50 protein-coding genes, 1 tRNA gene and 1 pseudogene (2 of these 52 running past the window's edge) are annotated in these 57671 nt (G+C 59.4%); 21 read left to right on the plus strand and 31 right to left on the minus strand.

Annotated elements, in window-relative coordinates:
• Positions 1-334, plus strand: the 3' end of a protein-coding gene (locus CD04_RS0114415; RefSeq protein ID WP_031407966.1) for an RNA-guided endonuclease TnpB family protein. The gene continues 971 nt to the left of window position 1, outside the view; the window shows 334 of its 1305 coding nt (coding positions 972-1305); its start codon lies off the left edge, out of view; the stop codon is at positions 332-334.
• Positions 335-527: 193 nt separating this feature from the next.
• Here the strand turns inward: CD04_RS0114415 and htpG are convergent.
• Together htpG and CD04_RS0114425 are read right to left on the minus strand one after the other, a co-directional pair.
• A pseudogene (gene htpG, locus CD04_RS22035) lies at positions 528-2497 on the minus strand (molecular chaperone HtpG).
• A gap of 346 nt (positions 2498-2843) precedes the next feature.
• Entirely contained in the window at positions 2844-3674 is an 831-nt protein-coding gene (locus CD04_RS0114425) for a TatD family hydrolase (RefSeq protein ID WP_031407968.1), read from the minus strand.
• Positions 3675-3759: 85 nt separating this feature from the next.
• Between CD04_RS0114425 and CD04_RS0114430 the strand changes: the two genes are divergently transcribed.
• The 3 genes from CD04_RS0114430 (at position 3760) to CD04_RS0114440 (ending at position 5508) form a co-directional block, all read left to right on the plus strand.
• Positions 3760-3850, plus strand: a tRNA-Ser gene (locus tag CD04_RS0114430).
• An 87-nt stretch (positions 3851-3937) separates the two neighbouring features.
• Positions 3938-4396: a DUF6538 domain-containing protein gene (locus CD04_RS25320; RefSeq protein WP_369792840.1), complete on the plus strand. Its 459-nt coding sequence runs from the start codon at positions 3938-3940 to the stop codon at positions 4394-4396.
• 923 nt (positions 4397-5319) lie between these two features.
• Entirely contained in the window at positions 5320-5508 is a 189-nt protein-coding gene (locus tag CD04_RS0114440; protein ID WP_031407972.1) for a hypothetical protein, read from the plus strand.
• 36 nt (positions 5509-5544) lie between these two features.
• On the opposite strand, the gene CD04_RS0114445 is transcribed toward CD04_RS0114440, so the two are convergent.
• The 3 genes from CD04_RS0114445 to CD04_RS0114460 all read right to left on the minus strand — a co-directional run bounded on the left by CD04_RS0114445 (position 5545) and on the right by CD04_RS0114460 (position 10677).
• The gene (locus tag CD04_RS0114445) at positions 5545-6639 is read right to left on the minus strand and encodes an ADP-ribosylglycohydrolase family protein (protein ID WP_031407974.1); all 1095 of its coding nucleotides are present in this window, start codon (positions 6637-6639) and stop codon (positions 5545-5547) included.
• 56 nt (positions 6640-6695) lie between these two features.
• On the minus strand, positions 6696-8822 hold the full coding sequence (ovoA, locus tag CD04_RS0114450; RefSeq protein WP_051849492.1) for a 5-histidylcysteine sulfoxide synthase: 2127 nt from the start codon (positions 8820-8822) through the stop codon (positions 6696-6698).
• A gap of 334 nt (positions 8823-9156) precedes the next feature.
• Complete coding sequence (locus CD04_RS0114460; RefSeq protein ID WP_231480648.1) at positions 9157-10677, minus strand: transposase; 1521 nt, start codon at positions 10675-10677, stop codon at positions 9157-9159.
• 574 nt (positions 10678-11251) lie between these two features.
• Between CD04_RS0114460 and CD04_RS0114465 the strand changes: the two genes are divergently transcribed.
• From CD04_RS0114465 to CD04_RS0114500, 8 genes are all read left to right on the plus strand, one after another.
• Positions 11252-12037, plus strand: a complete 786-nt coding sequence (locus CD04_RS0114465; RefSeq protein WP_031407982.1) for a dioxygenase — start codon at positions 11252-11254, stop codon at positions 12035-12037.
• A 51-nt stretch (positions 12038-12088) separates the two neighbouring features.
• Positions 12089-12775, plus strand: a complete 687-nt coding sequence (ypfH, locus tag CD04_RS0114470; protein WP_081858029.1) for an esterase — start codon at positions 12089-12091, stop codon at positions 12773-12775.
• An 84-nt stretch (positions 12776-12859) separates the two neighbouring features.
• The gene (wrbA, locus tag CD04_RS0114475; RefSeq protein ID WP_031407987.1) at positions 12860-13462 is read left to right on the plus strand and encodes an NAD(P)H:quinone oxidoreductase; all 603 of its coding nucleotides are present in this window, start codon (positions 12860-12862) and stop codon (positions 13460-13462) included.
• 80 nt (positions 13463-13542) lie between these two features.
• Positions 13543-13953, plus strand: coding sequence for a DoxX family protein (locus CD04_RS0114480; protein ID WP_031407989.1), 411 nt, complete (start codon positions 13543-13545; stop codon positions 13951-13953).
• Between the two features lie 114 nt (positions 13954-14067).
• The gene (locus tag CD04_RS0114485; protein ID WP_051849318.1) at positions 14068-14622 is read left to right on the plus strand and encodes a hypothetical protein; all 555 of its coding nucleotides are present in this window, start codon (positions 14068-14070) and stop codon (positions 14620-14622) included.
• Between the two features lie 384 nt (positions 14623-15006).
• The gene (locus CD04_RS0114490) at positions 15007-16080 is read left to right on the plus strand and encodes an HlyD family secretion protein (RefSeq protein ID WP_031407993.1); all 1074 of its coding nucleotides are present in this window, start codon (positions 15007-15009) and stop codon (positions 16078-16080) included.
• Entirely contained in the window at positions 16077-18860 is a 2784-nt protein-coding gene (gene rbbA, locus CD04_RS0114495) for a ribosome-associated ATPase/putative transporter RbbA (RefSeq protein ID WP_031407995.1), read from the plus strand. Before CD04_RS0114490 ends, rbbA begins: the two co-directional genes overlap by 4 nt.
• Positions 18861-18862: 2 nt before the next feature.
• The gene (locus CD04_RS0114500) at positions 18863-19987 is read left to right on the plus strand and encodes an ABC transporter permease (RefSeq protein WP_031407997.1); all 1125 of its coding nucleotides are present in this window, start codon (positions 18863-18865) and stop codon (positions 19985-19987) included.
• 264 nt (positions 19988-20251) lie between these two features.
• Here CD04_RS0114500 and CD04_RS24830 read toward each other — a convergent pair whose 3' ends face one another.
• Complete coding sequence (locus tag CD04_RS24830) at positions 20252-20422, minus strand: hypothetical protein (protein ID WP_231480649.1); 171 nt, start codon at positions 20420-20422, stop codon at positions 20252-20254.
• Between the two features lie 672 nt (positions 20423-21094).
• Here CD04_RS24830 and imuA point away from each other — a divergent pair.
• From imuA to CD04_RS0114520, 3 genes are read left to right on the plus strand one after another with little or no spacing between them, the layout of a single operon-like run.
• Complete coding sequence (gene imuA, locus CD04_RS0114510; protein ID WP_031407999.1) at positions 21095-21868, plus strand: translesion DNA synthesis-associated protein ImuA; 774 nt, start codon at positions 21095-21097, stop codon at positions 21866-21868.
• Positions 21810-23132 carry a DNA polymerase Y family protein gene (locus CD04_RS0114515; RefSeq protein WP_031408001.1) on the plus strand — a complete coding sequence of 441 codons (1323 nt, stop codon included), beginning with the start codon at positions 21810-21812 and terminating at the stop codon, positions 23130-23132. The genes imuA and CD04_RS0114515 overlap by 59 nt, the downstream gene beginning before the upstream one ends.
• Before the next feature lie 10 nt (positions 23133-23142).
• On the plus strand, positions 23143-26238 hold the full coding sequence (locus CD04_RS0114520) for an error-prone DNA polymerase (protein ID WP_031408003.1): 3096 nt from the start codon (positions 23143-23145) through the stop codon (positions 26236-26238).
• Positions 26239-26284: 46 nt separating this feature from the next.
• On the opposite strand, the gene CD04_RS0114525 is transcribed toward CD04_RS0114520, so the two are convergent.
• Together CD04_RS0114525 and pobA are read right to left on the minus strand one after the other, a co-directional pair.
• Positions 26285-28372: an ATP-dependent helicase gene (locus CD04_RS0114525; RefSeq protein ID WP_031408005.1), complete on the minus strand. Its 2088-nt coding sequence runs from the start codon at positions 28370-28372 to the stop codon at positions 26285-26287.
• Positions 28373-28696: 324 nt separating this feature from the next.
• Positions 28697-29881, minus strand: coding sequence for a 4-hydroxybenzoate 3-monooxygenase (pobA, locus tag CD04_RS0114530; RefSeq protein ID WP_031408007.1), 1185 nt, complete (start codon positions 29879-29881; stop codon positions 28697-28699).
• Between the two features lie 128 nt (positions 29882-30009).
• Here pobA and CD04_RS0114535 point away from each other — a divergent pair, with 128 nt between their 5' ends.
• Positions 30010-30795, plus strand: a complete 786-nt coding sequence (locus CD04_RS0114535; RefSeq protein WP_031408009.1) for an IclR family transcriptional regulator C-terminal domain-containing protein — start codon at positions 30010-30012, stop codon at positions 30793-30795.
• A 218-nt stretch (positions 30796-31013) separates the two neighbouring features.
• On the opposite strand, the gene CD04_RS0114540 is transcribed toward CD04_RS0114535, so the two are convergent.
• Positions 31014-32882, minus strand: coding sequence for a feruloyl-CoA synthase (locus tag CD04_RS0114540; RefSeq protein WP_031408011.1), 1869 nt, complete (start codon positions 32880-32882; stop codon positions 31014-31016).
• Complete coding sequence (locus CD04_RS22040) at positions 32879-33508, minus strand: crotonase/enoyl-CoA hydratase family protein (protein ID WP_369792841.1); 630 nt, start codon at positions 33506-33508, stop codon at positions 32879-32881. The genes CD04_RS0114540 and CD04_RS22040 overlap by 4 nt, the downstream gene beginning before the upstream one ends.
• A gap of 374 nt (positions 33509-33882) precedes the next feature.
• Between CD04_RS22040 and CD04_RS0114550 the strand changes: the two genes are divergently transcribed.
• Positions 33883-34749 (plus strand): amidohydrolase family protein, encoded by an 867-nt coding sequence (locus tag CD04_RS0114550; RefSeq protein WP_156030360.1) that lies wholly within the window; start codon positions 33883-33885, stop codon positions 34747-34749.
• A gap of 68 nt (positions 34750-34817) precedes the next feature.
• Here the strand turns inward: CD04_RS0114550 and CD04_RS0114555 are convergent, their stop codons facing one another.
• A complete protein-coding gene (locus CD04_RS0114555; RefSeq protein WP_031408016.1) occupies positions 34818-35789 on the minus strand; it encodes a PDR/VanB family oxidoreductase in 972 nt (323 codons plus the stop codon).
• 60 nt (positions 35790-35849) lie between these two features.
• Positions 35850-36614 (minus strand): GntR family transcriptional regulator, encoded by a 765-nt coding sequence (locus CD04_RS0114560; RefSeq protein WP_081858030.1) that lies wholly within the window; start codon positions 36612-36614, stop codon positions 35850-35852.
• 132 nt (positions 36615-36746) lie between these two features.
• Between CD04_RS0114560 and CD04_RS0114565 the strand changes: the two genes are divergently transcribed.
• Together CD04_RS0114565 and CD04_RS23310 are read left to right on the plus strand one after the other, a co-directional pair.
• On the plus strand, positions 36747-37790 hold the full coding sequence (locus CD04_RS0114565; protein ID WP_031408020.1) for an aromatic ring-hydroxylating dioxygenase subunit alpha: 1044 nt from the start codon (positions 36747-36749) through the stop codon (positions 37788-37790).
• A 307-nt stretch (positions 37791-38097) separates the two neighbouring features.
• Positions 38098-38583: a MarR family winged helix-turn-helix transcriptional regulator gene (locus CD04_RS23310; RefSeq protein ID WP_197033137.1), complete on the plus strand. Its 486-nt coding sequence runs from the start codon at positions 38098-38100 to the stop codon at positions 38581-38583.
• A gap of 18 nt (positions 38584-38601) precedes the next feature.
• Here the strand turns inward: CD04_RS23310 and CD04_RS0114575 are convergent, their stop codons facing one another.
• The 10 genes from CD04_RS0114575 to CD04_RS25325 form a co-directional block, all read right to left on the minus strand.
• Positions 38602-39381, minus strand: coding sequence for a coniferyl-alcohol dehydrogenase (locus tag CD04_RS0114575; protein ID WP_031408025.1), 780 nt, complete (start codon positions 39379-39381; stop codon positions 38602-38604).
• 28 nt (positions 39382-39409) lie between these two features.
• Positions 39410-40861: an aldehyde dehydrogenase gene (locus CD04_RS0114580; RefSeq protein WP_031408026.1), complete on the minus strand. Its 1452-nt coding sequence runs from the start codon at positions 40859-40861 to the stop codon at positions 39410-39412.
• 117 nt (positions 40862-40978) lie between these two features.
• Positions 40979-42028 carry a branched-chain amino acid ABC transporter permease gene (locus CD04_RS0114585; RefSeq protein WP_031408028.1) on the minus strand — a complete coding sequence of 350 codons (1050 nt, stop codon included), beginning with the start codon at positions 42026-42028 and terminating at the stop codon, positions 40979-40981.
• Positions 42025-42942 carry a branched-chain amino acid ABC transporter permease gene (locus tag CD04_RS0114590; RefSeq protein ID WP_197033138.1) on the minus strand — a complete coding sequence of 306 codons (918 nt, stop codon included), beginning with the start codon at positions 42940-42942 and terminating at the stop codon, positions 42025-42027. The genes CD04_RS0114585 and CD04_RS0114590 overlap by 4 nt, the downstream gene beginning before the upstream one ends.
• Positions 42943-42946: 4 nt before the next feature.
• Positions 42947-43618, minus strand: coding sequence for an ABC transporter ATP-binding protein (locus CD04_RS0114595; protein WP_231480650.1), 672 nt, complete (start codon positions 43616-43618; stop codon positions 42947-42949).
• Positions 43619-43668: 50 nt separating this feature from the next.
• Positions 43669-44484: an ABC transporter ATP-binding protein gene (locus tag CD04_RS0114600; RefSeq protein WP_081858032.1), complete on the minus strand. Its 816-nt coding sequence runs from the start codon at positions 44482-44484 to the stop codon at positions 43669-43671.
• Positions 44477-45820, minus strand: a complete 1344-nt coding sequence (locus CD04_RS0114605; protein ID WP_231480651.1) for an ABC transporter substrate-binding protein — start codon at positions 45818-45820, stop codon at positions 44477-44479. The genes CD04_RS0114600 and CD04_RS0114605 overlap by 8 nt, the downstream gene beginning before the upstream one ends.
• A gap of 73 nt (positions 45821-45893) precedes the next feature.
• Positions 45894-47084: a porin gene (locus CD04_RS0114610; RefSeq protein ID WP_031408038.1), complete on the minus strand. Its 1191-nt coding sequence runs from the start codon at positions 47082-47084 to the stop codon at positions 45894-45896.
• A 366-nt stretch (positions 47085-47450) separates the two neighbouring features.
• Positions 47451-48044: a LysR substrate-binding domain-containing protein gene (locus tag CD04_RS22045; RefSeq protein WP_369792842.1), complete on the minus strand. Its 594-nt coding sequence runs from the start codon at positions 48042-48044 to the stop codon at positions 47451-47453.
• On the minus strand, positions 48004-48423 hold the full coding sequence (locus CD04_RS25325) for a LysR family transcriptional regulator (protein ID WP_369792843.1): 420 nt from the start codon (positions 48421-48423) through the stop codon (positions 48004-48006). The genes CD04_RS22045 and CD04_RS25325 overlap by 41 nt, the downstream gene beginning before the upstream one ends.
• A gap of 20 nt (positions 48424-48443) precedes the next feature.
• On the opposite strand from CD04_RS25325, the gene CD04_RS0114620 reads away from it, so the two are divergent.
• Positions 48444-48797 (plus strand): protocatechuate 4,5-dioxygenase subunit alpha, encoded by a 354-nt coding sequence (locus tag CD04_RS0114620; RefSeq protein ID WP_031408040.1) that lies wholly within the window; start codon positions 48444-48446, stop codon positions 48795-48797.
• Between the two features lie 4 nt (positions 48798-48801).
• Entirely contained in the window at positions 48802-49650 is an 849-nt protein-coding gene (locus tag CD04_RS0114625) for a class III extradiol dioxygenase family protein (RefSeq protein WP_031408042.1), read from the plus strand.
• Positions 49651-49718: 68 nt separating this feature from the next.
• Here the strand turns inward: CD04_RS0114625 and CD04_RS0114630 are convergent, their stop codons facing one another.
• The 9 genes from CD04_RS0114630 to CD04_RS0114670 all read right to left on the minus strand — a co-directional run.
• Positions 49719-50714 carry an aldo/keto reductase gene (locus CD04_RS0114630; protein WP_031408044.1) on the minus strand — a complete coding sequence of 332 codons (996 nt, stop codon included), beginning with the start codon at positions 50712-50714 and terminating at the stop codon, positions 49719-49721.
• Positions 50715-50797: 83 nt separating this feature from the next.
• Positions 50798-51760, minus strand: coding sequence for a Gfo/Idh/MocA family oxidoreductase (locus tag CD04_RS0114635; protein WP_031408046.1), 963 nt, complete (start codon positions 51758-51760; stop codon positions 50798-50800).
• Positions 51761-52615 (minus strand): class III extradiol dioxygenase subunit beta, encoded by an 855-nt coding sequence (locus CD04_RS0114640; protein ID WP_031408048.1) that lies wholly within the window; start codon positions 52613-52615, stop codon positions 51761-51763.
• Positions 52615-53016 (minus strand): protocatechuate 4,5-dioxygenase subunit alpha, encoded by a 402-nt coding sequence (ligA, locus tag CD04_RS0114645; RefSeq protein WP_031408049.1) that lies wholly within the window; start codon positions 53014-53016, stop codon positions 52615-52617. The genes CD04_RS0114640 and ligA overlap by 1 nt, the downstream gene beginning before the upstream one ends.
• 11 nt (positions 53017-53027) lie before the next feature.
• Positions 53028-53942, minus strand: coding sequence for an amidohydrolase family protein (locus CD04_RS0114650; RefSeq protein ID WP_031408051.1), 915 nt, complete (start codon positions 53940-53942; stop codon positions 53028-53030).
• The gene (locus tag CD04_RS0114655) at positions 53939-54892 is read right to left on the minus strand and encodes an NAD(P)-dependent oxidoreductase (RefSeq protein ID WP_031408053.1); all 954 of its coding nucleotides are present in this window, start codon (positions 54890-54892) and stop codon (positions 53939-53941) included. Before CD04_RS0114655 ends, CD04_RS0114650 begins: the two co-directional genes overlap by 4 nt.
• A gap of 2 nt (positions 54893-54894) precedes the next feature.
• Positions 54895-55590 carry a 4-carboxy-4-hydroxy-2-oxoadipate aldolase/oxaloacetate decarboxylase gene (ligK, locus tag CD04_RS0114660; protein ID WP_031408055.1) on the minus strand — a complete coding sequence of 232 codons (696 nt, stop codon included), beginning with the start codon at positions 55588-55590 and terminating at the stop codon, positions 54895-54897.
• Positions 55591-55599: 9 nt separating this feature from the next.
• Positions 55600-56625 carry an amidohydrolase family protein gene (locus CD04_RS0114665; RefSeq protein ID WP_031408057.1) on the minus strand — a complete coding sequence of 342 codons (1026 nt, stop codon included), beginning with the start codon at positions 56623-56625 and terminating at the stop codon, positions 55600-55602.
• A 235-nt stretch (positions 56626-56860) separates the two neighbouring features.
• On the minus strand, positions 56861-57671 hold the 3' portion of the coding sequence (locus tag CD04_RS0114670) for a 4-oxalomesaconate tautomerase (protein WP_031408059.1). It continues 299 nt past the right edge of the window; only the last 811 of its 1110 coding nucleotides appear in the window; its start codon lies off the right edge, out of view — the gene reads right to left on this strand; the stop codon is at positions 56861-56863.

The raw sequence follows: 57671 nt of genomic DNA on the forward strand, positions 1-57671 counted from the left end.
GCTCGCGTACAAAGCGGAAGAAGCTGGTACGCGGCTGCATCTGAGCAACACGCGCCAGCTCAAACCGTCGCAGCGGTGCGCGGCGTGCTGGGAACTCGTTCCCAAGACGCTGAGCCAACGCATGCATGTGTGCCCGCACTGCGGGCACACAGCCCCGCGCGACCAGAACAGCGCAATGGTGGTTCTCATCGACGCGCACAACACGCAGGACACGCCTGGGACGGGCGTGGCGGCGAGACCCAAACCTCTGCCACGACAACGTGGCAAGTCCAGGCCTGTGACCCGCGAAACCCCCGCTACAACGCCATGCGTTGAGCGGCGGGAGAGTTCATAAAGGGGCCTGAGGTGGAGCGGTTCCCCGCACAGGCAACTTACGCTCTGTCATCAGGATTCCCGGCCACCTTGGACTTGCGCCCAAGGCCCAAGGTCCTCCACCCCAAAGCCTGGCAGTCACCACGAAGCACTTCTTTGGCGCTGATCGCGGCAATCACGTCACGATTCTGGCCCCAAATGCCAGCGGCCTGCCCTTACGCGGCTCGCAGCAGCCACTGGTTGACGCGCTGCACATACGCAGCAGGGTTGTCGGGCATTCCGCCCTCGGCCAGCACCGCCTGATCGAACAGGATGTGCGCCAAATCGGTGAACGCACCCGGGTGCGCGCTGTCTCCGCGGTCGAGCTCCGCCTGCAGGCGCTGCACCAATGCATGCCCAGGGTTGATTTCCAGGATGGGATGGGATTTAGGCACTTCCTGCCCGCTTGCCGCAGAAGCCGGGCCAAGTGTCCACTGACATCGCCCTCGTCCGCCACCAGGCAGGCAGGAGACTCGACCAACCGGGTGCTGATGCGCACATCCTTTGCCACGCCTTCAAGCGCAGTCTTCATCCGATCGAGCAGGTCTTTGTAAGATTCTGCAGCCTCCTCAGCCTGCTTCTTCTCTTCTGCGTCCTGCAACCCGCCAAGATCAGCACCGCCACGCGCAACGGACTTCAGAGGCTTGCCCTCAAATTCATGCAAGCTGCCCAGCATCCATTCGTCGACGCGGTCGGTCAGCAGCAAGACCTCAACGCCCTTGCGTTTGAACACCTCGAGCTGCGGGCTGGAGCGCGCGGCGCGGATTGAATCCGCGGTGATGTAGTAAATCGCTGTTTGCTCAGGTTTCATGCGCGCGACGTAGTCGGCCAAGCTAACAGTCTGCGCATCGGACTCATTCGAGGTGGAGGCAAATCGCAACAATTTTGCCAACCGTTCACGATTGGCGAAGTCCTCGCCGACGCCCTCTTTCATGACCTGGCCAAACTCCTGCCAGAACGTTCCATACTTTTCGCGCTGCACGGCCTCATCACTGTTTGCCATCTCTTCGAGCATGGATAGAACGCGTTTCGTGCTGCCCTCCCGGATGGCGCGGATGTCGCGACTTTCCTGCAGCAATTCACGAGAAACGTTGAGTGGCAGGTCTGCACTATCGACGACCCCGCGAACAAAGCGCAGGTACGTAGGCAGCAAACTGGTGGCGTCGTCGAGGATGAACACGCGTTTGACGTAAAGCTTGACCCCTGCGCTGTGCTCACGGTTCCACAGGTCGAATGGCGCCTTGGCTGGGATATAGAGCAGCTGTGCGTACTCGCTGCGGCCTTCCACCCGGTTGTGCGTCCAGGCCAATGGGGCCTCGCTATCGTGAGCGATCTGCTTGTAGAAGTCGATGTATTGGTCGTCGGATATCTCGGCCTTCGGGCGTGCCCAAAGCGCTGCGGCCTTGTTCACCTGCTCCCATGCGTCGGTCACGACCTCCTCTTTCTGCTCATCGCTCCACTCACGCTTGCGCATTTCGATCGGTAGAGAGATGTGATCGGAATAGCGGCTGATAATGCCCTTGAGCTTCCACCCGGAGAGCAAGTCACTGAACTGTTGCTCCTCCGTGTCCTCGCGCAGATGCAAGATCACGTCCGTTCCACGTGTCTCGCGGTGGATATGCTCAACGCTGAAATCACCAGTGCCGTCGGAAGCCCAACGCACGCCTTGGTCGGCCGGCAGTCCGGCACGCCTGCTTTCCACTGTAATGCGGTCAGCCACGATGAAGCCCGAGTAGAAGCCCACGCCGAACTGACCGATCAGATTGGCGTCTGCCTTGCGCTCCTGGCCAATTTGCTGCATGAACTCACGTGTACCTGACTTGGCGATCGTGCCCAAGTGGTCAATGGCGTCTTGAATGGATAGGCCAATGCCATTGTCAGTGACGGTAATCGTGCGCGCTTTGGGATCGAAGTCCACGCGAATGTGCAGCGTGCTCATGCCCTCCCAAACGGCTTCGTCATCCATCGCGACATAGCGCAACTTGTCGCAGGCATCGGATGCGTTCGAAACAAGTTCACGCAGGAAGATGTCGCGGTTCGAATACAGTGAATGCGCAACCAGATGCAGGAGTTGTTTAACCTCAGCCTGAAAAGCGTGCGTGTGGCTGGCAGTGGTGGTTGATGGGGTCGTCGTGTCAGTGCTCATGGCTTTGTTTTCGAGAATATGCTGTGCAAATAGATGGGATGCTGCGCTTGCCAAAAACTCTCAATAAATGGGGACGCAGCTTGGATTTTCAAGGGCATGTGCGGTTTGCGCGCGGCCGCGTCCTGTCGTCGCCGCAGCCTACCCCACGCGAGCGGTTCCGACTCTTTGCACTCCGACACAGTGTTCGCAGGGGAGCCTGCCAGCCCCCGCATCACGCCGACGCATGGATCCTTCGGGCGAGATTTTTTCACGATATGGGGAATACCGGCGCTGAAGTGCTCCCCTCCTCACGGGCGTGAGCCTGCCTGCGTCGTCACAGCCTGCTCTTCTTGACCCTTGACGGGAATCACCTCTGCCCGTTGCCTTGGGCATCCAGCCACGCCGCGAGTCGTGGCAAGGCCGCGCGCGCGTTTGCTGTCGTAATAGTCGCCGCCTGACTTGGCGTCCAGCCTCGCAGGGAACAAAGGGTCTGGGCGATGCGCGGCAATTGCGCAGGTTCGTTAAACGATGGCGGATTTTGGCGCACTAACCACTCAGGTGGGATGTCCGGGGCATCGGTTTCGAGCACTAGACACCCTTGAGGCAGGTTTGCGGCAAGGCTACGGATGTTGCGCGCTCGTTCAAAAGTCATGGCCCCGCCGAAGCCCAGCCGAAGTCCCTGCGCAATGAATCCATCCGCCTGCTGGCGACTGCCGTTAAACGCATGTGCAATCCCCCCGAGATCCGCGTTCGCCCAGCCCAACCGGCGCAGGCTCGCTAGTAGGGCATCCTGCGATTTGCGCACATGCAGCAGTACCGGGAGGCCGAATTCGCGCGCAATACGCAATTGACCTTCGTACCACCAGATCTGGCGTGCACGGTCCACATTCGGCACGAAAAAATCAAGCCCAATCTCGCCGATCGCCACAAACTGGGAGTCGGCCATTGCGTCCTGCACGCGTACGCGCAAGGCGTCAAGGTCGCTCTCGCTGGTCTTGTCGACAAACAACGGATGCACACCGAGCGCATAGACGTTGGAGCTGGCATGCGCCAGCGCGCGCACCGCGCCGAAGTTTCCTGGCTCCACGGCTGGAATCACGATACACCGCACGCCGGCTTCAAGCGACCGGGCCTGCACGTCCCTGCGGGAGTGCCCGAATTCCGCGGCGTCGAGGTGAGCGTGGGTATCAATCCAGATCATGGCAATAGTGGGGCGCTAGGGGTTATGCGATAATTTAAAGCTGAGCTGCGGCCAGCTGCTTGTTCCAGCTATGCCATATCCCGGAGACGTGACCGAGTGGCCGAAGGTGCTCCCCTGCTAAGGGAGTATGTGCCAAAAGCGCATCGAGGGTTCGAATCCCTCCGTCTCCGCCAGTCCCTGCATTCATGCGGGCTGGCGAGTTCTTTAGGTAGCAGTGCAGATGTTTTGCCCCAAATCTGCTCCAAAAGACTGCTCCAAAAATGCCCGGGTCTGCTCATCTTATCCAACGACGCGCTGGGTTCGCATTCCGCCTGAACATCCCGTCCGACCTCAGGCCGATCCTGGGCCTGCGTGAGGTCGTTCGCAGCCTCAAACTCACCACCCGCCGAGATGCCTTGGCGCGATGCCGCAGGGCCGCGCAAAGAGGCAGGGATGCGTTCGATATGCTCCGACAGATGCATCAAAGAGCGCTAAATATTCAAGGCTACCGAGGCTGGGTGCTCGGACAGATCGAGCAGCGACTGACACGTCCGCCAGAAGGTTTTTCACAAGGGCGATTCCACTGCGCATGCGGTCTTCGGCGATTGAAGCCATCACTATGCCATTCGCGGTGCCACGCTGGGTTGACGGCCCGGACCAGCAGTTTGCCTGCAAGCATCAGCGCCTTCGGCCGCGAGGGCGCACGCGACAGAAGGCTGGAGGGGGTCAATGAGTCCTGAGCGGATTATGGTGCTCCGTGCAGTTCTAGGCGTTCCAGCAGGGGACGTATTCGCTGTGCTTGCCTGGGACAGTCTTGGAGCGCTGAACGGTTGGAGGCTTGCCGCCGTTGGCAAGGGGCGCGTGAGATTCTTGGGGCAACCTTACCCTGGGGCAAAGGCCCCACCCCTGGAAACGTTCTTGGAGGCCCTGGAGATCGAAGTCCGTGAAGCTCCGGAAGGTCCACGATCGTCTGGGACCTAAGCCATGACGTCCTGGAATCCATGATCGCCGGGGGCCCGCTTCCCCGGCCTGGGATCTCTGTTTCCACTTTTCCGCCTATTTAATAGTGGCTGGAAACTGGAAAGAAAGCAATAAAACGGCAACCGCCGAAAGCGATTCTGCGTTGCCCCTGAAGGCAAAGCCCACTCTACGCGAGGCGTTGGATGGTTGAAAGAGCTGCAGCGAAGTAGGGCTGCAAGGCTGTTACGGCTGTTACGGCTGTTACGGCTGTTACGGCTGTTACGGCAGTTGCGGCGTTACAGGGATCGTTGTGAGTAACCCGCCTGTCGGGACTAGCTGACCTTCTTCACCGCACGCACCGTAGCGTGGTAGCCATGCTGACCGTATGAGAAACGTCACCGCCGACGACCTTGCCCGCATGAAAGGCCTCTTCCTTAACGTTGTGGGCAAACTGGCTGGACGTCGTGGCATGCACTGACGTGGCCATCGCAAAGAACAAGGCCGACGTCAAAACGTAGCGAATTCTCATGGAACAGTTCGTGGTGTGAGTTTGAATGCGCCACCCCTTTGAACGGTTCAGTTCTGACCATCTGCTGCCCGACCTCGAGTTCCCCATGCTTGTTGAGCAGTAGGTGGGCCATGCACTGCGAAAAAGTTCAGGCACTGACAGACGCATGGTCTGTGCAGTGCCTGACTGGCTTCCATGGGCGGAAGCTTTTCACGCCGCAGCGTGTTGGTCGGTCAAGAAATTCCCTTTGGTATCGGCAATGTGACCCCCTTGTTTTTGATGCTGGTGAATTCAATCTACGCCGCATTCATGTCGGTTGCAACAGGGGTATGCAAAGGTGTTGCTTCAAATCAAATGGGAGTCGCTATGGCGTCTGGAGTGTGAGGGCCGTGCGGCGAACACGCAGAGTGTCAATCCGCGCTAGCTCGCTCTTGTTTGCGCCTGCATCTGCGCAGAGACTGTCTGCGCCAATCGCAGGCGCGCTGGCGCACGCTCGAGCCCATCCACGAACCGCTGAGGAATGCCTCCAATGCCAACCATTGCGCCACATAGCGCGCCTGTGAGCATAGCCCGCGCCTGGTTCTGGCCGCCGCCATTGACCGCATGCAGCACGGCTGAATCGAAATCGTGTTTAAAACGGGAAGCCAGGTAGTAGGCCGCCGGAAACTGGTGATAGACCGCACAGGGCATGCCATACACAAGGGAGACTTTCCACGCTGGTTCGATGCGAATGTCCGGATCGACGGCGGCACGTGCAATGTTTGAGGGTGTGAGCAGCGCATCGGGCGACGCAAACTGCCCTGGATGCCGAGCCGACTCCGGCCCAGATGGCACGACACCTTCGCCCGCTGCAGTCACCGTATGGAACGGCAATTGGCCGGTGCGTACCAACTGGAGCAGCTTCGCCGAGATTTCCGCGTCAAGTTCATTGCCCTGCACCAGGAGGCCGAGCACTGAACCGAACGCAACGGTCATGGCGCCAACAGTGGGATCGATTTGGGTGAGCAACGTATTGCCCCCCACGTGCTCTGCCAGGGCCGCCGGTTGCAGCGCGTAGCGCACAGCGATCGCCAAGGTCCGCTCAGCCGCCTCGGTGTTGTCGGCGTAGCCGCCGACCTCGCCCCATGGCCTGCCGTGCTGCACCCTCAGCCGCCAAGCCTCGCGGATGGACTGGCTGGTGTATCCGCCGGGTCCCTGCATTGGCGTGCCGTCAAGAAGTGGAAATAGCTCCGTGTCCATCCGTCGGCAAAAATCGGCTTCGTCATACGATCCGCACTCGGCCAGTGAGCGAAGCGTCATCTCGAGCAGCCAGCCGGCTTGGGACGATTGCCCGGCCTTGAGACCGCCGTGGTAACGGTCGGGGCGCGGATCCGTGTAGTCAGTGATCCAGGATCCGTAATCCGCGTGAAGCGCGTCAAGGTCGTAATACCAATGCGGACCCAAGGCAAGGGCATCGCCGACGAAAGCTCCTATTAACGCACCGCTTACGCGCTGTTCCAGGGATGGGGATGGCATGAAAGCTCCTCGATATGTTGTCGAATATCCCTGCGGGCCGGAGCACGATAGGGAGCCTACAGACGCTGCCAAATCGTCACTTCGGACAGGGTGTGCTGGTGCTTGCGCAGAGTTTCGCGAATCACAAAAGGTACAGGCAGTGGAACGCGCATGAGTTGAAAATGGGGCTCCAGAAGTAACTTGAGACCATCGAGGGTCGTGAAGCTCTCGCCATCTTTCTTAAAACCCCCGATCCATTCCTCGCGCTTGGTGTGCTCCAGCAACCATGTGTAGGGCGACGCAATAACCAGCAAACCCCCCAGGTTCAGACGCTCGTGCACCGTGCGCAGAAACTGCGCCGGACTGTACAGCCGGTCTATAAGATTGGCCGCCAATATGAGGTCATACCCGGTGAATACGGCCTTGAGATTGCAAGCGTCGCCCTGAAAGAACTCCACTTTGTGCGCAACGTCGTCCAAGCCGATATCAGCAAGCGAGCGCTCCTTATAGGTAACGAGTTCGCCCTCGTCCACAAGGGTGTAGCGCACCCTTCCCTGTGCGGCCATCTGCGTGCCCACGCCGATGAAACGCGCCGAGAAATCGATGCCCGTCACACGGTCGAAGTGCCTTGCCAACTCAAAGCTAGCGCGCCCGGTTGCACAACCCAGATCGAGCGCCCTCTGCGCAGGACGGCTGCCCATGGCCTGAATCGCCAAGTCGGCTAGGGCTCGCGGAAAGTTGGGCACACCGAAATAGCTATCACCGAAGTGGAATTCGCAGTACTCGGCAACGGACCGATCGGTCTCATAGTGCGAGTGTGGCACTTCAGCCGGTGCAGCGCTCACCACGTAACGAAATCCTGCATGCTGGAAAAAATGTCGCCGAAATGCATAGCGGGAAATGGGCAACGCCTCGTTGCCGCAGGAAATCCACGATCCCCCCTTCATCAGATTGTGGCGATCATCGAAGGTCGGTGTCGTAAAGTCATCATAGATGGGATGGACCTCAAAACCGGCATACGGATACGTGGGGGTCTCCAGCCACTGCCAGACATTGCCGATTAGATCGTAAAACGGCCCATGAGCGAATCGCGTCACGGGGCAAGAAGAAGCCCAATGATCGAGTTCGATATTCGCAGGCGCTGGGCTGGGCTGCGGTAAATCCCCAATGCCTGCCCCCAAGCGCATCGCATGCCACTCGTCCTCGGTGGGCAGTCGATGCGGCGTTCCGGTCTCGCGCGTCTTCCATTGGCAAAACGCGCGCGCCTCATGGCAATTGGTCTCAACCGGCCAGTCCCAAGGCATGGACACTTCTTCGCACATCAATCGCAGGCGCCATGTGCTGCCTTCGCGCACCCAGAACGTAGGGTTCTGCGCGTTGGCAAATCGCTTCCATGCAGCGCCCTCCTCACTCCAAAGGCTGTCGTCGCCATACCCACCATCCTCGACGAACGCAAGAAACTCCTGGTTGGACACGAGATAACGGGCAGCCTGGAAGGGCGCGGTGCTCGCATCGTGCACGCCAAACTCGTTGTCCCAGCCGTAAACAGCTGGCTTTGCATGGTCACGCCCGAGACGAAATTGACCCGCTGGCACATCCACCAAGGCGTTTGCAGGCGCAGTGCCACTGATTTGGCATGGTTGCCATGCAGAGTGCGGCTGGACATACTTGAGGCTGTGCTGCCGAATGAGCACCGAGGAGGTTTCGAGATGAATGCGCTCATGCTCGATGCCCATGAGAATGACCCACCACGGACTGTCCCAGCCAATGGGAGCGGCCAACGGCAAACTGCGAATGAGCTCGCCCACAACTGCGCGGACTTGGCGGCGGTAGTCGCGCACGCGCTGCACGGATGGCCAATCGTATCGTGCATCGTCCAAATCGTCCCAGCTCATCTCGTCGACACCTACGGCAAACATCGATTCCAGCCGTTGGTCGATGCGCTCGTTGATCAGCCCCGCGAGGAGCAGCTTGTTCATGAAAAACGTTGCCGTGTGACCAAAGTAGAAGATCAACGGATGGCGCAATGCAATCGGTTTGACGAAATACGCCTCTTCCGATTGCAGGACCTCGAACAATTGCTCGTAACGATCAAACGTGGCCTCAAACGCACGCATCACCTGCTCGCGAAGTGACTCGAGATCTGGCGATGTGAGCAGAGTTGTGCGCAGGCTGGAAGGCTGTTGCGCGGCTGTATGTTGCATGGTGACCTTGCATCGGCGCGAGTCGTGAAATTTGGACCCCATTATTCCAGTGCCATGTCCCAACCGTACGCCCCGCTGAAAAACCTGTCCTTGTTTGAATGGGCATTGCGCGTCCATTGCTCGCATGCGACGCTTTCGAAGCGCACAAGGCGCTTCACGGTGGATACCCCATCATTGGGATGGTGCATGGCGATGCGCGGATGAAGCACGCGCCGATAGATCATCCAGCTACAGGTGCGCCTGAAGGGCAAATTGCCCGTAGCGCCATGACGGGCCGCCCAGGCCTTGAAGGCAATGCGGCTGCCACCGGTTGGCCCAACGATGGGCTATCTGCTCAAGCACGCCGTTCAATGGCTTGTCGATTTCCATCTCTTCCCCGGCCATCATGTCGTATGCGCCAAGCATCGACTGGCTGACGGCGCTGAACTCTCGCGTTGCAGATCCGCACCAAGGGGTGCGGCCGAGAGGGGCTCACGCGCAAAATCCCCGACCCAGGGCGGTCGGGATCGTGCACGGGCGTTGCATTTGCAAATCCTGGTTTCGTTGGCCGCTTCCATGAACTCTCCCGCCGCTCAACGCATGGCGTTGTAGCGGGGGTTTCGCGGGTCACAGGCCTGGACTTGCCCCGTTGCCGGGGCAGAGGTTTGGGTCTCGCCGCCACGCCCGTCCCAGGCGTGTCCTGCGTGTTGTGCGCGTCGATGAGAACCACCATTGGGCTGTTCTGGTCGCGCGGCGCCGTGTGCCCGCACGGGCACACATGCATGCGTTGGCTCAGCGTCTTGGGCACAATCTCCCAGCACGCTGCGCAGCGCTGCGACGGTTTGAGCTGGCGCGTGTTGCTCAGGTGCAGTCGCGTACCAGCTTCTTCCGCTTTGTACGCGAGCATCGGATGCGCCATGCCGAACCCCGCCGAGAGAATCTCCCGGTTGAGTCCGGCCTTCTGCCGCACGCGACGGCCCGGTGTCTCCACCGTGCCGCGTGTGCTGCGGCTCATGTTCTTCGGTGCGAGTTGTTCGGTGGCCAGGACGGCGCATTGCCGCACCATCCTGGTTGTTTCCTTGTGCACGAAGTCCCGGCGCAGATTGGAAATCCGGTCGTGCAGTTGTGCGATGCGACGCCCGAGCCGTTTGAAGCGCAACGATCCGTTCTTCTTCCTGGCGCGCTGCCGCTGCAGCGCGGCAAGGCGCGGCAGTTCCTCGCGCACCCAGCGCGGGTTATCGATGGTCCGTCCATCATCGAACGTCGCCCAGTCGCTGATCCCGAAATCCACGCCACGCCGCATGTCGGCGGTGCGCTCGCGCGCACAGGCCGCGTCGGGCACGCGCAGCGTCACCGATACGAACCACCCACCACCTTTGCGCGTGAGGGTGATGTCGTTGGGTTTGGCCTCAACCCCGAAGCGGTGCAGCCCGCACGCCCGGATGGACAGGGCCGTGTCTCCACTGCCAATGCGCAGCGTCGCACCACGGCCGCCGTGCTGCATCAGCTTCCAGCCAGCCGGGTCGGGATAGGCAAAGCCCGCGAACCGCTTCGCGGCCTTGAACCGCGGGAATCCAGGCGTTTGACCAGCTTTGACCCGGCGAAAGAACGACTGGAAGGCGAGATCCAGCCGCCGCAGCGTCTGCTGCAAGGCGTGGCTGCCGAGTTCGTTGAGCTCGGGCCGATCGGCCTTGATCTGCGGCAATGCGTTTTGCTGCGCGTAATAGCTGATGGATTTGCCCGCCTTGCGCCAGGCGTCGATGCGTTCTTCCAGCGCCGCGTTGTACAACTCGCAGTGCAGCCGCGTCCAAGCCTCAAGCCGCGCAGCTTGCGCGGCATTGGGATACAGCTTGAGCGTGACTTTGCGCCGTTGCATACTGGTATTTTATCCAGCCTGGAGAGGAACAACAAGCGAAACCCGCCCGCTTGACCCCCTCCTGCCCGGTCGGCTTCGCCTGAGCGACGCTGTGCGTCGGGCCGGGCGAGGAAGGGGAATGCGCGGGCATTTGTTCATGGCGTGATTGCGATCCTGGCGACGTACTGACGCCTTGTTTTTCTGTTCTCACGCGACATCGCCTGCAACGATAACCCCTCTCGCCACATTAGTTCTAATACAAACTATTATGGCCAGCATCCATCTAAGTTGATGGTCACGCTTCTCAGAGCCTTCAAAGCCAAGTGCCCGACTCCATGACGAAAAAGGTTCTTTCACTGCTGCACAGGCCATGGGCCAATTGCACACAGCGGGCCCATATGATGACCTTCTGCCCAGTGCACTGTGACTTTTCCGACGGTGCGGTCGAGAGGCTGTTGCTGCGAAGGACGCCAACCGAATGAACTCCCTGCGCTTTAGCACTGCACTGTTTTGAGATCATGATGCGCGGCTCTTTGTTGTCCCGGGCATTTCTTCAAGAACCCTCCCCACTATTTGCATAAATGAAGGCGTCACCATGCCTCGACAGCCGACTCTTTTTGTGTCCCATGGCTCGCCAATGCTCCCGTTGGAGCCGGGCACAGCTGCGCCCATGCTGCAAGCGCTTGGAACGCAATTAGCGAGACCCGCCGCCATCCTTTCGTTCTCGCCGCACTGGATGGCACGCATCACGGCCGTTGGCTCAAGCCTGAGGCCTCCCACGATCCATGATTTCGGCGGCTTCGACCCTGCCTTGAACGAGCTGCGCTATCCGGCTCCTGGCAGTCCTGATCTTGCACAGCGCGTCACGTCCATGCTCGAGGCCGCAGGCTGGCGATCTGCACTTGACCCAGACCGAGGGTTGGAGCATGGCACATGGGTTCCACTGCGGCTGTTGTTCCCGCAAGCTGATATACCGGTCGTCCCCTTGGCCATGCCATGGCCCCTTGATGCAGCCCGTGCATATCACCTCGGCCAGGCCGTGGCTCCACTTGCTGACGAAGGGGTCCTGTTGCTGGGTACCGGTAGCCTGACCCACAACCTTCACGAATTTCATCCGCGCGCGGCAACCAGCGACCAGCCCGAGCCCTATGTTCTGGAATTTGTCGACTGGATGCGCCAAGCCATTGATCGTGGTGACACTGCAGCCCTGCTTGACTACCGTCGCCTCGCACCGCACGCTACGCGTGCACACCCCACCGATGAGCACCTCCTCCCCCTCTTCTGGTGCCTTGGCGCTGCCGGCCCCGAGCGCAAGGCTCATCACCACGCCGGCGGCGTGCATTACGGCATGCTGAGTATGGATGCGTGGACGTTTGCCTGATCTCGCTCGCATTGCCATTGCACCCTCTTCACGCGCGTCAGGATTTCCCACATGTCAAACTCCATCACTGTTGCACGTCCTGAAAGCCAGGCCGAACAACTTTTCCTCCTGTTCCACGGCGTTGGCTCGAACGCGCAGGACCTCGTGCCAATGGGGCACCGGTTGTCAACCGCCTTCCCCAGAGCCTTCATCGTGAGCGTGCAGGCACCCTACCTCTCTGACTTCGGCAGTGGATTTCAGTGGTTCTCCGTTCGCGACGTCACCGAAGATAACCGGGTGCAGCGCGTTCGCGAGGCCATGCCAGCCTTTGTGCAAACCGTACAGGCGTGGCGAAAGGAGGCACACGTGGACGTCGCGCGAACCGTCCTCATTGGTTTTTCACAAGGCGCCATCATGGCGCTCGAATCAACACGCAACGCCAGCCCTCTCTCAGGGCGCGTAGCAGCCATTGCTGGTCGCTTCGCCCAACTCCCGACGGAATCTGCCCCTGGCACAGTTGTCCATTTTTTCCACGGCAAGCGCGACTTGGTGATGCCTTACACGCGGACTCTTGAGGCCGCCGAACACATCGCCGCACTCGGCGGCGACGTCACGGCGGACATCCTGCCGCTAGCCGGTCACGAAGCCAACGCCGAAATCATCACACTGCTGATCGAACGCCTCCAGAACCCGGCTCCGATGCGCCGACTTGGCGACGCTGGCGGCGCTAGCCCAAGCGCGGCACCAAAAAAACTGTGATTAGCCCGATGCCGATGCGCTTGAAGGTGCCCCCTTGCACGGCCCGTTCACGTTTGATCCACCCATTCCTAAGGAGGTTTTTGCATGACTAAGGTTCTTGTTCTTTATTACAGCACTTGGGGACATGTCGAGCGTATGGCGCAGGAGGTGGCCGAGGGTGCAAGATCGGTGCCAGGCGTCGAAGTGACGATCAAGCGCGTGCCTGACACCATGCCCGCAGAGACAGCGGCAGCCATCCATGCAAAAACGGATCAGGCGGCGCCAATTGCCAAACCCGAGGAATTGGCTGATTATGACGCCATCATCTTTGGTACGCCCACCCGGTTTGGCAATATGTGCGGACAGATGCGCAATTTTCTCGACCAGACAGGCAGCCTGTGGCAGCAGGGCAAACTTGTCGGCAAAGTTGGCAGCGTGTTTGTGAGTACGGCAACCCAACATGGCGGCCAGGAAACCACGATTACGTCATTTCATACCACCTTGTTCCATCACGGCATGGTTGTGATTGGTGTGCCTTATGCCTGCACACACCTCACGAATATGTATGAAATCACGGGCGGAACGCCATATGGAGCGTCCACTCTAAGCAAAGGTGATGGAAGCCGGATGCCGAGCGCGAATGAACTGGCCGTCGCCAAGTACCAAGGTCAGCACGTTGCAACAATTGCGAAAAAGCTCTTCGCTTGAAGCACCGCCCTGTCTAGCGGCAATTAGCCACTTCAATCGCGCCCAATGCTCTTGCCACTCAAGTCCCACCGGAGACCTTCATGATTAAAACATCAACCGCCCCGTATGCTGCGCTGCTTCTGCGCGTGAGCCTTGGCATCATGTTCCTGGCGCACGTCGCCCTCAAAGTGTTTGTCTTTACCGTGCCAGGATTTGTCGGATTCTTCGGCTCGCTCGGGCTGCCTCCAATTCTGGCTTACCTCGTGATTGCACTCGAATTCTTTGGCGGTGTTGCACTCATCCTTGGCATTTATGCGCCCTGGGTCGCCCTACCCCTGGCTGCCGAAATGCTTGGCACGATTGTCCTTGTGCATGGGGCCAACGGCTGGCTGTTCACCAACAAGGGCGGCGGCTGGGAGTACCCTGCTTTCTGGACCGTCGGCCTTGTTGCGCTGTATCTTCTGGGCGACGGAGCCATGGCGCTCAAGCCTGCGCAGAAGGTCCGCTCCTGACCGGGCGGCAGCAATCGCAAGGCGCCTTTTCGCGATCACGCGTGCACCAACGCTCGCGCACGGTGCACTGTACACCGTGATTTGCGCGGCGCGCGTCCCCAAGGAGCCCCACTGATGCGCAGCCATGCCCAGTCTCACAGTGCCGAGCGTGCGCCCGATGAAATCCATTATCGGTACTCAGTGTTGCGCGCTGACTTTGCCAGCGGCCAGACAATCGCTGTGCTTCATATCGGCGCGAACCGCACGGTGATTGCCGTCGGACAGGGTAGCCAGCCGCAAGCGACATGGTCGCTGGAGATCGGCTCGAGAAAAATCGCCAACGCATATTTCAAGCGCGAGCTGCCAGCGCCAGAAGAAATCGAAGCCGCCATCGTTGAAATTGAAGACGAAATCAGCCTGGCGAGGCCGCTCTTCGCTTTGGCACCAACTGTCTTGACGAACGACGCCGCCGTGCGCGACATAGCCGTTGCCGCTGGTGTCGGCGTCGGGGCAAGCATCACGCTCACACTCGACGCTGTCGAGCGCACGTTCGAGCGCCTGGTTGCCACCGCCCTTCGTCAGCTTGGGCACGATTTGCCGCAAGGCACCCAGTTCGCTGCAACCCTGACGATTCTGCGTGAACTCATGCACCATCTGAAGATTCCATCCATCACGGTGCGGGCGCAATGATCACGCAAGGTGTTGAGCCCTATTTGCGAGCACCCGCCTGAGTTCAATCGCCTGCCAGTCGGCGTGGCCGTGCTGGATCCAGATGTGCGCAGCCGTGCTTGCCTCGCCTTTGAAGCAATTGGCGTAACAAAGCGGTCAGCGGCAGGAAGCTACCGGCGCGAATCGCCGGTAGCATCACGCGCCGCATGAGCACCGCGGAGCTTCCCCATACTTGCCCTACGGGCACCCGCCATTCACTTGAATGCAGGGACGCATCGACCGACCCTGCTTTTCGGCCAAGCCGCCTACGTGGTCTCGCGTGGCATACAGCCACTCCCATTAGGCTCTACAGTATCTTGCAAGACCTCGAATAAATGCGCCCAGCCTGACACACGCGATACCGATATGGCCTCTTCCAAGCGTCGCATTGCACTGATCTCCATCTTGATCGTGTTTGGTTTGGCAGCAGCGGCTTACGGCTGGTACTTCCTGGGAAGACCCAAGCCGATGGATGCGCTGGCCAAAGGCAACGGGAGACTCGAGGCCATTGAGATTGATGTGGCAACACGACAGCCAGGGCGTCTTTCACAACTCCGGGTCACCGAAGGCATGATGGTGCGCGCCGGCGAGGTCCTGGCCCGCATGGATACTGCGCCGCTTGACGCCCAGCGCGCCGAGGCCCAGGCCCAGATTGAGCGCGCAAAGAACGCCATAACGACGGCAAAGGCCCAATTGGCTCTGCGTGATAACGAACTTGCTGTGGCCCGCGCTGGCGTCGTGCAGCGCGAAAGTGACCTCGTCGCCGCCCAGCAGCGATTGGCGCGATCTCAGGCACTGGTTCGCATGGGAGGAGTAGCCGAGCAGCAGCTCGACGACGATCGCGCGCGCGTCGGCAGTTTCCGCGGCGCCGTAAGCGCCGCTCAAGCCCAGGTTGCAGCCGCCCGCTCGGGCATCGAAGCTGCGCGTTCCCAGCTCGTTGAGACCGGCTCCATCGCACGCGCTGCAGAAGCGTCCATGCAGCGCATTCAAGTCGAAATCGACGACTGCACGATCAAGTCCCCGATCAATGGCCAAGTCCAGTACATCATCTCCCACCCTGGGGAAGTCCTTCCCGGTGGGGGCAAAATTCTGAGCCTCCTCGATATCGGCAACCTTTACATGTCCTTCTTCCTTCCCGAGCAAGATGCCGGACGTGTGGCCCTTGGGGACGAGGTGCGCATCGTTCTCGATGCGCAGCCGCAGCAAGTCGTCCCTGCGTCGATCTCATATGTATCGAGTGTTGCGCAGTTCACTCCCAAGACTGTTGAAACACAAAGCGAGCGGCAGAAGCTGATGTTTCGAGTGAAGGCGCATATCGACCCCCGCTGGGCGGACAAGCGCTTGGCGCAGTTGAAAAGCGGCATGCCTGGAATCGCCTATGTACGGCTGGACCGAACGGTGTCTTGGCCGGATGACATCCAAAGTTCAATGGCACGGTGAAACCGACCTCGCTCTCCAGCACAGCTCCCACCTCGCACGCCCATCCGGTCGCGAGCCTGACCGGTGTCGGTTTGCGATACGGTACAGCCCTTGCTCTTGACAACGTTGACCTGAGCATTCCAGCAGGATGCATCGTGGGTCTGATCGGGCCCGACGGCGTTGGCAAATCGAGTCTTCTCGCACTGATTGCTGGAACCCGTGTCATCCAGCGCGGCCATGTCGAGGTGCTTGGCTGCGATATGGCGAATGCGCATCAGCGCACTGGCGTCAGCGAGCGCATCGCATACATGCCGCAAGGGCTAGGCCGGAACCTGTATCCAACCTTGTCGGTATTTGAGAACCTTGACTTTTTTGGCCGGCTCCGTGGATACGGCAAAGCCGAGCGTGAACAACGCATGCACGAACTCCTCGCAGCCACCGGCCTTGCACCGTTCGCCGACCGCGCCGTGGGCAAGCTATCGGGAGGCATGAAGCAAAAGCTCGGTTTGTGCTGTGCGCTTTTGCACGACCCCGATCTCCTCATCCTCGACGAGCCCACAACCGGCGTCGATCCACTCTCACGCGCGCAATTCTGGGCCTTGATCGAACGCGTTCGCGTTTCCCGTCCAGCAATGAGCGTGCTGGTGGCGACCGCGTATATGGATGAGGCGGCACGCTTCGAATGGCTTGTCGCGATGGACGCCGGGCGGCCCATCGCCACGGGGACCCCCGCCAGTTTGCGCACCCAGGCAGCCGCGCAGACGCTGGAGGAAGCATTCATCAACTTGCTGCCGGAGCCAAAGCGCCGCCAACATCACACTGTCGTGCTGCCACCGAGGCAACAATTAGCCACGGTTGAGTACGCGATCGAAGCGACCGATCTCACGCGCACCTTTGGTGATTTCGTCGCCGTCGACCAAGTCAATTTCCGCATTGAACGCGGAGAAATCTTCGGCTTTATCGGCTCCAATGGATGCGGCAAGTCGACGACAATGAAAATGCTCACCGGATTGTTGCCTGCCAGCAGCGGGAATGTCCGTGTATTTGGCAAGGAGCCCGACCCAAAGGACCTGCAAGGCCGGGCGCGCGTGGGCTACATGACCCAGGCGTTTTCCCTGTACACGGAACTGACGGTTCGCCAGAATCTCGAACTCCACGCAAAACTCTTTCGCGTGCCCGCCGCGATTCGCCCCGACAGAATCGCCGAAATAACATCGCGATTCGGCCTTGAATCCGATCTGGACAAACATCCGACAGAGCTTCCACTGGGCATACGCCAGCGCCTGTCGCTGGCCGTGGCCGTTATCCACAAGCCTGATCTGCTGATCCTGGACGAGCCCACCTCAGGGGTCGATCCCATTGCGCGCGATGTCTTCTGGCAGCACATGATCGACCTGGCTCGAACTGATGGCGTGACGATTTTTGTATCAACACACCTGATGAACGAGGCATCACGCTGCGATCGGGTGGCGCTCATGCATGCAGGGCGCGTTCTCGCCACCGGCGCCCCGCAAGCGCTCATTGCGCAGCGTGCTGTACCGTCGCTCGAACAAGCATTTGTTGCCTGGATCACCGAGGTCGAAGCAGCCGCAGAACGTCCGCCACCCGCTCCTACGCCGGTCTTCCCCTTGGGCCAGGCGTCAACGATACGCATGCGCCCTCGCTCGGCCTTTCGGCGCGCCGGCATACGCCTGTTGAGTTATAGCAGGCGCGAAGCGCTCGAGCTGCTACGCGATCCGCTGCGCGCAACCATGGCTCTGGCCGGGAGCGTGATCCTGCTTTTCATCATGGGGTATGGAATAAGCCTTGACGTCGAAAACCTGCGATATGCCGTCCTTGATCGCGACCAGACCGCCCTGAGCCACGAATACACACACAACCTGGCCGGCTCACGCTACTTCATCGAACATGCGCCGATCACGGATTATGGCCAGCTCGACCAACGCATGCGAAGCGGCGAACTGAGTCTTGCGATTGAAATTCCGCCAAACTTCGCCCGCGACATCCAGCGCGGTCAGCATGCGGAGATTGGCGCCTGGATCGACGCGGCCATGCCCACGCGCGCAGAGACGATTGATGGCTATATCCAAGCCTTGCACGCCGCATGGCTCGTCGAGTATGCCAAACGCGCACTCGGTCTGGCGCTTCCCAGTGGCGCAGCCGGAATTGAAACGCGATTTCGTTACAACCCCGACGTCAAAAGCCTCGTTGCAATGGTCCCCGCAGTGATTCCCCTGCTGCTTCTGATGATCCCTGCGATGCTCACGTCGCTGAGCGTCGTGCGGGAAAAAGAACTGGGGTCCATCATCAATTTCTATGTCACCCCAGTCAGCCGACTTGAATTTCTTCTCGGCAAGCAGCTTCCTTACATCGCACTGGCGATGTTCAACTTCCTGCTGCTATGGGCATTTGCGGTGGCGGTGTTCGGCGTGCCGTTCACGGGCAGCTTTGCCGCACTGTCAACCGCTGCGCTTCTGTATGTCACCACGGCGACCGCCATAGGTCTGCTGATGTCGACTTTCCTCAGGACGCAGATGGCCGCCATTTTGGGCACTGCCATCGGAACGATGCTGCCAGCGGCACAGTTTTCTGGAATGCTCAACCCGATATCCTCGCTGGAAGGTCCGGCAGCATGGGTTGGGCAGATCTATCCGACCACGCATTTTCTGACCATCAGCCGCGGCACATTCTCAAAGGCTCTCGGCTTCGCAGACATGGGCCCTGCGTTCACCCCGCTTGCCTTGGCCATACCGGTGCTCATTGCATTGAGCGTGGCGCTGCTCAGGAAACAGGAGCGGTAACGATGGCCTCCGCAGCCAATGTCTTCCACCTTGCAGTCAAGGAGCTTCGCAGCCTCTGGCATGACACCGCCATGCTGATGCTGATGGTTTTTGCCTTCACCGCGTCGATCTACACGGCGGCCAGCAGCATCCCCGAGACGCTGCACAGGGCACCGCTGGCGATCGTCGATGAAGATCATTCAGCATTGTCGGCACGCATTCATGCAGCGTTTGCGCCACCCTACTTCCTGCCACCGCCGTTGATCAGCCAGGCTGAAGTGGATCCCGCGCTCGACGCCGGCCGCTACACGTTCGTCCTCGACATTCCGCCAAACTTCCAGCGTGACGTGGTCGGCGGCCGCCAGCCAGTGCTGCAACTCAATGTCGATGCGACGCGCATGTCGCAGGCGTTCACCGGCAGCGGTTATGTCCAGGCGATCGTCAACGGCGAAATCGCCGAGTTCCTGCTGAGCCATCGAACCCAGCAGACGTTACCTGTCGAGCTGGCAATACGCAACCGCTTCAACCCAGCGCTCTCGCAGTCGTGGTTCGGCGCAATCGCCGAACTGATCAACAACATCACGATGCTCGGGATCGTACTGACCGGCGCTGCACTGATCCGTGAACGCGAGCACGGCACTATCGAACACCTGCTGGCGATGCCTGTGACGCCATTCGAGATCATGGCAGCGAAGGTGCTGTCAATGGGCCTTGTCGTGTTGCTCGCCTCGACTCTGTCGCTGATCATCGTCGTGCATGGGCTCTTGGCGGTTCCACTATTGGGTTCGCCTTGGCTGTTTGTCGGCGGTGCCGCGTTACAGATGTTCGCTGTGACTTCGATCGGCATCTTCATCGGAACAGTCGCGCGCTCCATGCCGCAGATGGGTCTTCTTCTCATCCTCGTGCTGTTGCCGCTGGAAATGCTCTCCGGGGGCATGACTCCGCAGGAGAGCATGCCTAAACTGATTCGCACCGTGATGTTGGCTGCACCGACAACGCATTTCGTCAATCTCTCGCAAGCGATCCTCTTCCGCGGAGCCGGATTAGACGTCGTCTGGCCATCCCTTCTCGCCATCGCAACGATTGGCACGATCTTCTTTCTGATCGCGTTGGCACTGCTGCGCTGGACGATTGGGAGAATGACTTGAGCGCAGCGCAGGCACTGTGTTCCCACGCTCAAAGGCAGAGACCTGGTTGCCAATGACGATACAGCCCTTTCTTGCCCCTTAAGAAAGCGATACCCTGCTTTTGCACGTGAGCGCGCATCGGCCGCGGGGTATTGGTGGTCTCAGGGTATCGGCTTGGCGGGCGGCGAAGCATTCCCGTGCTGAGATTCCGACGCGGACTGTGCCGGTGTGGCCACCTGACTTGGCCTCGCGGCCATGGATGTTGCATCCGGAGGCAGAGGAAGATCATGCGCCATGGTTGGCGATGGCTGCGACGAGGCAAAACCCGAGGATGAAATGCTTGGTGCTGCAGATGCAGCCCAAGGGGCCGAAGCACCCATTAAAAGCGCGACTTGGGCCGATCGCAGCAGCCTCCAGGAAATCTTCCACAAAGCCCTTGTCGGTCGCGGCGACCATCTTGCGGGGTATCGAAGGATCTCGCCGCGATGCGGATAACTCCCGACGGCTGCACACCCCGCTGAAATGCACCGCCACCAACGTTCTGGCACCATTTCTTTTCCCTCGATGTTGCGTCTTCCCATGTTCAATCCGCACGGATCGCTCGAGACAAATATTGCACCTTTGAACATTCTTCCTAGACTCGGCGCGCGCTTCTACTGATGCGGAACGCCACGGGAGTCCTATGGCGCTCAGGGCAGCGCAGCACGCCTTGCGATCCGCTTCAGTGGCTTCCTGCCTTCATTGGGGCAAGCTGCGATGCAGAGCATCCAGCACTTACAACCTCTGCACAAACTTCACGTTCCGCCCGACAGCAAATCTTTCGACGCGAACATGATAGGGCGGCTGCGCTGCCCGCGCTATCCGTCCCCAGCCCGGAATCGGGTTTCGGGAAGCTAACGGATGACCGGTCCCGCCACCAAACGCCAAAAGTGCTGCCGTGCAAATCAGCGAGGCTTCGGCCGCCGCCTGGCGGGTGAGCCTGCCGACAACGGACAGGTCTTGGCCGATCCAGAGACGAAAAAGACAGGGAAGTCGCTCAGCCGACGATAAGGTGAGATTTAAAAAATACTGTTTTTTTGTCCAGTTTTTGTGTAGGCTTACGCCCTCGACCGGCTTTCCATATGCCCCATGTCAGCCATTACACGTCACCTCACGCAACCCTTGCCATCAGCCGTTGCTGCCGCCATCTGGCGGGGTAGCGATGTCGGCCAACCCTTCGGTCAGGTCATCAAAAGCGGGTGGCTCACGCTCGACCGCGAATTGCCCGGCGGTGGCTGGCCCTGTGGAAGTCTGAGCGAGTTGTTAAGCCCCCAAGCCACTGTGCTCGAATGGCGTCTTCTCGGAACCGCACTGAGTCAAGTGGTCGCCAAAGGCGGATCCATCCTGCTGGTCGGGCCACCCAAGATGCCGTACCTTCCAGGACTGCAGCACATCGGTGTGGAGGCGCGGCACCTGGTATGGGTGCAAGCTGAGACTTCAACCGAGCGGCTGTGGGCTGCCGAGCAGCTGATTCAGGCTGATACTCAAGGGGCGATCCTCATTTGGCTTCCCCAGGCCCGACCCGAGCAGCTGCGACGGCTACAGAGCCATGCCCAAGGAGGTCGCGCCCTCCTTTTTGCCATCCGTCCTGAGATTGCACGGCATGAAGCATCTCCGGCTTCGCTGCGGGTTCTGGCACGGTGCGGGCCGGACTGGGCGTTGCACGTTCAGATCCTCAAGCGACGGGGTCCAGCGCATGCTGGCGAACTGTCTCTGCTCTCGATTCCCGGGGGGCTGCGTTCCGTGCTCACTTCACGGGCTCGCAAACCCTCAAACTTGTTGCCATCACATTCTGGAGCCGCCCATGCTGTGGGCCGCGTTGCTATCGCCCTGCCTTCCCGACGTCTCGTTGCCGCAGCGTGAGGACAGGCTGCGCGAGGTGGCGACCTGGGCGCTGCAATTCGCCCCGCGGGTCGCAATCGTCGAGGAAGCCGTCTTCCTCGAGGTGCAGGCCAGCCTGCGATTGTTCGGCGGCTGGCCAGCTCTACGCAATGTGGTGGAAGAGCAAGCGTCTGCGTTCGGTGTGCAATCGATTGCCTGGGCGCCAACCGGACTGGGTGCTTTGGCACTGGCCAAGGCTGGTATTCAGCATGATGATGGCGAGCACCTGGAGCTGGCCGCGCAACTGAATGCCCTGCCGCTGGAGACCTTGAGTGCGGTACACGCCCATGCCCAGACTTTGTCGCAGCTCGGCTGCCGCAACCTGGGTGATGTGCGAAATCTCCCGCGCGGCGGATTGAGCCGCCGGTTTGGCCAAACCTTGCTCTGTGCCCTCGACCAGGCTTATGGCCTGCGTCCAGAGCATTACTCTTGGTTCGAACTGCCCGAGTCTTTCTCCGCGCGGATAGAACTGATGGCGCGAGTCGAAACCGCACCTGCATTGCTGTTCGCTGCCCGGCGGCTACTTCTGCAACTTGGCGGTTGGCTTGTAGCGCGGCAGTGCGGAGTGACAACCTTCACCTTGCGCTGGACGTTCGATCTCCTGCGTCCCCGCGACGCAGGCACTGGAGGTGAACTGGTTATCCGTACCGCATCGCCGATGCGCGACGTCGATCATCTCACCCGACTGCTAGGCGAGAACCTTGCCAGGCTTCGACTGGCAGCCCCTGTGGAACGCCTTGAACTGCTGGCCAATGAAGTGCAACCATACTCGCCTCCCAATTACACGCTTGTGCCTGATACCCAGCACGACCGGCAGTCGCTCACCCTGACCCTCGAACGTATCGCCTCCCGGCTGGGCGAGAGCCGGGTCCTGCGCCCAGTACTGGCTGAGGATGCCCGCCCGGAGTGGGCACAACGCTGGCAGCCGGCATCTCTCCCTCTTGCCCGCCCGTGCGCGACCACCGATGGCATGCCACACCCCACCTTCTTGCTTCCCAAACCACTGCAACTGTCCATGCGCAATGACCGTCCGGTCTACCAGGGTGAGTTGCAGCTCCTTCTCGGTCCCCATCGCATTGAAGGCGGGTGGTGGCACCGAGTAGAAGAAGGCGGACAGACCACGACCCGACACGTGACTCGCGACTACTGGGTCGCCTTGAGCGTCCATGCAGGGGTCGTGTGGGTTTTCCAAACCCGGCAAGCAATGGATGAGCCGGCCTGGTTTCTGCATGGCCTGTTTGCCTGAAGGACGACCGATGAGCAATCTGCCTGCCTATGCCGAGCTTCATTGCCGATCGAACTTCAGCTTCCTGCAAGGGGCCAGCCATCCGGAGGAGCTCGTCGCACGAGCCAAGGCACTGGGTTATGCAGCACTTGCCCTTACCGATGATTGCTCGTTGGCCGGGATTGTCAGGGCCCATGTCGCCGCCAAGGCAAAAGGATTAGCCTTGCTGGTGGGAAGTCAATTCCGGGTGGAGGGTAACGTCCCTTTCACCCTGGTGGTGCTGGCCTGCAACCGCCGAGGCTATGGCAACCTCTGCTCCTTCATAACCCGCCTGCGACGCTCGGCTCCCAAGGGCAGTTACCAACTGCGGATGGATGCGATACGGGACGACGATCTGGCCGACTGCGTGGTCTTGGCCTGCCCATCGCACAGGACCGAGGATCCCGGCTTGCTGAAACTGGCACAGTGGGTAGTGAGCCGATTCACCGGACGCTGTTGGTTGGGGGTGGAGCTGCACAAACAGCTCGACGATGAACGGTGGCTGGAGCGCTTGCGTGATCTCTCAGAAGCCACCTCGCTTCCGCTGGTGGCTTGCGGCGATGTGCACATGCATGTGCGCTCGCGCAAGCCCTTGCATGATGTCTTGACCGCCATCCGCCTGGGTCAACCTGTTGACGCATGCGGCCATGCCCTGCAACCTAACGCGGAGCGCCATCTGCGAAGGCGTCTGCTGTTGGCGTTGATCTATTCCCCAGACTTGCTGGCCGAGACACTTAAGGTAGTGCAGCGTTGCAGCTTCTCCCTGGATGAGTTGCGTTACGACTATCCGGACGAGGTGGTTCCAACAGGGGAAATGCCCGATGCGTATTTGCGGCGGCGTGTATACGAAGGCGCTGGAAACCGCTGGCCTGATGGGATGGCCACCTCCATCCAGACTCTCATCGAGCACGAACTGGCGTTGATTGCCGAGTTGCGTTATGCGCACTATTTTCTGACGGTCGATGACATCGTGGCCTTTGCCAGGTCGCGCGGCATTCTCTGTCAGGGGCGAGGCTCGGCCGCCAACAGCGTGGTGTGCTATTGCCTTGGAATCACCGAGGTTGACCCTGCGCGCATGCAGGTACTGTTTGAACGATTTATCAGCCGCGAGCGCAACGAGCCCCCGGACATCGATATCGACTTCGAGCACGAGCGGCGTGAAGAAGTCATTCAGTATCTCTACACGAAGTACGGCCGTGACCGTGCGGCACTTGCGGCTACAGTCATGACCTATCGGCCAAAGAGCGCCATTCGGGACGTCGGCAAGGCCCTCGGCTTTGCCCTGGACACGGTCGACCGCCTTGCGCGCAATGTGCAGTGGTGGGATGGGCGGGAGATTGCCTGTGAGCGACTGATCGAGATTGGCCTCTCGCCAGATGACCTCGGAGTACGGCAGTGGATGGCACTGGTGCGGCAACTGCAAGGGTTCCCTCGACACCTGTCGCAGCACACAGGCGGCTTCGTGCTTACCCACGGACCGCTATCTCGCATGGTACCGATCGAGAACGCTGCAATGCCCGAGCGCACAGTCATCGAATGGGACAAGGACGACCTGGATGCCATGGGGATGATGAAGGTGGATGTCCTGGCACTGGGCATGCTTACGGCCATCCGCAAGGCCCTGGACCTCATCGGTGAGTGCCAAGGGCGGATGTTTGTCATGCAGGATATCCCGCCGGAAGACCCTGCCACGTACTCCATGCTGAGCCAGGCTGACTCCATTGGAGTGTTCCAGGTCGAAAGCCGCGCCCAGCAAGGTATGCTGCCGCGCCTCAAGCCTCAATGTTTCTACGATTTGGTCATCGAAACGGCCATCGTGCGCCCAGGTCCGATCCAAGGAGGCATGGTGCACCCCTACCTCAACCGCCGTCAGGGCAAGGAACCTGTCACCTACCCTAGCCCGGCTTTGAAGCAGGCGCTGGAGCGCACTCTGGGCGTGCCGGTCTTCCAAGAACAGGTGATGCAAATCAGCATGCTGGCAGCCGGGTTCACGCCGGGCGAGGCCGATGGTCTGCGCCGCGCGATGGCGGCCTGGCGGCGCAAGGGCAACTTGGAGCAATACCGCGACAAGCTCATCGGCGGCATGACATCGCGGGGCTATGACTTGGCGTTTGCCCAAAGCATCTTCGAACAGATCAAGGGTTTCTCCGAGTATGGTTTCCCGGAAAGCCATGCCGCCTCCTTTGCCCTGCTGGTTTACGCCAGTGCTTGGATCAAGCGGCACCACCCGGCAGAATTTCTGGCGGCCTTACTTAACAGCCAACCGCTAGGCTTCTATAGCCCCTCGCAACTGGTCCAAGACGCCAAGCGCCATGGAGTGAGGGTGGAACCCATCGATGTGATGCACAGTTCCTGGGACTGCAGCCTGGAAGGACACAAACAGCCGACGGTGCGGCTGGGGCTGCGGTTGGTCAAGGGCCTAGGGCGAGACACTGCCCTGCGCATTGTGGAAGCGTCCCGCCTTCAGCCCCTCAAGAGTGCAGAGGATCTGGCGCGACGGGCGCACCTGGACGGTACCGAAATGCGCAAACTGGCCGCTGCCGATGCCCTGCGATCGCTCTCAGGGCACCGGCGCCAGCAAATGTGGGAGGCTGCAGCTGTGCAAACAATGCCAGAGCTGCTGCGCGAAATACCGATCGAGGAGGCGCAACTGCAGCTTCCCATGCCGCCGGAGGGCGAAGACATCGTGTTCGACTACGCCGCAACGGGTCTCACCCTGCGCCGGCATCCCCTGGCGTTGCTGCGACCATTATTGGCCAGGCGCCGGTTGTGGTCAGCGTCTGAACTGGCTGAAGCACCCAACGGGCGACTGGTACGCGCCTGCGGCATTGTGACTTTGCGCCAGCAGCCCGAAACGGCCAAAGGCACAACATTCATCTCCCTGGAAGATGAGACAGGCGTGGTGCAGGTGATTTGCTGGAAGGATCTGCGACAACGGCAACGACAGGTGTTGTTGCGGGCCCGGCTGCTGGCCGTGGCGGGAACCTGGCAACGCGAGGGCAGCGTGTGCAACCTGATCGCCGGACATCTCGAAGATTTGACACCGCTTCTAGGGCGCCTGGTGACAAAAGGGCGTGAGTTTCATTGAACGCACGTGCGCATCGCCATCTACAGACGACAAAGCCGAGGCCTCCTCAGTCCCAAAATGTGCTGACTTTTGCTGCGAGATCCACAGTTGCCGTGCGACTGCCCGATGGCCCTACAACGTCCTGCATGACCGCCCACTGCCCGTCACGATCGAACAATCCAGCGATATCCTGAGAAATGAAGCGGCTCGGGGACGCATACACATGACGATCGCCATAGCCTGACTGTTGCTGGACATAAAAGCGCTGCGGCACGATCAGCTCCAGATGCTGCCGTGCACGGGTCATGGCCACATACAGGAGTCGACGTTCCTCTTCGATCTGCTGTGCGCTTTGCGTGGATAGGTCCGAGGGCATGCACCCATCGACGACGTTGAGCACATAAACCGCCTTCCACTCCTGCCCTTTGGCCGAGTGAATCGTGGAAAGAATCAGATAGTCCTCGTCACGGTGAGGTGGACCAGCCTCGTCGCTGGTTGCTTCAGGGGGGTCAAGCGTCAGCTCGGTCAGGAAACGCTCCCTGCTCGGGTAGCTTGCGGCAATACGCTGCAGTTGCAACACATCGGCTTGGCGCACGATGGCATCCTCATACAGCCGGTCCATTTGCGGCAAATACCAATCAGCCGCGCACTGCAAGTCATCCGGCCAGCTGCCTCGCCCGCCTTCACATCGCAAGCGGGTATAGATTTCGCAAAAACCCGCCCAGTCCCCCTGCGCAGCAGGCGGCGCTTTGAACTGCAGGAGGACTTCGGCCGGATCCGCGCTAGCGGCCATCGCATCGATGAGCTTGCGTGCATTTGCCGGCCCCATTCCGGGAATCAGCTGCGCAACTCTGAAGCAAGCCAGCTGATTGCGGGGATTCTGTACCCCGCGCAGGATCGACAGCAGGTCCTTGACGTGCGCGGCCTCCAGAAATTTGAGCCCGCCGAACTTCACGAACGGAATGTTTCGCCGGGTGAGTTCGAGTTCAAGCGCTGCGCTGTGATGCGCGGTGCGGAACAAAACGGCTTGACTCTTCAATGTCATTCCATCCTCCCGCTGGGCCAGCACTTGGTCTGCAACCCAGCGCGCCTGTGAAGCCTCATCGGCCACGGTGACCAGCCGTGGCCGGTTCGAGGAGGCGCGATCGGTCCACAACTGCTTGGCGTAGCGTTCATGTGCCAGCGCAATCACCGCGTTGGAAGCCTCGAGGATGGGCTGCGTGGATCGGTAATTGCGCTCCAGTGTGACCACGCGCGCCGGCACAGGGTATTGCTGCGGGAAGTCGAGGATGTTGCGCACCTCGGCAGCGCGAAAGGAGTAGATCGACTGGGCATCGTCGCCGACCACGGTCACGCCGCGCCCATCGGGCTTCAGCAACAGGATGATCCGCGCTTGAAGCCGATTCGTGTCCTGGTATTCATCGACCAGAACATGGTCAAACCGTTGGCCGATTTCTACGGCCAGTTCTCGCTCGCCCATCATCTGCCACCAATACAGCAACAGATCGTCATAGTCCAGAACATGCTGGCTCTGTTTTTCCTGCACGTAGGCCTTGAACAGTTGCTTGAGTTCGCCCTCCCAGTTGACACACCATGGATAGCTTTGCAGTAGAACCTCACCCAAAGGCAGTTGACTGTTGACCGCGCGCGAATAGATCGACAGACATGTCCCCTTGAGTGGAAATCGCGTTTTGCTTCCAGCCAGTCCAAGTTGCTGCCTTTGGATGCCGAGAAGATCTTCAGCATCGCCACGATCAAGGATCGTGAACTGATCGCTCAACCCGATTCGCGGCGCATATTCGCGCAGCAAGCGGGCACCAACGCTGTGGAAGGTTCCCGACCAACGAAAGCAAGGTGGCGATTGTGCAGTGCCCAGGCCCAGAGTCTGATGCAAAAGGCTCCCCGCGCGCCGCTCCATTTCAGCGGCTGCGCGGCGCGAAAAGGTGAGCAGCAGGATGCGTTGGGGATCGGCCCCACGCAGAACCAGGCGCGTGACCCGCGCCGCCAAGGTCATGGTCTTCCCGGAACCCGCACCGGCAATCACCAGCAAGGCGGGTGCTGTCGCTGGCTCCAGACCGTGTTCGACAGCTTCAAGTTGCCGATCGTTGAGGTTGCTGAAAATTGTGGGCGATGGTTGAAACGTGGCAGTAGACATTCGAGTGCTTTACCTCAGCACGGCATTGAGCTGGCTAAGCATACAGCAACATTGACCACTTGCCGCCTGATCCGGTGCGCGGCAAGCCCTGCCGTTCATGGCGGGAGGGATAGCGCGGCGCCACGCCCGAGCGCCGTAGGAATTCGCCTGCCCCCTAGCGCTAGCGGTGGCCGCGTGCCGAGGGCCGCGAGGATGTCAATGTCAATGTCTATCTCCCCGAAGGGCGGGCTTCGCGGAGAAAATGGATGAACCAGGCACAGGTGTTCGGGCCAGCCAAACGGGGCCCGGGCGTGAGCATCAATCGCGGCGTGGCCTGGCGGCAAGTCAGCCGCCGAAATCCAACGGAAGACCCACGTAGTTTTCTGCGATCATGCGCGAACCCGCTTCAGAGTGAATCAGATAGTCGAGTTCGGCTTGCTGAAATTTCGCGTCGATGGCGCCTTCGTTCGGAAAGCGGTGCATCAGGTGGGTAAACCACCAGGAAAAACGCTCGCCTTTCCAGATTCGCTTGAGGCAGCGCTCGGAATACGCATTGATGCCGGATTCACTCTTGTCCTTGTAATACTCGATGAGCGCGTGGGAGAGGTATTTGACGTCGGTCGCCGCCAAGTTCAGGCCCTTGGCGCCGGTCGGCGGGACGATATGCCCCGCGTCCCCAGCCAGGAACATGCGGCCGAAGCGCAAAGGCTCAGTCACAAAACTGCGTAGCGGTGCGATGCTCTTTTCGATTGAATGCCCTGTCACCAAATGGTCCCGGGCTTTCTCATCCAGTCGCAAGCGCAACTCCTGCCAAAAGGCCTCGTCTGTCCATTCTTCGACTTTGTCCGTCAATGGCACCTGCAAGTAATACCGGCTGCGCGTCTTGCTTCGTTGTGAGCAAAGTGCAAAGCCGCGTGGGCTATTGATATAGATCAGCTCGTCGTGCAGCGGCGGCGTATCAGACAGCAGCCCCAACCAGCCGAACGGGTAGACCTTTTCATATTCTGTGATCGCACGGCGCGGAACGCTGGCGCGGCACACACCATGAAAGCCATCGCAGCCAGCGATGAAGTCACACTCGATCTCGTAGCTCTTGCCGTCCTTTTCGTAGGTCACGCGTGGCTTGACGCTGTCAAAGTCATGAACGGCAACCCCATGGGCTCCATACACTGTGGGCAGATCCGCTGCGACACGCGCGTCCATCAAGTCCTTCGTGAGCTCTGTCTGGCCGTAGACCATCACCTTCTTGCCTCCGGTGAGCGTCTCCATGTCGATGCGATGTCGCCTGCCGTTGTAAAGCAGCTCGATCCCGCGATGAATCAGGCCCTCCTTATGCATGCGCTCACCGACACCCGCTTCATCCAGCAGGTCGATGCAGACCTGCTCCAAAATTCCCGCCCGGATACGCGACAGGACGTAGTCGCCCGTCTGACGCTCGACGATGATGGCATGGATACCAGCCTTGGCCAGCAATTGGCCCAGAAGAAGCCCGGATGGGCCCGCGCCAATGATGGCAACCTGAGTTCGCATGTTGTCTCCGATTGAAATAGTCAATCGAGCTTAGGTCAGCTCGATTGACTTGGAAGATCGGCCATGCTGATAATGCGCGATGATTGCGCGCATTGCGCGATCATCGCGCAAAAATGGGAATCACTTTAATGGCCATTGCGAAGGCGGACTACATCGAGGGAATGGCAAAGGGTTTGGCTGTGCTTGAGAGTTTTGACACTGAGCGTCAGCGCCTCAACGCCACATTGACGGCTTCGCGTGCCGGAATTACTCGCGCAGCAGCACGCCGTCATCTGCTCACGCTTGCGCACTTGGGCTACCTTGAGACCGACGGGAGCTACTTCTGGCTTTCCAGCAAAGTGCTGCGCTTTTCGGGAAGCTACTTGGCATCTGCGCGCTTGCCTCGCGCAATTCAACCGTTCCTGAATCGCCTAGCAGTGCAGGCGCAGGAGTCGTTCTCCGCTGCGGTGCTTGACACGGATGAAGTGGTCATCATCGCGCGCAGTGGAAACGACCGCAACTCGGCTTCAACCGCAAACAGTCGCGTGATCGCGTACGGTCTTCATTTGGGCGCGCGACTGCCGGCACACGCGACTTCCACCGGGCGCGTTTGGCTGGCCGCCAAGTCGCGAGCGGCCTTCAACGCATGGATGAAGGGGCGAAAGCTGCCTCGGATGACCCCGCTGACAACCACGGATGCGCGAGCGTTTCGCAACCTTATCGACAAGGTTCGCCATGACGACTTTTGTTTTGCCAGCGAAGAGCACGAGTTGGGGGTTCATGCGCTTGCCGTTCCATTGCGCAATGCCAAAGGCATTACAGTGGCGGCACTCAATGTTGTGGCGTCCCAGGTTCGCATATCGTCGCTGTCCATGCAACGGGACATGCTCCCGTTGTTGCTCGATGCCGCGAGGGAAATGCGCCCTCTTCTTTGATGCGCGCGTTGACGTTCGTGCGCCTCCAGCGTTTTTAAACGGCAGCTGCAATGGTGCATCTTGCCGCATGTTCAGATTCAACTTCGAAGACGCCAGCCAACCGATTGGCGCGCATCTTCGAAACCCTGTTGCGGTGCAGGTTTTCAGCAATCCGCTCCGAAAGCTCCAAGGAACATTGCCGGTTGTCCTCGGCGCTGCGACCACCTCCTGCCCATTGATCAGGTTTCGGTTGCAAAGTCAGATCGAGCCAGGATCACACAGGGGTCGCCGCACGCGGGCTCATACATCGCTTCGACTTGGCGCGACCGGCAATTGAGGACAGCGCGCTGATTTATTGATCCCTTATCGGTGATCTCGCCGTGGTCAAGCGAAGGAGGATCTGCCAAGACGTACGCGCGCGCTACGCGATTTGCGCTGCCCGTGCCCTCTGCCCAAAGACGGTCGACAAGGGTCTGAAACCATTCGCGCACCGGCGATTCGCCAAGGACCTGTGCAGCCGAACGCACGCCTGGCCCTCCAGAGAGCTTGCGGCACTCCTCGATGCGCGGAAAAATCAGCACGCCAAGATCGTCACGGTCAGGCGCTGCGATCACAACGTCCTGCACATAGGGGGCGCCAGCTGCGGCGATTCGGGCCCGTAGCGCACCCACGTTGACAAAGGTTCCGCTGGAGAGTTTGAAGTCCTCCGCCATCCTGCCATCAAACATCAGGCCCTTTTGCGGACAATCCGGGTCGATAAACCGCACGGCGTCGCCGGTGCGGTAGAAACCTTCCTCGTCGAAGGCCTGCGCGGTGCTCTCCGGTGCGCGCCAGTAACCCGGCATCACGTTTGGACCGCGAAAGCGCACTTCAGTCTTGCCGCTCGCGGGCACCAGCTTCACGTCGACACCAGGCACCGGCAACCCGATCTGCCCGGATCGGACGTCCGGCCCGACGGCGAACATCGAGGATGGCGCCGTCTCTGTCATGCCGAGTCCTGTAAACATGCAGACGCGCTGTCCCACCTCGCGTTCGCCGAGTCGATCGAGGCGGTCCCAGACTGCCTGCGATAGGCCGGCGCCGGCGAAGAAAAATGCCTTCAGGCGTGAAAAAAGCCGAGCGCGCAATGGCGCATCATGCTCGGCCGCGCACGCGATTTCCTCAAAGCCCTTGGGTACGTTGAAGTACACGGTGGGTGCAATCTCGCGCAGGTTGCGCAGCGTCTCGGCGATTCCCTGTGGAGTTGGTCTGCCGTCATCGATGTACAGCGTGCCACCGTTGTACAGCGCAATCCCGACATTATGGTTTCCTCCGAACGTGTGATTCCAGGGCAGCCAATCGACGAGCACTGGCGGCTCCTCGGAAAGGAATCGAAAAGACTGCCGAATCATCTGCTGATTGGCGCACAACATGCGATGGGTATTGATGACACCCTTGGGCATCCTGGTTGAGCCGGACGTAAAGAGGAACTTGGCAATCGTTTCCGCGCCCACGGCGCGATGCACGGCCGCTTGCGGCAGTCTCGGCGCCTCAAGCAGCACGCTCAGCGGCGTCACGGGCCGCGCCGCGAGCGCGCCCTGGGCTAATACGATCTCCACTGTGGACGCGACGACCGCGTCGATTGCCGCCGCATACGCCGGGCCGGAGGCGAAGACCAAACCCGGAGTCAATGTGTCCACGATGTGGCGCAACTTGCCAAAGTCGCGCGACACCAGCGAGTAAGCAGGCGACACGGGCGCATAGGGCACCCCGGCGAGCAACGCGCCAAACGCCAAGGTGAGATGCTCGAGGCTGTTCTCCGACAGGATCAATACCGGTCGCTCGGCGCTCAAGCCGCGTTGGACGAGAGCGCAGGCGATGCGCGCAGCCCGCTCAAGCATTTGCGCATAAGTGACATGCTCCCACTCGCCACGGGGACCGCGGCGCTGGGCGACGAAAGTGCGGTCCGGCGCCACGCCCGCCCAATGTTCGAGACAATCGGTGATGCGCTCGGGATAGGGGCAAAGGGTCTCCGTCGAGCGCAACAATGCAACACCACCGGCCCGCTGTTCGAGCGTTGCGTCAACGCAGCCGCCGACCGCGCAGGGCCGTGGTGCGGACCGACTCATGCGGCTTCCTTTGCAGCTTTCATGGCGCGGCCGTCAAGATAGGCGCGCAAGCGCTGCTTGGCGGCATCATCGCCTTGCGCAATCGCCGCCATCAACGACCCCACGAAAAGTCCATCTCCTTGGGACATGCGGGCGACGCGTGGTAACGCATGCAGTACGGAAAAATCCGACAGTGGTGCATTGGAGGCGACGTGACGCTCCAGCCCGAACGCCTTTTCCAACCCCTCGCCATTGGCAACCGGATACTTCGTCAGGCCAGCCTTTTGAGCCTTGTCTGCACTGAGAACACGCCCCGTGAGCGTCATGTCAGCCATGCGCGACTGACCGATCAACTGAGGAATGCGTGAGGACCCGCCACCGCCGACGAACAAACCCCGCTGCCCCTCAGGCAGCCCGAAAAAGGCACTGTTTTTGGCCACACGAATATGGGCTGCAGCGGCAAGCTCACACCCGCCGCCAACCACGGCGCCCTGTAGCACGGCAATCACCGCAGCACGGCCGAACTGCACCTGATCGAATGCCGCATGCCACGCGCGGGAGTGTGCAATACCCTCCGTAACGCTGCGCTGAGACAACTCAGAAAGGTCCAGTCCAGCGCAGCAATGCTCACCTGCCCCGCTGAGCACAACAGCTCGATGTCGTCTGAAAGACGGGCAAAGGCGTGCCGGATGGATGCGACAAGATGATCGCTGATGGCATTACGCTTGGCAACCCTGTTAAGCACGAGGTGAGCGATGCCCGGTTCCGGAAGTGTCAGGCGAAGCAGCTCTGCATCGCAGAGGGTCGCATCCGGCTGAATGGGTTGGCCCATGTTCTCTGTCGTCGAAAAAGGGAAATGTATTTAATTATCGTAACTAATATCGGTCAAAAAATTCGTGCAAACCCTAGCTTTAAGGCAATACAAGGCTAATGATCTCCGAAAGATCTGAAAAATGCGATCTTTTTTACTTTATTGATTGAAATATTATTTTCAATCAGAATGCAGAAAATTGGAGTGAGCGTGAAGACCGACGATCTAGTTGCCATCGACATCCATACCCATGCTGAGGTGTCGTGCTGGAACCCCTTCGACAACTATGGCGAGGAATATGACCGCGCTGCGGACAAGTACTTCCGCTCCACACGGCGCCCGACGATTGAGGAGACGATTGCGTACTACCGGGAAAAGAAGATCGGGTTCATCATGTTTACCGTGGATTCAGAATCACAGATCGGCCGGCGACGCATCCCGAACGAGGAGATCGCCGAAGCAGCGCAGAAGAATGCCGACATCATGATCGCCTTTGCCAGCATTGACCCGCATAAGGGCCGCATGGGCGCCCGCGAGGCTCGGCGCCTCATCGTCGAACACGGCGTACGTGGCTTCAAGTTTCATCCAACCGTACAGGGCTTCCATCCCTACGATCGCATGGCTTGGCCACTCTATGAGGTGATCGCCGAGTACAAGCTTCCGGCCATTTTTCACAGCGGACATTCCGGCATCGGCAGTGGCATGCGCTGCGGTGGCGGCTTGCGGCTGGAGTATTCAAATCCGATGCATCTCGACGATGTAGCCATCGACTTCCCGGACATGCAGATCGTCATCGCCCACCCGTCATGGCCTTGGCAAGATGAAGCCTTGTCCGTGGCCATGCACAAGCCCAATGTTTGGATCGACCTATCGGGCTGGAGCCCACGCTACTTTCCACCGCAGCTCGTGCAATACGCAAATACCCTGCTCAAAGAGCGTGTCCTGTTCGGTTCCGATTTTCCACTCATCACCCCGGAACGCTGGATGAAGGACTTCGCCGATGCGGACTTTCGGCCTGAAGTCCATCCCTTGATTCTCAAGGACAATGCCATGCGCCTGCTTGGTCTCGGATCCTGAGCGGCGCATCGCTGCGAGATCGATTATCGAGGCACCCTGCAAATTGCTCGGCGCGCGGCTTGCCCTGCCTAGATGTCAAGGACGAGGCGAGGTGTCCGGGCGCGTGAGCAACATGGGAGAAAGCAATCGTTTTGCCGTTTCTCATCCGCGGTTAGGTAGGCGTCGCGATGATCGGGCATTCCAGCGACGATGCGTGTCAGGCAGGTGCCACAAACGCCTTGTTCGCAAGACGTCGGGATCTCAATCCCATCCTCCGCCAATGCCTGCACAACGGTCTTGCCGGGCGACACTGCAATAACGCGCCCGGAGGTGGCAAGTTCGACCTCAAAGGCCGTATCCGTCGAATGGTCCTGCGCGCCTGCGGCGAAGTACTCGGCATGCAACCGCTCTTCCGGCCAACCAGCCGCACGTGCTGCATCGAGCACGAATTCCATGAAGCCCTTGGGACCACAGACATACACGTGTGTTCCGGTCGCCGCTTTGGCCAGCACCTTGACGACGTCAAGTCGCTGCTCCGCGGGCCCATCGTCAAAATGAAACCGCACCCTCGGTGCAAACGCACCTGAGGCGAGGAGATCGGCAAAAGCCGTCCGGCCACGACTCCGCGTGCAGTAATGCAACGTAAAGTCGCCGCCACTGGTCGTCAGCTGCTCGGCCATACACAGCAGCGGCGTCACGCCGATGCCTCCAGCCATCAGCAAGCTGTGCTGCGCATCTGGATGCAGCTCGAAGTGGCTTTTCGCGTGGCTGATGCGCAGGATATCCCCCACATGGACGTCGTCATGCATGCCGGCTGACCCACCGCGCGAAGCGGGCTCACGCAGGACGGCAATGCGGTAGCGATGGGTCTCCGATGGGTGATTGACCAGCGAGTATTGGCGAACCAGACCACTTCGGACTTGCACGTCGATGTGCGAGCCTGCCGTAAATGGGGGCAAGTCGCTTCCATCCACGCTGGCCAACTCGAAGCTGCAAATGTCGATGGCTTCTGGTGTCTTGGCCGCGACGCGTACGGTCAATTCTGGAATTTGGGCAGTCATGGGTCTATGGGGGAAGCTGGATTTTGGGCGCCATGCGAAGCGCCTTTCGGCAAAGGACCGCTACGCCTTGTTAGCCCTTCGGCGGTGCGCTGGCTTGGGTGCTTGCGCCGCTGTGGCGCGCCTGGGGAGGGGAACGGCAATGGCGGACGACCCCTGCAAGCCAAACAGCTTGCCATAGCGCAGTCCGACGTAGGCGTGCTCGCGCATCAACATCTCGGCCCGCGCGCTCTCGCCACCACTCAGGGCCTCGAATATCAACACGTGCTGGAGTTGAGCGAAGTGCAGCTTCTGAAATTCGCGGTCAAGTGCGGAGGGGTCGATGATGATCGAATCCGATGATGCAAAGGGAAGATGATTGTTGCGTGCGATTGCGTCGGCGATGGCCGTGCTGTCGGTCGCCCCGACGATCGTCTGATGGAACGCCAGATTGAGTGCGCTCCAGCCCGCAATGGATTGCTCGGTCAGCACCCCGTCGCTCAGCAAAGCTGCGCCTTCGCCAAGGCACTCCTGAAGGCGCAAGCGAATCGCCGCGCTCATGCCGCGCTCGGCCAAGCGGCGTGCGGCCAAGCCTTCAAGCACGCCGCGAACCTCCAAGCCGCACAACACGTCCTCCTCCGAGAACTGGCGCACGACAAATCCGCGCGCACCGGCCCTCTGCAGCAGTCCTTCTTGCTCAAGAGTGCGAAAGGCTAAGCGCACTGGCGTGCGTGAGACGCCCAGCTCCTCGGCAACAGGAACCTCGGCAATCCGCACGCCTGGCGCGTAGCGGCCGTCCAGAATCAATTTCCGTAAGGTGGTGACGATGTGGATGCTGTCTTGACTCACAGAGAAATTGACCCTCAATGGATCCAATTGATGGGTTTTTTGACGATTTTTTGAAATTATGGTCCACTTTGGATCCAATGACAACTGCGCCACAGATCATCAAAGCTGTGGCGCCCGAAAATGGAGGTGACAATGTTTCCGAAGAATGCCTGGTACGTGGCTTGCACACGCAACGAGTTTGCTGACAAACCGCTTGGCCGCACCATCTGCGGAGAGCAGGTTGTGTTTTTCTGCGATGCCGAAGGGCAGGTGGCAGCGGTGGAAGATTTCTGTCCACACCGCGGTGCGCCCCTGTCGCTTGGGTTTGTGCGCGACGGCCGACTCGTATGCGGCTATCACGGCTTGGTCATGGGGCGTGACGGCAAACCCTGCAGCATGCCGTGTCAGCGCGTTCAGGGCTTTCCTGCAATTCGCAGCTATCCCGTTGTCGAGCGCTACGGTTTCGTGTGGATCTGGGTCGGTGACAAGGACTTGGCCGACCCGGCCAAGATCCACCACCTGCCTTGGGCCGAGAGCCCGGAATGGGCTTATGGCGGAGGGATGTACCACATCAATTGCGACTACAGGCTCATGATTGACAACCTTATGGACCTCACACACGAGACCTATGTGCATGCGACGAGCATCGGCCAACAGGAGATTGAAGGCGCCGTTCCGACAACCAAAGTCGAGGGCGAGACGGTCATTACCAGCCGCCGGATGCACGGGATCATGCCCCCACCATTCTGGGCTGCGGCGCTGCGCTACAACGATTTAGCTGATGACGTCCCCTGCGACCGCTGGCAAATCTGCCGTTTCTACCCGCCGAGCCACGTGCTCATCGACGTCGGCGTTGCACATGCCGGAAAGGGCGGATATGACGCCGATCCTCGCCATAAGGCGTCAAGCATCGTGGTGGACTTCATCACTCCTGAAACGGAGACCACTCACTGGTACTTCTGGGGCATGGCACGCAACTTCAAGCCCAGCGATCCCGAACTTACCGAGCGCATTCGCGAAGGACAGGGGAAGATCTTCTCCGAAGACCGTGAAATGCTCGAGCGCCAGCAACGCAACCTCAGTGCGCATCCCCAGCGGCAATTGCTGAAATTGAACATCGATGCCGGCGGAGTTCAGGCGCGGCGCATCATTGATCGTGCAATGGCCAGCGAGCGAGCGACCCCACCCGCACCCTGACTGCCGCATGGCTCAAGCTTTGCACCTTCAAGGGGCCCAAGGAACCTCGGCGCGCCGACCGGTGTGCGGATGACCGAATTCGCCTTGGTCCCCACCATGCCACGGCAAGGCCGAGGCGAGCAAGGCGAACCGGATGTCACTGCATCGACGACGCCGCGCCGTGCTGCGGCTGGCGCCAAGGTTTGCCGGTGCCGAACACTCGTGCGTGCAATGGCGTGATGGATTCTGGGCCAAGCCCGCTGCTCGGGGCGCATCAACCGCTCCTGTCGGTCTCCGCTACAGTGAAGCTGTGACTCTCGCAACCGGCATGTCCACAAACGACAAACCTAAAGCTGCCAACGCCAAGCAGCCCGTGGTGGCGCCCACTGGCATCGACCATGCGTGCCTTGCTCACGTTCTCGGCTATCAACTGGCGCGCGCTTCAGTTTTCACCCGCAATGCGTTCAACCATGCCATTGGCGAGCCCATGCAGCTTCGGCCGGTCGAATTCACGATCCTTGAGCTCATCGCTCACAATGCATCGGCAACGCAAAAACAGTTGGCCAGCGCACTCTCCATGACGGCCCCGGGAATGACGGTGCTATTAGACCGTCTGGAGGAGCGCGGCCTGATCAAACGCGAGCGCAACGAGTCGGACAAGCGGTCCCAATTCATTCGCCCCAGCGCAAGCGGAAAACAACTGGCAAAGCGCGCTTACGAGGCCTCCCTCCGCATGGAGCAAGACCTTCTGCTGCGGCTTTCGTACGCCGAGCGAGCCATGTTGTTCGAATTACTTGGCAAGCTTCGCAGCTAGCGCACGTAGGCACGGCAGTTACTCGAATCCGTATGTATGCGTCAACACATGCGCATACATGCCACCATCGCACGGGATATTGCTACCTCGAATCCAGGCACTTTGCGGCGAACAAAGGAACGCAACCAGCGGCGCGACATCCGCGGGCGTGCCGGGTCGATCCATCACCTTCATGTCCTCCTCGGCACGCGCGCCCAAGGTCTTGAGAAAGTCGTCGAGGATTGGCGTCTGCACGGGCCCAGGGCTCACGCAGTTCATGCGAATGCCGCGATCGCGCCACGTCCATCGGTTAAGCATGGTCCACACGACGAGTGTTTCCTTGGACAAGAAATAGCACCGCGCGTCGTCGACTCGATGTTCGCGGCAATAATCATCGAGACCGTCAAAATCACGCAGCGCGATGAGTGCCTTGATTGCCGGCGCCGCCTGGGGCCATCCCAGACCTGCAAGGGACGCCAGGTTGACAATCGATGCACCGTCGTTGAACCGTCCGCTCATCGCTTCCGTGAAGGCACGCAATCCGAGAAAGTTCACTCGCAGCACCGCTTCGGCGCCGCGCGTCGGTGGAAGACCTGCAATGTTGCACAGCGCATCGATTCCCGGCCCAATCTCCTTGGCGGCCGCTTCGATCGAAGCGGGATCGGCTAAATCCGCCGCAACAAAGCGGTCGACACCCGCCGCCGGATTCCGATCGACACCGACGACCGTTGCACCACACGCCTTGAGATATTGAGCGGTTTGCGCGCCAATCCCGGAGGCAGCGCCCGTGACCACCACTGTTTTTCCACGCAGTTGCATCACCCGACCTCCCGGAACGGTGCCGTCATCAGAACGGATAATGGCGAGGCGTCGTCTGCACGGTAATCCAGCGGAGCTCTGTGAATTCGTGAATGCCGGCCTTGCCACCAAATCGCCCATAGCCACTGGCCTTGACGCCGCCAAATGGCATCTGCGCCTCGTCGTGAACCGTCGGGCCATTGACGTGGCAGATCCCGGATTGAATGCGCCCGGCCACGTTCATCGCGCGTCCCACGTCACGCCCAAATACGGCGGCTGAGAGGCCATATTCGCTATCGTTGGCACAAGCAATTGCCGCTTCAAGACCATTGACGCGAACAATCGGCTTCACCGGTCCGAATGATTCTTGACTGAAGATGTGCATTTCGGGCGTGACGTGATCAAGCAACGTTGCAGGCATCAACGTGCTGTCTGCTTTACCCCCACACACCAATTTCGCCCCCTTGGCCAAGGCATCATCGATCAACGCGTTGCAGCGCTCAACCGTCGTCATATCGACAACGGAGCCGAGCACAACCGGTCCCTTCCGCGGATCCCCGAGCGGCAGGCCGTTTGCCTTGGTGGCGAGGCGCGTGACGAACTCATCGGCGATCTTGCTGTCGACGATGATGCGCTCAGTCGACATGCAGATCTGCCCGGAATTGGCGAAGGCACCAAATGCCGCTGCGTTGACCGCAGCGTCAATATCCGCATCGTCAAGAATCACCAGTGGCGCCTTGCCACCGAGTTCAAGCACGACGGGTTTGAGATATTTGGCACACATCGACGCGATAATCTTTCCGACGCGCGTCGAGCCCGTGAAATTCACCCGGCGCACTGCGGGATGGGCGATCATCGCCTCCACCACCAAAGGGGCATCAGACGGCGCGTTGGTCACAAAATTCACCACTCCCGGTGGTAGGCCTGCGTCCTGCAGCGCCTCAACGATCAGCCCGTGCGTGGCAGGGCACAATTCAGACCCTTTCATGACCACCGTATTGCCACATGCCAAGGGCACTGCAACCGCCCGCACCCCAAGAATGATGGGTGCATTCCAAGGCGCCATCCCAAGCACAACTCCAGCCGGTTGCCGCAGTGCCATCGCGAGACTTCCAGGAACATCGGACGGGATCACTTCACCGCTGATCTGGGTTGTCAATGCCGCCGCTTCCAGCAACATGCCGGCTGCAAGGTGCACGTTAAAGCCGGCCCAAAGGGCAGATCCACCGGTTTCGGCTGCGACGGCCAGAGCAAACGCGTCGGCCTTCGCCTCCAGAGCATGCGCGGCCTTCATCAAAAGCGCGCGGCGTTCGCTGGGACCCGTCGCTGACCAAGCTGGGAAAGCGCGCGCCGCCGCATCGACCGCCGCAACGGCGTCTGCGGCTGTGGCCGCTGGCGCCGTCGTGGCCACACTGCCGTCCAGGGGGTTGCGGCGCTCAAAGGTTGCGCCACCGCTTGCCTGGATGTGCTTGCCGTCGACCAGCATCGAGATTGTGCTCATGATTGTCTCCTTTTAGGCTAAGTGCGGGCGGACGAGTCGCCCCAATTGTGTATTCGGTCCCGTGCAGCCGATGCGCCCGCTACTGCTGGCGCCAAGAGCTTCAAGACTTCTCGCAATCTACTCTGACTGTTGAGATAGCGCCTTCGCACCCACCTTGCGCCGGGGAAACCGGAGGTGGTACCCGATTGGAATAAGGCGCAAGGAAAACCTTGCTTCCACCGCACCCCAGATGCCTCTGGGGAATCCCAAGGCGAAACCAATGGCCAAAACGCCCAGTCCGATCAGGTAAGCCACCCCCGTTGCGCCGAAATATGTCTCCGCGATGAAAAAGATAATGGCTCCGATGATCGGGCCCTCGAACGTACCAAGCCCGCCTACGATCGTCATGAACAGCATGAATGCCGTCCACTGGGGGCTGAAGAATGCTCGCGGCTGAAATGTGATTGACGCCGCCAGCCACAAGGCGCCACCTGCAGCGCACCCAATGGCCGACAGGAAAAAGAGCACGTGCTTGGTGCGAAAGACGTTGACCCCAATGGAGGCGGCCGCCGTTTCATCATCGCGGACCGCCTGCAAAGACGCGCCGATCCGACCGCGCAAGAGGAAGAACAACACACAAAGCAAGACGACCATGAAAGCCAGAGCCATCCAATAGTTGTCCGCCCTTCGTACGGCGGGAGAAAAGCTGTTCATCGCAATCAGCGACGTTCCCGTCTCGCCTTGGACAGTGGGATCGATGGTGACGAGCAGGTGCAGCAACTCCGACAGGACCCACATCCCGATTGCAAACTCGCCGCCGCGCAACTTGAGCATGAACTGGCCGATCGGGATCGATAGCAGTCCGACGACAAATGCCGCCAAAACGACAGCGACGTAGACATTCACGCCGGCATTGGACAAACGGATCAGCGCATAGGCCCCGAGTCCGAGAAACGCCTGTTGCCCGATCGATACCAGTCCACCGTACCCTGCCAGGGCGTTCCACATGGACGCAAGCAGGATGTAAATGAAAAGAGTCGTCAGGCGGTCAATGATTTCAGGACGGAAAATGAGCGGGCCAAATGCCAGTGCGGCAATCACCAAGCCGGAAATCGCCGTGAACAAGGCAGCTTGCGGGGTCCAGCGCAGGACCTTCACGTCCTGCGCCGACAGAGAAGTCTGGCTCATGCTGAGACTGCCTTCCGACGAAGTGTGAGTATGCGGCGCAGAGTAGCTGGCGACTTCAAATGCCCCCTGTAAACGCGCAGCACAAGGATGATCAAAAACACCGCATGGCCAGCGATCAGGAAACCGAGCGGATTGATTTGTGCGCCAAGACTCTGGGCGATACCAAGTACCACGCCGCCTAAGAGAGTGCCCCATAGCGAGCCGACACCGCCAATGACCACCGTTTCAAAGGCAAAGATCAATTGGGTCTGGCCCGTGTAGGGCGAAAAGGTTCCGCGCATTGCAAGAAAAAATCCCGCAACGGTAATGAGCATGAGGGAGATCGCGGCAGCCGCCGAGTACACGCTGCGCGCGTCGATCCCCACCAGCTCCACGGCATCTGGATCTTCCGCCGTTGCACGGATCGCCCGACCCAACGCCGTGTATGACAGCACCATCTGCAAACCACCGAGCACCAGAAGCGCGCTGGCAAAGGTCAGCGCGTCCAGTTGCGAAACGTACAGATCGCTGACCACATTCCAACTGCCATAGGAAAGCGCGCCAATGTTTGGCGCAAGGGACTGGCTGTCCGCCCCATACCGCAGAAAGAGAAGGTTATCAATCACAATCGACAGACCAAAGGTCGCCAGGATTGGAATCAACCCACCTCCACGCAAACTGCGCTGAAGCATTAGCCTGTTGAGCCACCATCCCAAGACCGCCATCACCGGCAGCGCCAACAGAAGTGCCCACGCCACATTGAGGCCCAGCCAATTGGCAAGGCCCAAGATGACGTAGGCTGCCAAAATGGCCAGACTGCCGTGTGCCAGGTTGACGATCCTCATGACGCCGAACAGGAAGGAGAGCCCACTGGCAAGGATGGCGTAGTAGCCCCCTAAGAAAATACCTTGGATAACTTGATTGATCAGGTCCATGGGCTTAATGATTCGCTTGCTCTTGGCTGCGCGCCAAACCGAAGTAGGCATCCATGATCTCTTCACGCGACACATCGTCACGCTCGCCTTGAAGCGGAATATTGCCCTCAAGCATGCAAATAACGCGCTTCGAAACGGCCAATGCACGCGTTAGATCTTGCTCCACCAAGACGATTGTCGTCCCTGCAGAGATCAGGGTTTGCAAAGATTGGTAGACCTGATCGACGGCGATTGGAGAAAGGCCCAATGAAATCTCGTCAAGCAGCAAAAGCCGGGGATTCGTCATCAGGGCCCTTGCAATGGATACAGCCTGTTGCTGTCCTCCCGAGAGTTGTCCTGCCAACGATTTGAGCTTGGGACGTAATTGTGGGAAGGCGTCGAGCACAGAATCAAAATTCCATTGCCCTTTGCGCGCTCGCATCCCGGCGACCTCGAGGTTTTCTTCAACGGTCATGCCACCGAAAAGGCGCCGGCCCTCCGGAACCATCGCGATTCCCAGACCGACGCGTTTGTATGCGCGTATCGCAGTGATGTCATAACCATCGAAAACCACATGACCGCCGTGCACGGGGTGAACCCCCGCAATCGTGCGCAACAAAGTCGTTTTGCCGGCCCCGTTCGCCCCCACAAGAGCAACGACATCACCCTGGTTGCATGAAAAGCTGACCGAGCGCACCGCCTTCAGTAAGCCATACCGCGCGTCCAAGGCCTTGACAGACAGCAGGGTCATACCGAAACGCTCCCGAGGTAAGCCTCGATCACCGCGGGATCCTTCATGACCGCAAGCGGATCACCATCGGCGATGATGCGACCTGATTCCATACACACAAGGCGCTGAACGACCTGCAGCAGGACATGGACAATATGCTCGATCCACACGACGGTGATGCCCCGCGCCAGAATTTCCCGAATAATGCCCACGAGCTCAAGCGCCTCCGCATCCGTGAGGCCACCGCCAATCTCGTCCAAGAGCAGGATTTGCGGATCGGTCGCAAGAGCGCGCGCCATCTCAAGGCGTTTGCGATCCAACAAGCCCAACGTGTCAGCGCGTCGATTCGCCACTTGAAGCATTCCACAAAGCTCCAGCGAGTCCAGGCATAAAGCCTGCGCGTCCGGGCCAGACCTCCGACCTCCAACAGCTGCTGCAACGTGCAGGTTCTCGAAGACCGTCATTCCCCCGAATGGACGAGGCACCTGATGCGAGCGAGCGATGCCAAGCCGGCATCGCTCGGCAGCCCCCAGGTTTGTCACGTCGTTTCCGTCATATTCCACTGTTCCACCGCTGGGTGGATAGGCGCCTGACAGCACGTTGAACAAGGTGGTCTTCCCGGCGCCGTTAGGCCCAACGATGCCGATCGCCTCACCACGCGTGATTGCCAAGTCAACGCCTTCAAGGACCACGAGCGAGCCGAACGCCTTTGAAACACCCCTGGCACCGAGTATTGGCGCGCCGCTTGCCACCTTGGTAACCGGCGCGCCTGCCGTCGAAATCCCCGTTTCGGTTACATCCGACTCCGAGCAGGCCAATTCGAGATCATGCATAGGGAAGAAGTTTGGCCTGAATGACGACCCTCGGGTCATCCGCATGCTCCACGGTTGGAAATGTCAGCTTGAAGCGACTGCCCGGCTTGGACTTGACCCACTGGGAACCGATGATCGGCGCGGTTGCCACGTTTGGCACCGGGCCCTTCGGGAAATTGATGCGGCCAACGGTTGTGACAACATCCAACACACTCAGCGCTTTGGCCACTGCCGCTTTGTCCTTCGGATCTGCGCTGCTTTTCAAAGCGGCAAATCCCGCGTCAATCAGCGCCAGTGATGCCCCGATTTGCTGAGTCCACTGCTTCCCTGTCGCCTTTTCGTAGGCGTCGGCGAGGGCCCGTCCACCCAACCCCACGACCGGCGAGACATATGGAAACGCCGGCGACCAATAGGCACCCGACGCCACACGATAGCCAAGCGCCCCTAGCGCTTCGATGTCCGAAGGAAACAGCCCAAACTTCGCCGGCATCACGATCTTGAGCCGGTGCGTGAGCCCTTGTTGTGCTGCCTGCCTGAGAAACACAATGAAATCGTTCGGCAGCGGTGCGCCCGTGATGATCTGCACTCCACTGGACTTGAATCGTGCGATCTGTGAAGAATAATCGGTCGTACCGTCCTGGTAAGCGCCCGGGTCAATGACCGTAAAGCCAGCCTTCGTGAGTTCCGGGATCAAATGCGCGCGCAGCGCATTTCCATCGGCATCATTGGGATAGAGAACGCCAACCTTTTTATTGGTCGGAATCAAATTCCACGTTGCCACATACATCTTGGCGAACTGTTCCGTGCCAAAGGAAAAATGGTATGTCCAATGAAACGGCGAAGGTTGTCCGGGCTTGCCGCCCCGCCCAAAATACCACGACTCCCAGGGGTCAACCGTCGAGAGACATGGCATGCCCGATGCCTCGCAGGCATCCGCCACCGGATTGACAACCTCCGGCGTCGAGGTCGTCAACATCAGATCGATCTTGTGGTTATTGATCAGATCCTTGGCCAACTGCGTCGCCCGCGAAGGATCCGACTGGGTATCGCGACCCAGGATTTCCAATGCGTAGGATTTGCCCCCGATCTCGATCCTTCCATTCGTCTTTTTCCGAACCAGATCAAGAACAAATGGATCCGTTTCGCCGAACCCCGCAAGCGGGCCCGTGAGAGGACTGATAAAACCAACTTTCAGGGTCCCGGCAGTGCCACCTGGTGCCGATTGGGCAGCCTCGGCCGTCTTGGCAAAAGCAGGCAGCAAGACGCCCCCAAGGCCAACTCCAGCGGCCGTAACAAATTCGCGCCGCGACAGGTCACTGGTCGGTGCTGCGTCTTGAATCAATGTCTTGTCTTTCAATTGTGATCTCCTAGCTTCGATGTTCATCGAAAAGGCCACCATCATCGATGGCCCGAAGCGGCGCTTCCACCCATCAGAAGGCGTGCCGAATCCCCAACGCAATGCCGCTTGAGCTCTGCCCGCCCTGCATTCCCGTACCCACGACCGTTGTGTCACCAACGTACTGGTCCACGTTGCTGTCGTTGCTGATATGCGCGTAAGAAGCGTAAAGGTTGGTCTGCTTGGACATTGGATAGTTGTACCCCACGGCATATTGACGCGCGGTCGAATTGATCAGATTCGAATCCTTGTGCTGACCAATCGATGCGAGGATCGAACCTGGGCCTGCAGGAATCGTCGCGCCAATCCACCACACCTTGAAATGAGGCGTCTGCGAGCCGTCCGACATCGTGCCACCGTCGCCAAATTTCTCGTCGGCGTAGTAGGCCGTGATATTGGCGACCCCCAGGTTGTATCCCCCGAACAGTTGGAGGACCTTGTTCGTAAAGTAACCGTCCGAAGATGGGACGATGGAGCGAGTCGTCGCGTCCAGCATAAGAGCCGCATCAGGAATCGGACCACCGGAACTGAAGTTGTGGTGCAGGTATGCAATTCCAGCCATGACCGGACCATTGCGGTAGTTCAGGCTTGCGTTGTAGAACTGGCCGTTCGACGCGCCACTTGACTGCGCCCCCAGCGCGTACAGGAGCGTGCCTTGCAACCCGGACATGGTCGGAGTCTGGTATTGCATGGCTTGCGATACATACACGTAGATCGGAAAGGCTGGATCAAGATTGAACATGCCTCCCGTCAATCCCGCACCAAAGGGATCCGCGACGAGTGCATTAATAAACGAGGGCGTTGCCAATCGACCCAGGGACAATTTCCCAAAATCGCCGCTCAGGCCCACCATGGTTTCGCGCCCCATGAACTGACCACCGGTACAGTAATCAGAATTGGCTTGGTATTGTGCACCTTGATTTGCACCGGAATAGACATTATTGCCGCGCAGAAATGTTCCATTGCCGTTGCCGCAGAATCCAGTTTCTGCCTGGAAAAATGCGGAGAGGCCGCCACCAAGATCTTCATTGCCCTTGACGCCTATCAGATCGGGAACCTGAATGCCCGAGCCCAAGCGATTGACACTGGTGTTATCAAAGCTCAAATGCTCGATGCCGGCGTCAATGATGCCGTACAGCTGAACATTGGAGCCGGCTCCCCCTGCGAAAGCCGGTGTGAGTGCCATGCTGAGAGCCGCTGCCAAAACGATGCGCTTTTTATTCACTCCGTATCTCCTCAATTGATCTGAAATAATCAGGGGCATCTTCCCCCGTGACGGCTTGACTCGCCGCCTTGTCAAGTATGTCAAGAAGTAATCAATGGTTGCGCTGCGTCCTGCACGAACGTCGAATGACCGCCAGCTTTCAGCGCGCTGCGCGGACCACCCTAATGGCCTTGCGAATGCCGCCAGTTAGGCCACGTGCAGTGCGAATTGTGGTTGGAATCATGAGTTTCTCGTAGGGTCCTCATGCGCTATCAGTTATTCCATCCCGATATGAGTGCTAACCCCTATGGTTGAAGGCACCATATCCTGACGCGCGGGTCATCCCGCGGCACCACCAAGAACGCAAACTGCGAATCTCAACCGGGGTCAGGGCACGGGATGAATGGATCGCGCGATGCCCAGGAGTTTGGCGCGCAGCCAGCCATGCACGGGGTCGTATCGATGCCGCATGTGCCAAATCATGTACATGGGCATCGGTGGTATGCAGATGGGCAATGGAACGCTATCAAAGCCGCGTAGTTGGCCGCGCTGCAGCAAGCTCGGTGCCGTTGCCAAACGAGCGGTACCTTGAATAAACGACGCAATGCCTGAAAAGGCCGGCACAAACGCCACAACCGTACGGTCATAGCCGCCTTCCATTAGGGCTTTGTCGACTTCCAACCCCCTCTGATCTTCGTAAAGCACGGTGACATGCTCACCCCGGAGGTAGTCCTCAATGGTGTTGGGCGGACTGCGTCTGCTTCGATCGAAGAATATGCGGTAGGTGTCGTCAAAGAGCCGCTGTTGCAGAATGTCGCCTCCCTCAGGCGGTCGAGGCGAAATGACCAAGTCACAGCGCTGCTCACGCAACATCTTCAGGCTCGGCACGTCAGAAGCAATCACGCGCATACACACGCCCTGCGAATCCGCACGAAGCCGCTCAAGCAAGGGGGGGTAACAAAAGATCACGCTGCATATCATTCGCAGCGATGGTGAAGGTCTTTCTCAGTGCGCTCGCATGGAATTCGGTCACTTTTGCAAAGCGCTCGAGTTGACTGAGCAGCACCCGCGCCTGCTCCACGAGGCCTTCTGCGCGTGCGGTTGGAACGATTCCACGCCCGGATTTGACAAACAGGGGATCCCCCACGATCGCGCGAAGCTTCTCAATCTGGTGACTCACCGCTGACTGCGAAACGTTGAGACGTTCGGCCGCACTGGAAATGGAACCTGTTTCCATCACGGCAACGAAGAGTTGGAGCAGGCTCCCATCCAAACGCAAATGATCGATTCCGCTCATATGTCGATTAACGTTCAGGGGGTTTTTCGTCTGATCGCCTTGATCGATACTTTGAACCATCATTGGTGAACCAAGGATCGAAAATGGAGAAACGTGATGGCATCCCGGCGATTGAGGGGACGACGATCTTTGATGGGTCTCAGGCACGCAAGGGATATGCACTCAACAAGATGTGCTTTTCCTTCAACTCCGCAAAGAACCGAGCCGCATTTTTGATCGATGAACATGCGTACTGCCGCAAATACGAACTGACCTCCGCGCAGGAGCTCGCCATTCGAACCCGCAACGTTCTCGACCTTATTGACGCAGGCGGAAATATTTACTATCTCGCGAAATTCGCAGGTATTTTCGGGCTGGATGTCCAGGATCTTGGTGCGCAACAAACGGGAATGAGCAAGGCTGCGTTCAAAGCCAAACTTGTCGAGGCCGGGAGATAAAATCATGGCAAAAATTATTGGATGCATCAACACATCGCACGTTCCCGCGATCGGCCGCGCACTTGCAATGCATCAAGAGCAGACTGATTACTGGAAGCCATTTTTCGACGGATTTCCACCGATCCGGGAATGGCTCTCTGCCGCTCGACCTGATATCGCTGTGATGATCTATAACGATCATGGATTAAATTTCTTTCTTGACAAAATGCCGACGTTTTCCGTCGGCGCAGCCTCCGTCTATCAAAACTCCGACGAAGGATGGGGGATCCCCACTTTGCCACCCTTTGCTGGAAACCTCGATCTGTCTTGGCACTTGATCGAAAGCCTCGTTGATGCCGAATTCGATATCACCAGTTGTCAGGAAATGCTGGTCGACCATGCGTTCACACTGCCGATGAAACTCTTGTGGCCGGACGCACCAATTGGCTCCTGGCCGGTCACCACAGTGCCCGTTTGCGTCAACACTGTGCAGCATCCACTCCCCAGCCCTAAGCGCTGCGCTGACCTGGGTCGAGCTATCGGGGAGGCCATTCGCAGTTGGGAAACGGATTGCCGTGTGGTCATCATTGGTAGCGGTGGTCTTTCCCATCAACTCGACGGCCAACGTGCGGGGTTCATCAACAAGCGCTTTGACCTCGAGTTCATGGAGAGCCTGGCTTGCGATCCGTCATGGGCGACGCGGTTCTCAATTCACGATCTTGTGGAACTCAGCGGAACGCAGGGCGTGGAACTCCTGACCTGGCTTGCTGCACGCTCGGCGCTGGGCAATCAGGCACGGCTCGTGCATTCGAACTACCACATCCCGATTTCCAATACGGCCGCCGGGACGATCGCATTTGCAGAGCCATGCTGACCGCCGCCGAACACATTCATGACCGTGTGCTTGCGCCGCGCATCGCTTTTCGCCATGGGGTATCCCCCTTACCGATCAGCAAATTCTTCGGAGTCGATCTCGGCCTGATTGGCGGCGCTATAGCGCGCACCAGAGACATTATGACGGTTGATCAAGGTGTCCAGACGCGTCATCACGTCGTCATTCAGTCGCAATTGCAAAGCCCCCATGTTGTCACGCAGATGGTTCAGGCGTGTTGTCCCGGGGATTGCAATGATGGAAGCGTCCTTCTCCAGCAACCACGCCAATGCCAACTGCGCTGGAGAGCAACCCAGTTCTTGGGCAAGTGCGACGTACGCCCCGAGCAATTGGAGGTTCTGCGCGTAATGCGTGGGCTCGAAGCGCGGCATCGCGCGACGGATGTCCTTGGCTTGAAGATCTGTCGTGGTACGCAACTCGCCTCCAAGAAAACCGCGGCCCAACGGACTAAATGCGACGAACGCGATGCCGAGTTCACGGCAAGCCTTCAACACCTCGATTTCAGGGTTTCGAGTCCATAAGGAATACTCATTCTGCAAAGCAGCGATCGGATGCACGCTGTGTGCCTGACGCAAGGTCCGAGCGGACACCTCGGATAGCCCGATTGAGCGCACCTTACCCTCTCGAACCAGGTCTGCCAAAGCGCCAACGCTGTCTCCGATCGGCACCCGCTTATCCCATCGGTGCAGGTAATACAGGTCGATAACGTCCGTGCGCAAGCGTCGAAGACTGTCTTCACAATTTTGACGCAGCGCCTCCGGCCGACCGTCAATCACACGCACCCCGTCGACGCCCGCCATACCCCCCTTTGTCGCCAGTGTGAAGCGTGAGCGATGCGGCGCCAGCACCCGTCCGATTAGATCTTCATTCGCACCAAATCCATAGAGTGCGGCCGTATCGAAGAAATCAACCCCTAGATCAAGAGCTTCGCGTAACAGGCGTTCCGACGCTTTGGCATCCGGGGGAACGCCGTAGGCGTGGCTCAAATTCATGCACCCGAGCCCGATCGGCTTGATCTGAAATTTCCCGATTGAGCGCCTGCTCACGGGACGCGCATCAGCGTTATGAAGGCTTGAATCCATCCTCATGGCATCATCCTGGCCAGGTGGGGCTACACGCTCGCAGCCGCTCACTCCGCAGCAGCCAGCTGCTTTTCCAACTGATCAAGAATGCGATAGCAAGGCAGCACCGCACGCACACTGGCGTTGGGCTCTCGACCCTCGCGGATGGAAGCAAAAAACTCCCGATCCTGCAGCTCGATGCCATTCATCGACACATCCACCTGGGTGACGTCGATCTTGTTTTCCTTGCCATCGAACAGGTCGTCATAGCGCGCGACATAGGTGCCGTTGTCGCAGATATAGCGAAAGAACGTACCCAGGGGACCATCGTTATTGAACGACAAGGACAACGTGCAAATGGCGCCGGTGCTGCTTTTCAGCTGGATGCTCATATCCATGGCGATACCCAGTGTGGGATGAATCGGCCCCTGGACTGCGTGCGCCTGCACGATCTCACCACCGGTCTGATATGCGAAAAGATCAACCGTGTGAGCGGCGTGGTGCCAGAGCAGATGGTCGGTCCAGCTTCGGGCTTGACCGAGTGCGTTCATGTTCGTGCGGCGAAAAAAATAGGTCTGTACGTCCATTTGCTGCACCAGCAGCTCGCCGGCCGCAACTTTTCGATGCAGCCACTGGTGGCTTGGATTGAAGCGCCTCGTGTGGCCGACCATCGCAACGCGCCCAGTCTGCCGCTGCACTTCAAGGACTGCTTGCGCATCCACCAGCCTGTCCGCCAAGGGAATTTCAACCTCGACGTGCTTGCCCGCTTTCAAACAGGCTATGGCCTGCGCCGCGTGCATCTGGGTCGGCGTGCACAGGATGACGGCGTCAACCTCAGGCAGCGCAAGACTTTCATCCAGCGCGGTTGTGACGTGGTCGATGCCATATGTGTTGGCAACCTCGCGAGTCTTGTGCAGTTCGCGCCCAATCAGGGAGACCACTTCAACACCGTCGATGTTGCGAATGGCATCCAGATGCTTGATTCCAAATGCACCAGCGCCGGCAAGCGCCACCTTGATTGTCTTGCTCATTTAAGAATCCTCCAGAATCAGATGCCCCACGGCGGTGTTCGACGCCGGCACGTGGTAGAAGCGGTGAAGGACGCGGGGCGCCGGACCTCCGGCCACATCCCGCATGGCGCCGCGTGCGATCAGCCACATCACAAGCTCGATGCCCTCCGAGCCGGCTTCGCGCACGTACTCGATATGCGGCACCAGGGACAATGCCTCCGGATCGCTAACGAGCCGATCCAGGAAACGGTTGTCCCATTCCTTGTTGATCAAGCCGGCGCGCGGCCCCTGCAATTGGTGGCTCATGCCCCCGGTTCCCCAGATCTGCACATTGAGGTCAGCGTCGAACGACTCGACAGCGCGGCGGATCGCCTTCCCAAGTTGAAAGCAGCGCCGGCCCGACGGCACCGGGTACTGAACGACGTTCACGGCAAAGGGAATGACCGGGCACGGCCAAGCCGACGGCTGGCCGCACATCAGCGACAAGGGCACTGTCAGACCATGGTCAACATCCATCCGGTTGACGATGGTGAGATCGAAGTCATCCTGAATCACCGACTGAGCAATGTGCGAAGCAAGCTCCGGGTGGCCAATGACCACTGGAACCGGTCGCGGCCCCCAGCCTTCATCGGCCGGATTGAACTGCTCCGCCGTACCAATGGCAAAAGTCGGAATCATCTCCAGACTGAACGCCGACGCATGGTCGTTGTAGACGAGAAAGATCACATCCGGCCGGTTTTCCTTCATCCATTGCTTGGAAAACTCATAGCCCTTGAAGACCGGCTGCCAGTAGGGATCCGCAGTCTTGCCGAGGTCAATGGCAGCGCCGATTGCGGGGACGTGCGACGTAAAGACGCTTGCGGTAATCCTGGCCATCACGTTGACTCCACTTTCTTCTCGCCGACGTAGCGGTTGCCTTCGATTGGCCGCCCTCCCCTTAGCATCATGGCGCGGTACTCCTCCTCACTCATGCCGGTCATGCTGCCCGCCATTTGTTGGAACGACTTGCCATCGGTGGCACCGATCTTGGCGAGGAAATAGATGTTCCCGCCCAGCGCGATACAACGATTCAGGTCGCGCGCCATCACCGCCTGCTTCTGCTCCTCGGTCATGGGCCAAGCGTCGAGATAGGCACGCTCGTCCGCTTTGAATCGGGTGCGGTTCTCTGCCTTCATCAGCGACATGCAAAACTGATTCAGGTGGTAGCCCTTGCGCGACATGTCCGCGTCGAAAATCGTCGTGCCGGGAACGTCCTTGTACGGTTTGTTCAGTGCCATGGTGCAAGACTTCAGGTCTCCTCGGGCCAGTAAAGACGCATTGGATTGTCAACCAGAAGCCGCCGCTGCAGGTCGGACGTGGTTGCAATGCGCGGGATAAAATCAACCAGCAGTCCGTCGTCCGGCATATGGCTCTTCAGGTTCGGATGAGGCCAATCGGTTCCCCACAGAACACGGTCAGGAAACGTTTCGACGATACGCCTGGCAAACGGGACAACGTCCCGATAAGCATGGCGCTCGCCATTCAACGCCGCAGGACCTGAGACGGACAGCCGCTCTGGACAGCTGACCTTCGACCATACATTCGGATACTCACGCATGAATTGGACGAACGCCTCGAACTCCGGCCCGTCCACCGGCTTGGTCACGTCGGGGCGACCCATGTGATCGACAACCACAGTCGTCGGCAAAGCGGTAAAAAAATCCAAAAGCTCCCGGAGATCGACTGATTCGAAGTAAACCACAACGTGCCAGCCAAGCGGTGCGATGCGCCCCGCAATCTCCATCAACTCGTCTTTGGGCGTGAAATCCACCAGACGCTTGACAAAATTGAATCGCACCCCTCGAACCCCAGCGGCGTGCATGGCGTGCAGTGCCGCATCTGTCACGGCTCGCTTGAGGGTTGCCACTCCTCGCGCCTTGCCACCCGAGTGCACGAGGGCATCAATCATCGCCCGGTTGTCGGCGCCATGACAGGTCGCCTGCACGACGACGTTGCGCGCAAATCCCAAATGGTCACGCAACGCGAAAAGCTGCTGCTTCGATGCATCGCAAGGCGTGTACTTGCGCTCGGGTGCATAAGGGAATTGCGCACCCGGACCGAAGACATGGCAATGCGCGTCAACACTGCCAGAGGGAAGTTGAAAAAGGGGTTTCGACGGATCCTGATACCAGTCCAGCCAACCAGGCGATTTCTCGAAACTCATGTGGCAGGGTCCTTGTCTTTTCGCTTGCCGTCCAAGTTTTCCAGAATGCGATCCGCTTCGCTGCGCCAGTCTGCGCTGCGCGCAAATTGCCCGGTGCCCCGCGCGCCGAACACGCCCCGATCGGCGAGGTCTGCTACCCAAGACTGACGCTCGGCGGTGCCGCGAGCCGACCAGGGCTCCAAGCCGATGTCTTGAACCGTCTGCGCGGCCTCATGCATCTCCTCGCTTCGACGTCGCCCGTGCTCGATGACGCGTTGAAAGAAATAGGCGCCCTGCTTTTCCCAGTCGATGCCCGGAAAGGTCTCGGCCAGCGACGCAAGAACCTGGTCTTCGACGCCGTAGGCGCGCGCCGAAGTAAAGCTCTCAATGACCATAGCCTCCAGTCCCTTGATCATGATGCTGCGGCACATCTTGGTAGCCGACGCGACGCCAAGCACCTCAGAGGCGAACTTGGGTTGAAAACCCAGCGCCTGAAGCTTTGGCTCAAGCGCCTTGGCGTGCGGGCCGCCGAGCAAGAGCGGCACGGCGATGCGATAGGGCGGCACTGAGGTCATGACTGCGCCTTCGACATACAGGGCACCGGACTCATGAAGGGCGCTGGCCGCGCATTTTTTGGCCGCTGGCGATGCCGAGTTGAAGTCAAGGAACCAGGTTTGGGGTCGGATCGAACCAGCGCACGCTTGAGCCACCGCGACCGTCTGCCTCGCCGTGACCGCGGAGATGACCAAATCAACCGCGCGCGCCAACTCCGCGGAGGACTGAGCCCAATGAACGCCAAACTTTTCGGCATGCGCGAGGAGCGGCCGCTCATCGCATGTACCAAGCTTCAAGTCATACGCGACGATATGCGCGACACCTTGGGCACGCAAGTCCTCAGCCAAAATCCGGCCGACTTCTCCATAGCCGACCAAGCCGATCCGCCACTGCAAGGGATTGACTGCTTCGCTCATTTTCAATCGATGTACCTCAGTCCGAGCTTGTCCAGCGCCGCCCGCATGTTGTACATATCGAGACCGAGCACGCCAGCCGCAAGCTTTTGCCGCTTCTCGCCTTCATTCGCCTCGCGTGCGGCAGCGGCCTCGGCCACCATTGCCACAATTGCCATCGGCACAACGACAACGCCGTCATCATCAGCCACGATCACATCACCGGGATTGACCAAGGCACCGGCGCAAACCACGGCAACGTTGACGGCACCGAGAGTGGCCTTGATGGTGCCTTTGGCGCTGATGTAACGACTCCAGACCGGAAACTGCATTGCAGTCAGATCCCTGACATCACGCACCCCGGCGTCGATGACCAGACCTTTCGCCCCACGCGCCCGGAACGACGTCGCCAGAAGGTCACCGAAATAGCCATCGCTGCACTCAGCACTCACTGCCCCGACAACGACATCGCCTGGTTGAATCTGCTCGGCGACCACATGCATCATCCAGTTGTCCCCAGGATGCAGCAGCACGGTCACGGCGGGCCCACAAAGGCGTGCCCCCTGATAGATCGGCCGCATATACGGCTTCATCAACCCGACACGACCCATCGCTTCGTGCACGGTGGCTGATCCGAAGCCTTCCAACTTCGCGACGGCATCCCTGTCCGGGCGCACGATGTTGCGTTTGACGACGCCCAAATTGTTTAGCGGTAATGGCATAGTCTCCCCTCACATACCCTTTGCCTTGAGGGCCGCATCCAAGCGTGCATATACGCGCCTCGCATTTCCCTCGTAAATCTTCTCGCGCTGCTCCGGATTAATGGAGGCCGCCTCGATATACCTCTTTGTGTCATCATAATGATAACCCGTTTCCGGGTCGATGCCACGCACCGCACCGATCATTTCCGAGGCAAACAAAATATTGTCAATCGGAATGACCCGGCTCAGGAGATCAATACCAGGCTGATGATAGACGCAGGTGTCGAAAAAAATATTATTGAGCAGATGATCGCCAAGCAAGGGCTTTTTGAGCTCCTGCGCCAGACCGCGAAACCTCCCCCAGTGATAAGGAACGGCGCCGCCACCGTGCGGAATGACCAATTTCAAGCTTGGAAAATCATGGAACAGGTCGCCCGTCAGACATTGCATGAACGCCGTCGTATCGGCGTTGAGATAATGCGCTCCGGTTGTGTGGAAACAGGCATTGCAACTTGTACTGACGTGAATCATGGCAGGAATGTCATATTCCACCATCTTTTCATAAATTGGGTACCACCAGCGGTCGGTCAATGGCGGCTCCTTCCAAAAGCCGCCCGAAGGATCCGGATTCAGATTAATACCCACAAAACCGTAGTCGCGCACGCACTTCTCAAGCTCGGGAATTGAAGTACGTGGGTCGACTCCAGGCGACTGCGGGAGCATCGCTGCACCAATGAAATTGTCGGGGAAGAGCTGCGAGACACGCCAGCACAACTCGTTGCAGATCCCGGCCCATGTCGCGCTTGTGTTGAAATCCCCGATATGGTGCGCCATGAAACTGGCGCGCGGCGAAAAAATCGTCAGATCGCTGCCGCGCGCCTTCATCAATCTGAGCTGATTGTTCTCGATACTTTCACGCAGTTCATCGTCGCTAATCTTAAGATCCGACACCTTCGGCCCAAGCGCAGGAGTTTTCAGGTTATCGATTTGTCGCTTGCGCCAGTCTTCCAGGGACTTCGGCGCCGTTGTGTAATGGCCATGACAATCAATGATCACGATAAAATCCTTCCTTGAGCGCTATCGGTGGAACGTTGGATCATTACCCGACTAGACCGATCCAATTCGCGGATTGCAACGAGAAAATCCGGCACCATAAGGTCAGAAGACTGAATTTTGCCCTCGACTGACACTGACGGATCAAAATTGATCGAGATTAGGTTTCGATGAGTTGGATACCTTGCGATAGGCCACGCATTATTCGATGGAATGGATCTGCAATCATGCTGACGCCTCAACGTTTCCAGACCGCCTCCGGCACCATCACCTCGCCACGCATGATCAACCGGGCAGTGCGAAGCAGTGCCGCGCGCATGACATTCTGGGAATCTTGGGGGTCAATCTCCAGCTCAACGCTGAATTCCCCACTGGGGTGTTCCACAGAAACGGTTTTTGGACTTCCATCGGGTATGCGTGCAATGCCTTCGGTCACGGTTCCCCGTAACACGCAGGCGGTGGCCACCGTGACCGCAGCAAGAACGCCGATCGCCTCGTGACAGACGTGTGGAATGAAGCAGCGCGTGGCGATATTCCCGCCGTCCCTCGCGGGAGCAATCAGGCACATCTTGGGATAGGTCTTGGCAGCCACGTCACCCAGACCCATGAGTTCCCCGCATTTCAGCCGCAGGGCCTCGATCTTCGATTTGAGCTCGCTGTCGGCGTTGAGCTCCGTGACGGTTTCATAGCCGCTGCGTCCCAGATCTTGGGCACGCATCAGCACCATGGGCATGCCGTTGTCAATACAGGTCACACTCACCTTCAAGTCCCCGAAACCTGGATCACTGATGGTCAACGTGTCCAGAACCCGTCCGGTTGGCAATAAGCTGGAACAGACCGAACCTGCCGTGTCGAGAAAATTGATCGTGATGGGGGCCGCCATCCCCGGCACGCCGTCAATCCGGGCGTTTCCCTCATACGTGATGTGCCCGCCAGGAGTTTGCACGGTCACATCGCACTGCATCCCCGTGTTCCGCGTGAGCACCCGAAACGTGCTGACATCCCCACGCGCCTGAAGAAGACCCGTCTCCAAGGCGAACGGCACAACT

Source organism: Thiomonas sp. FB-Cd, assembly GCF_000733775.1.
Classification (GTDB): Bacteria; Pseudomonadota; Gammaproteobacteria; order Burkholderiales; family Burkholderiaceae_C; genus Thiomonas_A.

Coding starts and splice junctions, on each gene's coding strand:
- CD04_RS25320 (WP_369792840.1), top strand. CDS start 3,938: ATGCCCGGGTCTGCTCATCTTATCCAACGACGCGCTGGGTTCGCATTC.
- CD04_RS0114440 (WP_031407972.1), top strand. CDS start 5,320: ATGGGCGGAAGCTTTTCACGCCGCAGCGTGTTGGTCGGTCAAGAAATT.
- CD04_RS0114445 (WP_031407974.1), bottom strand. CDS start 6,639: ATGCCATCCCCATCCCTGGAACAGCGCGTAAGCGGTGCGTTAATAGGA.
- ovoA (WP_051849492.1), bottom strand. CDS start 8,822: ATGCAACATACAGCCGCGCAACAGCCTTCCAGCCTGCGCACAACTCTG.
- CD04_RS0114460 (WP_231480648.1), bottom strand. CDS start 10,677: ATGCAACGGCGCAAAGTCACGCTCAAGCTGTATCCCAATGCCGCGCAA.
- CD04_RS0114465 (WP_031407982.1), top strand. CDS start 11,252: ATGCCTCGACAGCCGACTCTTTTTGTGTCCCATGGCTCGCCAATGCTC.
- ypfH (WP_081858029.1), top strand. CDS start 12,089: ATGTCAAACTCCATCACTGTTGCACGTCCTGAAAGCCAGGCCGAACAA.
- wrbA (WP_031407987.1), top strand. CDS start 12,860: ATGACTAAGGTTCTTGTTCTTTATTACAGCACTTGGGGACATGTCGAG.
- CD04_RS0114480 (WP_031407989.1), top strand. CDS start 13,543: ATGATTAAAACATCAACCGCCCCGTATGCTGCGCTGCTTCTGCGCGTG.
- CD04_RS0114485 (WP_051849318.1), top strand. CDS start 14,068: ATGCGCAGCCATGCCCAGTCTCACAGTGCCGAGCGTGCGCCCGATGAA.
- CD04_RS0114490 (WP_031407993.1), top strand. CDS start 15,007: ATGGCCTCTTCCAAGCGTCGCATTGCACTGATCTCCATCTTGATCGTG.
- CD04_RS0114500 (WP_031407997.1), top strand. CDS start 18,863: ATGGCCTCCGCAGCCAATGTCTTCCACCTTGCAGTCAAGGAGCTTCGC.
- CD04_RS24830 (WP_231480649.1), bottom strand. CDS start 20,422: ATGGTCGCCGCGACCGACAAGGGCTTTGTGGAAGATTTCCTGGAGGCT.
- imuA (WP_031407999.1), top strand. CDS start 21,095: ATGTCAGCCATTACACGTCACCTCACGCAACCCTTGCCATCAGCCGTT.
- CD04_RS0114515 (WP_031408001.1), top strand. CDS start 21,810: ATGCTGTGGGCCGCGTTGCTATCGCCCTGCCTTCCCGACGTCTCGTTG.
- CD04_RS0114520 (WP_031408003.1), top strand. CDS start 23,143: ATGAGCAATCTGCCTGCCTATGCCGAGCTTCATTGCCGATCGAACTTC.
- CD04_RS0114525 (WP_031408005.1), bottom strand. CDS start 28,372: ATGTCTACTGCCACGTTTCAACCATCGCCCACAATTTTCAGCAACCTC.
- pobA (WP_031408007.1), bottom strand. CDS start 29,881: ATGCGAACTCAGGTTGCCATCATTGGCGCGGGCCCATCCGGGCTTCTT.
- CD04_RS0114535 (WP_031408009.1), top strand. CDS start 30,010: ATGGCCATTGCGAAGGCGGACTACATCGAGGGAATGGCAAAGGGTTTG.
- CD04_RS0114540 (WP_031408011.1), bottom strand. CDS start 32,882: ATGAGTCGGTCCGCACCACGGCCCTGCGCGGTCGGCGGCTGCGTTGAC.
- CD04_RS0114555 (WP_031408016.1), bottom strand. CDS start 35,789: ATGACTGCCCAAATTCCAGAATTGACCGTACGCGTCGCGGCCAAGACA.
- CD04_RS0114565 (WP_031408020.1), top strand. CDS start 36,747: ATGTTTCCGAAGAATGCCTGGTACGTGGCTTGCACACGCAACGAGTTT.
- CD04_RS23310 (WP_197033137.1), top strand. CDS start 38,098: ATGTCCACAAACGACAAACCTAAAGCTGCCAACGCCAAGCAGCCCGTG.
- CD04_RS0114575 (WP_031408025.1), bottom strand. CDS start 39,381: ATGCAACTGCGTGGAAAAACAGTGGTGGTCACGGGCGCTGCCTCCGGG.
- CD04_RS0114580 (WP_031408026.1), bottom strand. CDS start 40,861: ATGAGCACAATCTCGATGCTGGTCGACGGCAAGCACATCCAGGCAAGC.
- CD04_RS0114585 (WP_031408028.1), bottom strand. CDS start 42,028: ATGAGCCAGACTTCTCTGTCGGCGCAGGACGTGAAGGTCCTGCGCTGG.
- CD04_RS0114590 (WP_197033138.1), bottom strand. CDS start 42,942: ATGGACCTGATCAATCAAGTTATCCAAGGTATTTTCTTAGGGGGCTAC.
- CD04_RS0114600 (WP_081858032.1), bottom strand. CDS start 44,484: ATGCATGATCTCGAATTGGCCTGCTCGGAGTCGGATGTAACCGAAACG.
- CD04_RS22045 (WP_369792842.1), bottom strand. CDS start 48,044: ATGATATGCAGCGTGATCTTTTGTTACCCCCCCTTGCTTGAGCGGCTT.
- CD04_RS25325 (WP_369792843.1), bottom strand. CDS start 48,423: ATGATGGTTCAAAGTATCGATCAAGGCGATCAGACGAAAAACCCCCTG.
- CD04_RS0114620 (WP_031408040.1), top strand. CDS start 48,444: ATGGAGAAACGTGATGGCATCCCGGCGATTGAGGGGACGACGATCTTT.
- CD04_RS0114625 (WP_031408042.1), top strand. CDS start 48,802: ATGGCAAAAATTATTGGATGCATCAACACATCGCACGTTCCCGCGATC.
- CD04_RS0114635 (WP_031408046.1), bottom strand. CDS start 51,760: ATGAGCAAGACAATCAAGGTGGCGCTTGCCGGCGCTGGTGCATTTGGA.
- CD04_RS0114640 (WP_031408048.1), bottom strand. CDS start 52,615: ATGGCCAGGATTACCGCAAGCGTCTTTACGTCGCACGTCCCCGCAATC.
- ligA (WP_031408049.1), bottom strand. CDS start 53,016: ATGGCACTGAACAAACCGTACAAGGACGTTCCCGGCACGACGATTTTC.
- CD04_RS0114650 (WP_031408051.1), bottom strand. CDS start 53,942: ATGAGTTTCGAGAAATCGCCTGGTTGGCTGGACTGGTATCAGGATCCG.
- CD04_RS0114655 (WP_031408053.1), bottom strand. CDS start 54,892: ATGAGCGAAGCAGTCAATCCCTTGCAGTGGCGGATCGGCTTGGTCGGC.
- ligK (WP_031408055.1), bottom strand. CDS start 55,590: ATGCCATTACCGCTAAACAATTTGGGCGTCGTCAAACGCAACATCGTG.